At 50.7% G+C, this 57671-nt stretch carries 48 protein-coding genes and 13 tRNA genes (2 of these 61 cut by a window edge); 54 read left to right on the top strand and 7 right to left on the bottom strand.

Features of this window, described 5'->3' with window-relative positions; translation table 11 throughout:
• Window positions 1–407 carry the 5' portion of a 2'-5' RNA ligase family protein gene (locus tag IRT44_RS19255; RefSeq protein WP_171564495.1) on the bottom strand. 103 nt of this gene lie to the left of the window's left edge, so 407 of the gene's 510 nt are visible here — the first part of the coding sequence; the start codon lies at window positions 405–407; the stop codon falls past the left edge of the window.
• A 152-nt stretch (window positions 408–559) separates the two neighbouring features.
• Here IRT44_RS19255 and IRT44_RS19250 point away from each other — a divergent pair, with 152 nt between their 5' ends.
• Window positions 560–718, top strand: coding sequence for a hypothetical protein (locus tag IRT44_RS19250; protein WP_171564494.1), 159 nt, complete (start codon window positions 560–562; stop codon window positions 716–718).
• Window positions 719–720: 2 nt separating this feature from the next.
• Here IRT44_RS19250 and IRT44_RS19245 read toward each other — a convergent pair whose 3' ends face one another.
• Window positions 721–1425 (bottom strand): alpha/beta hydrolase, encoded by a 705-nt coding sequence (locus tag IRT44_RS19245; RefSeq protein ID WP_212132738.1) that lies wholly within the window; start codon window positions 1423–1425, stop codon window positions 721–723.
• Window positions 1426–1645: 220 nt separating this feature from the next.
• On the opposite strand from IRT44_RS19245, the gene IRT44_RS19240 reads away from it, so the two are divergent.
• From IRT44_RS19240 to IRT44_RS19120, 25 genes are all read left to right on the top strand, one after another.
• Window positions 1646–2206 carry a phosphatidylglycerophosphatase A family protein gene (locus IRT44_RS19240; protein ID WP_171564492.1) on the top strand — a complete coding sequence of 187 codons (561 nt, stop codon included), beginning with the start codon at window positions 1646–1648 and terminating at the stop codon, window positions 2204–2206.
• Window positions 2207–2488: 282 nt separating this feature from the next.
• Window positions 2489–2565, top strand: a tRNA-Ile gene (locus tag IRT44_RS19235).
• A 32-nt stretch (window positions 2566–2597) separates the two neighbouring features.
• A tRNA-Val gene (locus IRT44_RS19230) sits at window positions 2598–2673 on the top strand.
• Between the two features lie 606 nt (window positions 2674–3279).
• Window positions 3280–4539, top strand: coding sequence for a group II intron reverse transcriptase/maturase (gene ltrA / locus IRT44_RS19225; protein ID WP_230077222.1), 1260 nt, complete (start codon window positions 3280–3282; stop codon window positions 4537–4539).
• A gap of 1068 nt (window positions 4540–5607) precedes the next feature.
• Complete coding sequence (locus IRT44_RS19220; protein WP_230077221.1) at window positions 5608–7332, top strand: AIPR family protein; 1725 nt, start codon at window positions 5608–5610, stop codon at window positions 7330–7332.
• Between the two features lie 1201 nt (window positions 7333–8533).
• Window positions 8534–9964, top strand: coding sequence for a Wadjet anti-phage system protein JetA family protein (locus tag IRT44_RS19215; RefSeq protein ID WP_230077220.1), 1431 nt, complete (start codon window positions 8534–8536; stop codon window positions 9962–9964).
• A 1-nt stretch (window position 9965) separates the two neighbouring features.
• Window positions 9966–10574: a DUF4194 domain-containing protein gene (locus tag IRT44_RS19210; RefSeq protein WP_230077219.1), complete on the top strand. Its 609-nt coding sequence runs from the start codon at window positions 9966–9968 to the stop codon at window positions 10572–10574.
• Window positions 10543–13899, top strand: coding sequence for an ATP-binding protein (locus IRT44_RS19205; protein ID WP_230077218.1), 3357 nt, complete (start codon window positions 10543–10545; stop codon window positions 13897–13899). Before IRT44_RS19210 ends, IRT44_RS19205 begins: the two co-directional genes overlap by 32 nt.
• A gap of 11 nt (window positions 13900–13910) precedes the next feature.
• On the top strand, window positions 13911–15200 hold the full coding sequence (locus IRT44_RS19200; RefSeq protein WP_230077217.1) for a Wadjet anti-phage system protein JetD domain-containing protein: 1290 nt from the start codon (window positions 13911–13913) through the stop codon (window positions 15198–15200).
• A gap of 628 nt (window positions 15201–15828) precedes the next feature.
• Window positions 15829–16206: a PH domain-containing protein gene (locus IRT44_RS19195; RefSeq protein WP_230077216.1), complete on the top strand. Its 378-nt coding sequence runs from the start codon at window positions 15829–15831 to the stop codon at window positions 16204–16206.
• Window positions 16207–16668: 462 nt separating this feature from the next.
• Window positions 16669–17616: a lysylphosphatidylglycerol synthase transmembrane domain-containing protein gene (locus IRT44_RS19190; protein WP_230077215.1), complete on the top strand. Its 948-nt coding sequence runs from the start codon at window positions 16669–16671 to the stop codon at window positions 17614–17616.
• The gene (locus tag IRT44_RS19185; RefSeq protein ID WP_230077214.1) at window positions 17609–18913 is read left to right on the top strand and encodes a UDP-glucose dehydrogenase family protein; all 1305 of its coding nucleotides are present in this window, start codon (window positions 17609–17611) and stop codon (window positions 18911–18913) included. The genes IRT44_RS19190 and IRT44_RS19185 overlap by 8 nt, the downstream gene beginning before the upstream one ends.
• 104 nt (window positions 18914–19017) lie before the next feature.
• Window positions 19018–20193, top strand: coding sequence for a hypothetical protein (locus IRT44_RS19180; protein ID WP_230077213.1), 1176 nt, complete (start codon window positions 19018–19020; stop codon window positions 20191–20193).
• Window positions 20194–20235: 42 nt separating this feature from the next.
• Window positions 20236–21000, top strand: coding sequence for a hypothetical protein (locus tag IRT44_RS19175; protein ID WP_230077212.1), 765 nt, complete (start codon window positions 20236–20238; stop codon window positions 20998–21000).
• 36 nt (window positions 21001–21036) lie between these two features.
• Complete coding sequence (locus IRT44_RS19170) at window positions 21037–22533, top strand: glycosyltransferase family 39 protein (RefSeq protein WP_409978424.1); 1497 nt, start codon at window positions 21037–21039, stop codon at window positions 22531–22533.
• Between the two features lie 21 nt (window positions 22534–22554).
• A complete protein-coding gene (locus tag IRT44_RS19165; RefSeq protein ID WP_230077211.1) occupies window positions 22555–23481 on the top strand; it encodes an FTR1 family iron permease in 927 nt (308 codons plus the stop codon).
• A complete protein-coding gene (locus tag IRT44_RS19160) occupies window positions 23478–24425 on the top strand; it encodes an NAD-dependent epimerase/dehydratase family protein (protein WP_171564471.1) in 948 nt (315 codons plus the stop codon). The genes IRT44_RS19165 and IRT44_RS19160 overlap by 4 nt, the downstream gene beginning before the upstream one ends.
• Entirely contained in the window at window positions 24422–25897 is a 1476-nt protein-coding gene (locus tag IRT44_RS19155) for an alkaline phosphatase family protein (protein ID WP_230077210.1), read from the top strand. Before IRT44_RS19160 ends, IRT44_RS19155 begins: the two co-directional genes overlap by 4 nt.
• On the top strand, window positions 25863–26552 hold the full coding sequence (locus tag IRT44_RS19150; RefSeq protein ID WP_171564469.1) for a glycosyltransferase family 2 protein: 690 nt from the start codon (window positions 25863–25865) through the stop codon (window positions 26550–26552). The genes IRT44_RS19155 and IRT44_RS19150 overlap by 35 nt, the downstream gene beginning before the upstream one ends.
• 313 nt (window positions 26553–26865) lie before the next feature.
• A complete protein-coding gene (locus tag IRT44_RS19145) occupies window positions 26866–27249 on the top strand; it encodes an HIT family protein (protein ID WP_326838936.1) in 384 nt (127 codons plus the stop codon).
• Window positions 27250–27262: 13 nt separating this feature from the next.
• A complete protein-coding gene (locus IRT44_RS19140) occupies window positions 27263–27586 on the top strand; it encodes a nucleoside triphosphate pyrophosphohydrolase (RefSeq protein WP_230077209.1) in 324 nt (107 codons plus the stop codon).
• Window positions 27586–30024 (top strand): DEAD/DEAH box helicase family protein, encoded by a 2439-nt coding sequence (locus IRT44_RS19135; protein WP_230077208.1) that lies wholly within the window; start codon window positions 27586–27588, stop codon window positions 30022–30024. Before IRT44_RS19140 ends, IRT44_RS19135 begins: the two co-directional genes overlap by 1 nt.
• 127 nt (window positions 30025–30151) lie before the next feature.
• A complete protein-coding gene (locus tag IRT44_RS19130) occupies window positions 30152–30544 on the top strand; it encodes a VOC family protein (protein ID WP_212132725.1) in 393 nt (130 codons plus the stop codon).
• 293 nt (window positions 30545–30837) lie between these two features.
• On the top strand, window positions 30838–31305 hold the full coding sequence (locus IRT44_RS19125) for an SRA domain-containing endonuclease (protein WP_230077207.1): 468 nt from the start codon (window positions 30838–30840) through the stop codon (window positions 31303–31305).
• A gap of 78 nt (window positions 31306–31383) precedes the next feature.
• Entirely contained in the window at window positions 31384–32208 is an 825-nt protein-coding gene (locus tag IRT44_RS19120; RefSeq protein ID WP_230077206.1) for a nuclease-related domain-containing protein, read from the top strand.
• Between the two features lie 1173 nt (window positions 32209–33381).
• Here IRT44_RS19120 and istB read toward each other — a convergent pair.
• Window positions 33382–34149 carry an IS21-like element helper ATPase IstB gene (istB, locus tag IRT44_RS19115; RefSeq protein WP_008409491.1) on the bottom strand — a complete coding sequence of 256 codons (768 nt, stop codon included), beginning with the start codon at window positions 34147–34149 and terminating at the stop codon, window positions 33382–33384.
• Window positions 34146–35369, bottom strand: a complete 1224-nt coding sequence (gene istA, locus IRT44_RS19110; RefSeq protein WP_008409807.1) for an IS21 family transposase — start codon at window positions 35367–35369, stop codon at window positions 34146–34148. Before istA ends, istB begins: the two co-directional genes overlap by 4 nt.
• Window positions 35370–35758: 389 nt before the next feature.
• On the opposite strand from istA, the gene IRT44_RS19105 reads away from it, so the two are divergent.
• From IRT44_RS19105 to IRT44_RS18985, 25 genes are all read left to right on the top strand, one after another.
• On the top strand, window positions 35759–36088 hold the full coding sequence (locus IRT44_RS19105; protein ID WP_171564463.1) for a PadR family transcriptional regulator: 330 nt from the start codon (window positions 35759–35761) through the stop codon (window positions 36086–36088).
• Window positions 36085–36798 carry a VanZ family protein gene (locus IRT44_RS19100; RefSeq protein WP_230077205.1) on the top strand — a complete coding sequence of 238 codons (714 nt, stop codon included), beginning with the start codon at window positions 36085–36087 and terminating at the stop codon, window positions 36796–36798. Before IRT44_RS19105 ends, IRT44_RS19100 begins: the two co-directional genes overlap by 4 nt.
• 467 nt (window positions 36799–37265) lie before the next feature.
• Window positions 37266–38270, top strand: coding sequence for a LacI family DNA-binding transcriptional regulator (locus IRT44_RS19095; protein WP_171564461.1), 1005 nt, complete (start codon window positions 37266–37268; stop codon window positions 38268–38270).
• A 383-nt stretch (window positions 38271–38653) separates the two neighbouring features.
• Entirely contained in the window at window positions 38654–39652 is a 999-nt protein-coding gene (locus tag IRT44_RS19090; RefSeq protein WP_212131804.1) for a Gfo/Idh/MocA family protein, read from the top strand.
• A gap of 136 nt (window positions 39653–39788) precedes the next feature.
• Window positions 39789–40805 (top strand): Gfo/Idh/MocA family oxidoreductase, encoded by a 1017-nt coding sequence (locus tag IRT44_RS19085; RefSeq protein ID WP_212131805.1) that lies wholly within the window; start codon window positions 39789–39791, stop codon window positions 40803–40805.
• An 83-nt stretch (window positions 40806–40888) separates the two neighbouring features.
• Window positions 40889–41863: a sugar ABC transporter substrate-binding protein gene (locus tag IRT44_RS19080; protein ID WP_230077204.1), complete on the top strand. Its 975-nt coding sequence runs from the start codon at window positions 40889–40891 to the stop codon at window positions 41861–41863.
• Between the two features lie 16 nt (window positions 41864–41879).
• Window positions 41880–43385, top strand: a complete 1506-nt coding sequence (locus IRT44_RS19075) for a sugar ABC transporter ATP-binding protein (RefSeq protein ID WP_230077203.1) — start codon at window positions 41880–41882, stop codon at window positions 43383–43385.
• Window positions 43386–43412: 27 nt separating this feature from the next.
• Complete coding sequence (locus IRT44_RS19070) at window positions 43413–44417, top strand: ABC transporter permease (RefSeq protein ID WP_230077202.1); 1005 nt, start codon at window positions 43413–43415, stop codon at window positions 44415–44417.
• A 50-nt stretch (window positions 44418–44467) separates the two neighbouring features.
• Window positions 44468–46402, top strand: coding sequence for a 3D-(3,5/4)-trihydroxycyclohexane-1,2-dione acylhydrolase (decyclizing) (iolD, locus tag IRT44_RS19065; RefSeq protein ID WP_230077201.1), 1935 nt, complete (start codon window positions 44468–44470; stop codon window positions 46400–46402).
• Window positions 46403–46423: 21 nt separating this feature from the next.
• A complete protein-coding gene (gene iolE / locus IRT44_RS19060) occupies window positions 46424–47341 on the top strand; it encodes a myo-inosose-2 dehydratase (RefSeq protein WP_212131809.1) in 918 nt (305 codons plus the stop codon).
• A gap of 10 nt (window positions 47342–47351) precedes the next feature.
• Window positions 47352–48197 carry a 5-deoxy-glucuronate isomerase gene (gene iolB, locus IRT44_RS19055; RefSeq protein ID WP_230077200.1) on the top strand — a complete coding sequence of 282 codons (846 nt, stop codon included), beginning with the start codon at window positions 47352–47354 and terminating at the stop codon, window positions 48195–48197.
• Window positions 48194–49201 carry a 5-dehydro-2-deoxygluconokinase gene (gene iolC / locus IRT44_RS19050; RefSeq protein ID WP_230077199.1) on the top strand — a complete coding sequence of 336 codons (1008 nt, stop codon included), beginning with the start codon at window positions 48194–48196 and terminating at the stop codon, window positions 49199–49201. The genes iolB and iolC overlap by 4 nt, the downstream gene beginning before the upstream one ends.
• Window positions 49202–49657: 456 nt before the next feature.
• On the top strand, window positions 49658–50320 hold the full coding sequence (locus IRT44_RS19045) for a YitT family protein (protein WP_230077198.1): 663 nt from the start codon (window positions 49658–49660) through the stop codon (window positions 50318–50320).
• A 208-nt stretch (window positions 50321–50528) separates the two neighbouring features.
• Entirely contained in the window at window positions 50529–51338 is an 810-nt protein-coding gene (gene thiM / locus IRT44_RS19040) for a hydroxyethylthiazole kinase (RefSeq protein WP_230077197.1), read from the top strand.
• A 254-nt stretch (window positions 51339–51592) separates the two neighbouring features.
• Window positions 51593–51685 (top strand) — tRNA-Ser (locus IRT44_RS19035).
• 10 nt (window positions 51686–51695) lie between these two features.
• Window positions 51696–51772 (top strand) — tRNA-Glu (locus tag IRT44_RS19030).
• A gap of 87 nt (window positions 51773–51859) precedes the next feature.
• Window positions 51860–51935: transfer RNA gene (locus IRT44_RS19025), tRNA-Val, on the top strand.
• A gap of 23 nt (window positions 51936–51958) precedes the next feature.
• A tRNA-Leu gene (locus IRT44_RS19020) sits at window positions 51959–52045 on the top strand.
• A 42-nt stretch (window positions 52046–52087) separates the two neighbouring features.
• Window positions 52088–52163 (top strand) — tRNA-Gly (locus IRT44_RS19015).
• A gap of 22 nt (window positions 52164–52185) precedes the next feature.
• Window positions 52186–52262 (top strand) — tRNA-Arg (locus IRT44_RS19010).
• Window positions 52263–52308: 46 nt separating this feature from the next.
• A tRNA-Pro gene (locus IRT44_RS19005) sits at window positions 52309–52385 on the top strand.
• Window positions 52386–52453: 68 nt separating this feature from the next.
• Window positions 52454–52527 (top strand) — tRNA-Gly (locus IRT44_RS19000).
• Window positions 52528–52536: 9 nt separating this feature from the next.
• Window positions 52537–52613, top strand: a tRNA-Met gene (locus IRT44_RS18995).
• 10 nt (window positions 52614–52623) lie between these two features.
• Window positions 52624–52699: transfer RNA gene (locus tag IRT44_RS18990), tRNA-His, on the top strand.
• A 40-nt stretch (window positions 52700–52739) separates the two neighbouring features.
• Window positions 52740–52824, top strand: a tRNA-Leu gene (locus tag IRT44_RS18985).
• A gap of 303 nt (window positions 52825–53127) precedes the next feature.
• Here the strand turns inward: IRT44_RS18985 and IRT44_RS18980 are convergent.
• Window positions 53128–54036, bottom strand: coding sequence for an EamA family transporter (locus IRT44_RS18980; RefSeq protein ID WP_171564449.1), 909 nt, complete (start codon window positions 54034–54036; stop codon window positions 53128–53130).
• Window positions 54037–54294: 258 nt separating this feature from the next.
• On the opposite strand from IRT44_RS18980, the gene rarD reads away from it, so the two are divergent.
• Window positions 54295–55203 carry an EamA family transporter RarD gene (gene rarD / locus IRT44_RS18975; protein ID WP_230077196.1) on the top strand — a complete coding sequence of 303 codons (909 nt, stop codon included), beginning with the start codon at window positions 54295–54297 and terminating at the stop codon, window positions 55201–55203.
• Between the two features lie 54 nt (window positions 55204–55257).
• Here rarD and pdxK read toward each other — a convergent pair whose 3' ends face one another.
• Together pdxK and IRT44_RS18965 are read right to left on the bottom strand one after the other, a co-directional pair.
• On the bottom strand, window positions 55258–56073 hold the full coding sequence (pdxK, locus tag IRT44_RS18970) for a pyridoxine/pyridoxal/pyridoxamine kinase (protein ID WP_171564447.1): 816 nt from the start codon (window positions 56071–56073) through the stop codon (window positions 55258–55260).
• Between the two features lie 173 nt (window positions 56074–56246).
• Window positions 56247–56420 carry a hypothetical protein gene (locus IRT44_RS18965; RefSeq protein WP_171564208.1) on the bottom strand — a complete coding sequence of 58 codons (174 nt, stop codon included), beginning with the start codon at window positions 56418–56420 and terminating at the stop codon, window positions 56247–56249.
• 212 nt (window positions 56421–56632) lie between these two features.
• Here IRT44_RS18965 and IRT44_RS18960 point away from each other — a divergent pair, with 212 nt between their 5' ends.
• Window positions 56633–57334: an ABC transporter ATP-binding protein gene (locus IRT44_RS18960; RefSeq protein WP_171564446.1), complete on the top strand. Its 702-nt coding sequence runs from the start codon at window positions 56633–56635 to the stop codon at window positions 57332–57334.
• Between the two features lie 24 nt (window positions 57335–57358).
• Window positions 57359–57671, top strand: the 5' portion of a protein-coding gene (locus tag IRT44_RS18955) for an ABC transporter permease (RefSeq protein ID WP_171564445.1). It continues 1145 nt past the right edge of the window; 313 of the gene's 1458 nt are visible here — the first part of the coding sequence; its start codon is at window positions 57359–57361; the stop codon falls past the right edge of the window.

The raw sequence follows: 57671 nt of genomic DNA, 5'->3' as shown, positions 1-57671 counted from the left end.
ATACTCAGCTGGCTGGTCACGTCGCGCAGCTCGTCGTTGGACAGATCGCGCCCGATGGTCAGATGAGGCACGTAGGCGTATGTTTCCGGAGTATTGACACATTTCTTCACAATCTTTTCGTGCAGGGCCACAAACGGCTCCTTGTTTTGCACGGCAATGTAGATCACGTTGCTGGTCGGGTGAAACGTCGAGATGCGGTGGAAATGAGCGGTAAAGCTATCTGTCGACTGGGCAACCTGTTCGAGGTGGCTCACGAGATTAGGCAGGCGGTCTTCTTCCAGCTCAAACGCCTCTTTCAGTCGGATGTACGGCGGGATCAAATCAAAGGTCGGGTCGTAACGTTTCCGGTATGAGTTGGCGATCTCTTGCACCTGGCTGGATGGGAATACGACGATACTGTATTTCATATGGAACCCCTCCTTCTTCACGTTTTTGAACATGCCATCATATCCACTTATTTTAACAGAAAATTCGCCATTTGTGTAATGTTATGCGTCAACCCGTATATTCCTTCGACGATGGGACAGACTGTTAACAGCAAGGAGGTGTCCCAATAATCATGAAAACAGCCATGATGATTACCTTTATGTTCCTCGTTTTGTTTTTGTTGGCACTGCTCACCTTTACAATCATTACCGTCATCCGCAAAGCGGAATTCGAAGAGGCGCTCGTCTCGCCAGGAAAGGAAGACGGCACGCAAAAAGAACGGCCACGGTAAGTTTACCCAAACAGCGCGCGCAGCATGCGCGGCAGGTTGGCCTGCCAATATCCCCACGTGTGGTCACCCGCAAAGGTCTCATAAGCCAGGGTGACCCCTTTTGTTTGCAGGATGTCGCGCAGTCGTTCGTTGGCCGCGAGCAGGTTGAGCGTCCCGCGCGACGTTTCCACCGCCGTTTCTTCCGTTCCCACTTCCAGGTAGACGTGCAGGGAAGCGGGCAGCTCCGCTTCGGCGACACGCCGGTTCAGCGCCTCGTCCATCGCGGCAGACTGGCAGGCCACCTGGCCAAACGTGTGCGGATACGCCAACGCCGTAAACAGTGACACGACGCCGCCCAACGACTCGCCCAGCAGCGTTCGCGCCTGCCCCAGCGGGTGAGTGGAGTAGTGACGGTCCACATACCCAACGGCCTCGACAGCCAAAAAGCGCCGGTAGGCCAGATGCTCATCACCGTCCGGATGGTAACGCGCGTACCGCCGGGACTTGTCCACCGGCAGGAACACAGCAATAAGGTCAGGGATTTCTTTTTCCCGGTGGAGCTGTTCCAGAAGCGTCGCCAGCCGGCCCAGCGACAGGTAATCCTCGCCGTCCTGCACGTACAGCACGGGATAGGAGTAGAGCGGGGAGTACCGCTCAGGGGTATAGATGAGGAGATGTTCCGTTGTTCCCAGGAAGTTGCTCGTCAGTGTGATTTCATTCAGCGGCACAGGGATGTCCTCCTTTTCGTGGCTGCGTTCATTATACCGAAAGCCAAGGGGACAGGGAAATCGTTTTCATAACTGAGGGAGGGGCGACCCGCCCGGCCATGTTTTCCCAACTCCTCCATCGGACAAAAAACCTTTCCAGCCGAAAGATTGTCGCAATTCTGCCAGCGTATGATACTATGATAAAAAGTGACTTCACTCAATCGTGGAAGGGGTTGTCTCAATGAAGAAGCACGTACACAGCAGCGAAGTCAGAAATGCCGCCCTGACACGCCTGGCAGAGCGCGGCGTCACGGTAGAGGATATTGCCGAAATCGTCTATCTGATGCAGTCGCCGTACCATCCCGACCTGACCATGGAACCCTGCATCGAGAGCGTAAAAGCCGTTTTGGAAAAAAGGGAAATGCAGCACGCCATCCTCGTCGGCGTGGAATTGGATACATTGGCGGAAAAAGGCATGCTGTCCGAGCCGCTACAAACCCTCATCGCGACAGACGAAGGCCTGTTCGGCTGCGACGAAACCCTTGCGCTCGGCTCCGTGTTTGGCTACGGCAGCATCGCCGTCACCACCTTTGGCCACCTGGACAAACACAAGGTCGGCGTCATCCAACGCCTGGACACCAAACGCTCCGGCCGCGTCCACACCTTCCTGGACGACCTCGTCGCCAGCATCGCCGCCAACGCCTCCAGCCGCATGGCCCACCGCCTGCGTGACGAGCAGGAAGAGCAAGCCAAACAGGCCGAGATCCGGATTGCGGAGCAGAAGGCGGATCAAGCCGGGTAAGAAAAGGAGGGCGGACAGCTCCCGGGTCAGCTTTCGCGAAATGCTGAATCATTTGGGAAATGCGGTCTCATCTGAGCAGTACGGTCTCATTCAGGCAGAGATGATGCAGAAGCATTACCGGAAAACCAAGCGAGAACAGGGCCATTCTCTTGCACGTGAAGCTGGCAGAGAATGGTTCTTTCTATGCCGGTAAAATTTTTTACAGGAATTTTGATTTTTCCTCTTGAAATCGAAAAAGAAATCAGGTATATTAAATCATGTGATCGGCGTCCGGTAAGATTCGGGCCCTTAGCTCAGTTGGTCAGAGCGGTCGGCTCATAACCGATTGGTCGTAGGTTCGAGTCCTACAGGGCCCACCATGAGACAGACGATTGTAAAAGTTACATAACATGATCCGGTAGCTCAGTTGGGAGAGCACCATCTTGACAGGGTGGGGGTCGCTGGTTCGAACCCAGTCCGGATCACCATAACAGAAATGACAAAAGCCTTGGTAATCAAGGCTTTTTTCTATTGGTGCGCCCGGCATGGGCGGTAGCTATAGGGTGAAAGTCCCGAACGGGGGTTGGCTGTACCAACCGTTAGCTTAAGGCAAGGGTGTCCGCCGTGAGGCGGAATCTGAAGGAAGCCGGCGGCAAAGTCCTGACCTGAGGTACACGAACCCAATTTGAGGCTGTTGTACTCGGGCGAGCCTGCCGAACAAGGTGAAGCCCCATACAGCCAAGGAGTGCAGCAGTAAATTGGGCAGGTACATGGGACGAAAGTTACCGCCCTTACCCGGGGAGGTCTGCATGATACGCCTACTACCGTTGGCAACCGTCTCCGCGAGGGGGCGCTGAACATGCAGAAGTCAGCAGAGGCCATAGTACTCCGATAGAGGACGCTCGAAGGAGGAAGGGCCGAACATCAAGTCAACACATGTTCTAATCCCTTTCGATACGGTGCGTCGAAGCAGAATTCCGAAATGGAACTTCCTCTGAATAGTAGGGGTGAAGCCCCGAGGGTACAGAGAAGGGCTGAGCATCGTACGGCAAGCTTAGCAACATGTGTGCGAAGAGAGGAGTATCGTCAGGGGCATGCTGGAGAAAGTGCTGTCACGGGACAACCTCATGGCCGCTCTCAAACGAGTGGAGGCCAACAGAGGTGCTGCGGGAATCGACGGTGTTTCAACCGAACAACTGCGCGACTACCTTCGTCAGCACTGGGCGACCATCCGGTCGCAAATCGAGAAGGGAACCTACAAGCCGTCTCCTGTCCGCAGGGTCGAAATCCCGAAACCTGACGGGGGAATACGGTTGCTAGGCATCCCTACCGTGGTAGATCGCTTCATCCAGCAGGCCATCCTGCAGGTATTGACTCCCATATTCGACCCAGAGTTCTCCGACTCCAGCTTCGGGTTCCGTCCAGGCCGCCGTGCTCACAGTGCTGTGCGGAAAGCACAACAGTACATCAACGAAGGATTCCGGTATGTGGTCGACATCGACTTGGAGAAGTTCTTCGACCGGGTCAACCATGATATCCTAATGAGCCGGGTTGCCCGCAAGGTGAAGGACAAGCGCCTTCTTAAACTAATTCGCGCTTATCTGCAATCCGGAGTCATGGTCAACGGAGTGTGTGTCACGACGGAAGAGGGCACGCCGCAAGGTGGCCCCTTAAGTCCGCTGTTGGCCAACATTCTGCTAGACGACCTGGACAAGGAGTTGGAGAAAAGGGGACACCGTTTCTGCCGCTATGCGGACGACTGCAACATCTACGTCCGCTCCAAACGTGCGGGTGAACGTGTAAAGGCAAGTGTGGAGCGATACTTGACCAGGGTTCTCAAACTCAAGGTAAATCAACAGAAAAGTGCGGTGGACCGCCCGTGCAACCGGAAGTTCCTCGGCTTTAGCTTTATTCCGGGAAAGGAAGCGCGGATACGTCTGCATCCCAAATCGATCACCCGGTTAAAAGGACGAATTCGCCAATTAACCAACCCACATCGAAGCATGGCCATGCAGGAGAGGATTCAAAAACTCAACCAATACCTCATGGGATGGATCGGGTATTTTGCGCTGGCCGAGGCGAAAACCCATCTTCTGCGAATAGAGGAATGGATTCGCCGAAGGCTCCGGCTCTGTCTATGGACGCAGTGGAAACGAGTTCGTACGAGGTACCGCGAACTTCGTTCGCTTGGATTTTCTCACAACAGAGCACTGGAAATCGCAAACACCCGAAAGGGGGCGTGGCGGACAACAAAATCCCCGCACATGCACAAAGCCCTTGGTATTGCCTACTGGCAACAACAAGGGCTGATGAGTTTGATACAGCGATATTTCACACTTCGTCAAGCTTGGTGAACCGCCGTATACCGGTCGGTACGTACGGTGGTGTGAGAGGACGGGGGTTAACCACCCCCTCCTACTCGATTAACAGACTTAATAGATAAACTAGTACAGTTGTAAAATTGTAATTGGGGACGAAAATAATAATACCGCTGTCAGCGTGTTTCCCTGACTTTTGTTGAGAAGCGAATAACGGTATCAAATTGTTTAGCTGCTTCCTAGTCAGCAGTTCGTAGGGCGTGATCGTTGATTTTTATGGATGTCAATATATTGGCATGTCCTAGTCGATCAGAGATAATTTTACTAAATATGCTCAGCTATTTTGATTGAATAGGGGCAGGAAGGTTTGCTTATTCCCTCATTCTTTGCTTGGCGTACATCGAAATCATCGCCCGAAATGTATAGCCTGGTTATGTCACATATGGCGATTTGACTGGGGGGACGCCCACATCTAAAGGTGACTACGCTTTTGTCCTGCATATGCTTCCGTCACACAAGTGAAACAAAAAATTTCACAAGTGACACACATTTTGTTTCGTATGTGATACTGTGATGTGATAAAATTTAAGATGAGGAATGACGAAGAACCTGAAAGGATTCGGTATCAATTTTGCTCGTGTTTAGAGGGAAAAGTGGATACAGAAACCAGAGAGAACTAACCGATTTTTCGGTAGTGAGTCGATCCACCATAAATAGGTTAGAGGCCAGCACTCATAAAGCCAAGCTCGAGACTTTAAAAGCATTTATGCTATTACCAATGAGGAAATATTAGAAAAAGTTAGAGCACTTGATCATAATCCCTTTTTTAAAATGGAAGTACGGAAGGTCTTGATTACCAAAATCTTTTTCCGCGAGAGGGACACAAGTTGTTAGAAGAAGAAAAAGCACGAATTTTTGGAGTTTCAAAGGTTTCTTAGATTATCAGGACGAATAAGAAAACAACAAGACTAACAGCGAGACACGCAACCTTTTTGTAGCGTGTCTATTTTTAAAGATAGTAAAAAAATCAAATGAATATATTGACAGCTATATTTTTTTATTTTAATAAAATTACATAATTATAATTTTAATCGAGGGTTAATTATGGACAGAATAACCAAGAACCTTTTAGACGAATTTGTTAAGGAAAATGGATTAGGTAATCTTTCTGAGGATACTGCATTCGAACACTTTACTGGAGTATTATTGACATCGTCGCACTATTCAGAGTCCTTCTCAACTTATGATATTGCTGTTGGTGCTGGTCATGACTGTGGGATTGATTGTTTTGCAATTATCGTAAATGGCAGTTTGGTTACAGAACCTGAAGAGATTGAGGACTTGGCAGAAAATAATGGCTATCTAGATGTTAGCTTTGTTTTTGTTCAAGCAGAGCGATCAAGTAACTTTGACTCACAAAAAATTGGACAGATTGGTTTTGGTTTGTTAGATATTTTCTCTGAATCCCCTTCATTACCCAAAAACGACAATATAAAACATAAGCTAAAAATAGTAAACGAAATTTTTAGTAGAAGCAGCAAATTTAAAAAAGGTAATCCCCAATGCTTTATTTACTATGCAACGACGGGACGCTGGACTGATGATGCAAACCTAACGATCAGAAAAGATGCTGTGGTTGAGAATTTAAAGCAACTTGGGTTATTTCGAAAGATAGTTTTTGAATGTATTGATGCAGAAAGATTACAAACACTCTATAGAAACCTTCGAAATTCGGTCACGAAAGAAATAATTTTCATTAACCGAACTGTTCTACCTGAAATTTCTGGGGTAGAACAATCATATATAGGGTTTATTCCTGTATCTGAGTTTTTAAAACTAATCGAGAACGAAAACGGAGAAATCTACTCATCCATTTTTTATGACAATGTTCGTGATTGGCAAGAATGGAATCCTGTTAACACAGAAATTAAAGAAACTCTTGAGTCCGAGACAAAAAAAGTTCTTTTTCCGTTGCTAAATAACGGAATAACGGTGGTTGCTAGCCGACTACAACCAACTGGCAATAAATTTTTGATAGAGGATTACCAAATTGTGAATGGGTGTCAAACAAGCTATGTCATCCACGAGTCAAAGGAGTATTTGGACGACAGCGTATTAGTACCGATTCGTTTAATAGCGACCAATGACCCTGAAGTAAAGAATCAGATTATTAAAGCTACTAATAGGCAAACAGAAGTGACAGAAGAGCAACTATTTGCCCTATCAGATTTTCCAAAAAAACTTGAAATATATTTTCAAACATTTGATGGAAACAAAAGGTTGTATTATGAAAGAAGATCAAGGCAGTTTAATGCATCGCCTGACATTGAAAAAGTTAGAGTTGTGAACATAACAACCTTGGTTAAATCTTTCGCTTCTATGTTTCTTGACCTACCACATCGGACGTCCCGAAATTATAAATTGTTACTTAAAAGTATTGGTACAGAAATTTTTAATAAAGATCATAGATTGGAGATGTATTATTGTGCTGCCTATGCCCAGTATAGGCTAGAATATCTTTTTAGGAGTCAAGTTATTAATTCTGTGTTAAAGCCGGCTAGATATCACATTCTTATGGCTTTCCGAAAAATTGCTGTCGACGACCAAATGCCTAAATACTTTAACTCAAATGAAATGGCTAGATATTGTCAACGAATAATAAATATTCTATGGGATGACATTCGGTTCAGAGACGTTTTTCGAAATGCAGCTGATTTAGTTTCAACTGTTGCAGCAGGTAATTTTAACCGAGATAACATAAGAACTGAAGTGTTTACTGAAAAAGTAAACTCTGCACTTACTCAAAGAAGCATTCGGGCTATTCAATAATTCCCGGTTGCTATCTACGTTTACATTTCATTTAACTATCCTGCTTAATACACTTTACAAAAATGGTAAAGCGTGTAGATAAAGTACTGAAAGTACAAGGTCTACACGCTTTTTATCCATTCATTGCTGTGCAGATGTGGAAGCATGCTGAATACGCAACAGGACCAAAGTCTCGCAGAACCGGAAAAATAAAATTCTATTTCCATTTATAAATTCTTGTTTTATATTACTACAGCTGACGTGTGGCGTCCTGGGGGTCATCCCAGGAGTTATAACGAACATAAGAGATTCAAAAACTCGTTGTTGAGTATTCGAATCCTCATATGCCAATTGTGTTACTGCAAGCAAGTGATCATTAACCTGTATACGGTCTTGAACGCTGTATTAAGTTTGTTCTAACTTATGTGGAATCACACCACAATTAAGAAAATCATACCCTGGGGTCTAGTTTAACCTAGATGGTCCCCAGGGTTAAATATAAAAATAAAAAATACGGGGACAAAAGTCCCTCCTTATTGCCCGCTCCAGCCGTACGGAATGGACGTAATTTCCACCATTTTAAATTCTCCCCTGAATTTACGAACTGGTCTGCACAACCAAAGCCATTGAGAGCTAGGTCACCTAAGGAAAAGCCAATTTTTCTACAGATGAAGACTCTTTTGAATCTAACGGCTAAATGATTTACACCAAATCTTTGGCAAACCTCCCGAACACTAAACTGGCTAGCAAGATCACTTTATTAAGTATGAGAGATTTAACGTTAACAGAATAAACACATACGGTTTCAAAATACAAAATTCTTTCACCCTAATATTATTTTTGAAGGCTCTTATTGCAGGAGCCACTCACCTTGTATATTTATTTGTGTCAACATTTTAATTTCAAAAAACACGATCTTTATTCCAATATTTTTACTAGGTTGTCAGCTTTCGTTCTAAACATTATTTACATTATAAAGAATTCCTACACATGAGAGACTTCAAAATCGTCATCATAGGTTAAACTAAAGCACTCTTCGACTTTTACTTGAATACATTTGTTTATCGATATTCCTAGTATTATTTTTCTAATACCTACTCTAAGTTGGATTTCTAACACTTCCAAATATTTATTGGTCATAGCAAGGTCATAGGGGTTATTTTGCATACCAAATAACTTCAAAAAAGTAAGAAATTATAGGAGTAAGGGAGGAAATTAGGGAATGAAATTGTTCGATGTAGTACCGGATCGGTTTTTTCATTTGCTGACCGGCCCCAATAAGCATCTGTACGTGGAAGCTGCACTTCTATTGTATGAACAGTCGCAACGGGAACGCTTCGGCATCAGATATGACGTGATGCGCGACCTGTTTCACGAGTTGATAGAGACCTATAATGAATTAGGCGTGGAACTGATGTTCGATGATGAGGATATTGCGGAGGCGAAGCAGGAGTTTCGTGAAGAACAGGTGACCGTTGATGAGTATGCAAGAACACAGGCCAACGCCCTCATCCGCAAACTGGCTTCGCTAAAGTGGATAGATGTTGAAGTGCGCGACCAATTTCAGCAGTATATTGTTCTTCCCCACTACACAAGCCGCATCTTGTCTGTGCTTCAAGAACTGTGCGTTTCCAGAGCAGTCGAATACCAGCGCTTTGCATTCGTTACCTACCAGCTGTTAACCGGAGAAGAAGCAAAGCGGCGCCCTTGTTTTGCCATTCGTGAAGCAAAGCAATATACACAACAGTTTGTTCAAGAACTGGTTACCCTCTATAACAACATGAAACACCACATGGAGCAAGTCGTGCAGAAAAGTTCTATTCAAGATGTTTTGGACCATCATTTCGACAAATATAAATCAGAAATTGTCGATAAAAGCTATCATCGCTTGAAAACCTCGGATCATGTTTCACGCTACCGTTTTCAAATACTGCAAACGGTACAGCGATGGCTATTGGATAATAAGTTGCTGGAAGAAACCATCGAGGACGGACTCCTCAGCGAGTTTTACCGCGACCGCCAGGAGGCAGAAGAAGATATCAGGGAATCTCTGCTGTACATTGAAGAGACATATAGTGGTTTGGATGAGATTTTTTATCAGATCGACCTGCGGCACAATCAATATTTGCGCTCCTCGTATGATCGAGCTCGTTACCTCAGCCAGTACCAACAAGGAATCAATCAACGCCTCGTTGATCTCATACAGTGCTTGGCTGATTCAAAGAAAGACGAAGAGTTTCTCTGGTCTCAGCTTTTCCACATGCAGTCCATTGCTGGAATAACAGAACAGTCACTTCTTCCACTGCGTCGTAAGAAACCTCCACATCAACCAAACGTTCATGTTGTGGTACCAATCCCTGATGAACTGAAAGAGGAGTTGCGACGTAAAAATCTGGAACGGATGAGAAAAGCGATCACTCGGAAAAAAGTGGAAGGTTACGTATTGGAAAAACTGGGGAATCGCCAGGAATTGGAGCTGCAAGAACTGGCGCCTACGAACATTGAAGAGTTTTTACTGCTTACCTACATTTATTTATACGGCCAAGACGGGGCATCACAGTTTCAATTGAAGCGGAACCAGGAACGCTGTATTTTGCAAATTGGAGACTATAGATTTGACAACCACCTGGTCGTTCGGAAAGGGGGCAGATAACATGATATTCAACGAAATAAGTGAGAGTGAACAAAAAAAGATCAGTGCACTGATTAACCGGTTGCTGGCGACAAATTTTCTGGTCAAAGAAAAAGAGAGAGAAGCATATGGTTTTGCCCGGCGCCATCGCGAAGCCCTGGAACGCTATTTTCGTTTTCTTGGCTGGGATTTGATCATTGACGAACGGCATGAATGCCTGTTCCTGAATGCACCGGAGCAAGGCTTGCGAAGGAGATTGAATAAGGAGCAAAGTTTGTGGCTTCTTATTTTACGGTTGATCTATCAGGAAAAGCGAGAAGGATTGTCTTTAAGTGAGTTTCCCATGACCACCTTGTACGAAATCCGGAGCAAATATGAGACATTTCGCATTCCCTGGATCAATCGAACAAAGTTGACCGAGATGGTGCGGCTGTGTACAAGCTATCAGTTGATAGAGGCACTTGACAGCGATTTTCGTTCTGATGAATGCCGGTTTCGACTCTTTCACACCTGGATATACCTGATTGATGCGGACGAGTTGAATGTAGTGAAAGGAAAAATCGAACGATATGTTCCATCGTTGGAAGGAGGAGTGTTTGATGAAATGGATGAAGAAATTGAGACTAATTAACTGGCATTACTTTACCGATGTGACGATGGAATTCGGAAAACAGACCCTCATTACGGGAAAGAACGGTGCCGGCAAATCGACGATCATTGACGCCCTGCAGGTTCTCTTTGTTGCAGATCAACGGCAGATTCGTTTTAATTCGGCAGCGCATGAGGAAGCAAAACGAACAATGATAAATTACTTGCGGGGAAAAATCGGTAGTGATGACCGGACGTTCGTGCGGGATGACGATTTTACCTCTTACATTGTTTCGGAATTTTACGATGACGAAAAACAAGAATCATTCGTTGTAGGTGTGGTGATTGATGTCTATCAGGATCAATCGCATGAGGAAGAGTATTTTATTTTGGCCAATCGTACACTCGAAAGCCTCTCGTTCGTAAAACCCTCCGGCCAGCTTCGCAACCGCGAAGAATTCAGGCGCTTGTATCATAACGATAGCATGACTCGAGTCCGTACGATATTCGAGCGTAACAAAAACAATTACCAAAAAGCCTTGCTCGCCCGCATGGGACAAGTGCATGAACGTTTTTTTCCCATTTTCACGAAAGCGCTATCGTTCAAGCCCATCCAAAATATCCGTCATTTTATTTATGATTACATTCTGGACAAGCGTGAACTGCAACTTGATTTGATGAAACAGAATTTTGAGATCCACGAGCGGTACAAAAAGGAATTGGAAGAGTTGCAAAAACGTAAGGAAAAATTGCTGGGCATCCGTGACAGCTTTCAGAAGCTTGTAAAATTGCGGGAAACGGTCATCGAACAGGACTATGTGCTCCGCAGGTTAAAGCGAGACATGGAGCAAGAAACGCTAGAGCAATATGAACAGACCTTGAAGGATTTGGAGAAGGCGTTGGACCAATTGACGGACGATATCCGGTTTAATGAGCGGAAGCAGGAGGAAGCGGCTCATGAAAGGGAAGAGGCGTACCAACGCTGGAGAAACCACTCTGCGGAACAGCAGAAGCGGCAGTTATTAGAAGAGATCCAACAGTTAGAGATCCATGAGAAAGAAACGAGACAACATCTTACGCTATGGGCAAAAAAGTTGCAGCAGGAGCTTTCTGCACTTCAGGCATTGACGGATTGGAACGGGAATGAGGTCTGGAAATGGGAACCAGGGGAACTTGAACAGCTTATACGCATACGCGAAACGATAGCTTACGTGCTGTCGTTGATAGAAGAGGGACAAAGCGGTGTTGAACATGATGAGGATGTGCTACAAGCATTTCGCAGCGCAAGTCCGTTGTTATCCGCGCTTCACGAACGATTTTTGGTTGTTAAGACTCGCTTAGAGGATCAACTACAGGGATTGGAGAATAGGCTCTCAGATCTGGAACAGGTGATTCGAGATCTGGAGAATCGTAAACGTCGGTACCCTCCTTCTGTGGTAAGATTGAGGGAATTGCTTGAGAAACGTTTTTCCGGTCGCTCACGCGTGTGGATTTTCTGTGAAGAGATGGAGATAGAGGACGACGCATGGCGGGACGCGGTGGAAGGGTATTTGCATACCCAGAGATTTGACTTGTTAGTCGAACCAGAAGTTTTTGCTGAAGCCTTATCTGTATACGAGAAAGAGAAGTTTGCTCACAAATTGGAAGGAGTGGGGTTGGTTGACACAGAGAAGGAACGAAGATACCTGGGGAGTGCGAGACCAGGTTCGCTCGCTGAGGCAGTAAAGGCAGAACATCCTGTCATTCGTGCGCACATGGAGCACTTGCTCGGCAAAGTAATGAAAGCTGCAAACGAACAGGAACTGCGTGAACACCGTACGGCCATTACGAGTACATGCATGCTGTATCATAATTTGATTGCTCGTCAAATTCAGAAAGATCGCTATGCGATTCCGTATATCGGCGCCCAGGCGATCATTCGCCAACTTGAGATCATGCGCGCGGAATTGGACCGGGTGAAGGCACAGCGGAAAGCGATGAAGCTCGCTATGGAAGAACTGTCTGGCTGGGCGACTCGTTTAGCGCAAAAACACGTTCACTACGAGCGTTTGTTGGACCATGTCGATCTTCCAACTCGACTGCGGGTTTGTCTGGACAGATTGGCGTCGAAACGAAAAGAATTAGCTGGCCTTGACATGAGCGAAGCAGAACGGTTGAAATCCGTTTATGAAGAGTGGAAACAGAGGGAAGAAGAATGGAATCAGAAGAGCAAGGAATTGACCGCGTTAAAAGCGAAAAGAGAAGATAATAAGAAAAAATTGTCAGAAGATATCTATTTGCAACAGAGAAGGGTTCACGAAGCGCACCAAGCTCTTGAGAAGTGGCTGCAGGCGTACGGTCCCGAGACAGAGCGACGGGCTTTACTTCGCTGGGAAGAAGCACAAAAACAAGATTTGCCTACGTCCCGCAAGATTGATAATTGGGAAAACAACTGGAAAGGCAATCAAACGCGACGTGATGACGCTTTTCGCGAACTCCAATTGCTCCGCCAGGAATTTAACATTGAGTATTCCTTTAACTCTTCCATTTCGTCTGAGGAGAATGAAGAATACGACGCTCTGTTGTACGATATCGAGCACTTGAATATTCCAGAATATCAGCAGAAGGTGGAGATGGCGTTGAAAGAATCGGAGGAGGAGTTCAAGACACACTTCCTCTTGCGGATGAGGGAAGCGATTCAGATGGCGAGAAAGGAATTTGATCAGCTCAACTATGCCCTCCGCCATTTTCCGTTTTCTGAGGATAAATACCATTTCGAAGTCTCTGCGAGCGAAACATACAAGAAGTTTTACGAGGCGATCATGGATCCTATGCTGGCAGAAAAAGGGTCATTGTTTGATATCCAATACGATGACCGGAGTGAAGTCCTCCATCATCTCTTTGAACTGCTTGTGCGGGGGGATGCTGGCGACATTGAAGAGTTTACCGACTACCGGCGTTACCTCGATTTTGACATCATCGTCAAGACTCGGGACTCGCGTTACCGTTTCTCGCAGGTACTCAAAGAGAAGTCCGGTGGTGAAACGCAGACGCCGTTTTACATTGCGATTCTCGCTTCATTTCATCACTTGTACGCGAGCGGGAAGACGATGCGGTTGGTTGTTTTTGATGAAGCCTTCAATAAAATGGACGAACAGCGCATTCAAACGAGCCTGCGCCTGATCAAGCAGATGAAGTTACAGTTGATCGCTGCAGTTCCGGACGAAAAGATGCAGCACATGGCACCGGAAGTTACGACAACGCTCATTGTCAGCAACCATAATTACGAGTGCTTTGTCGACATGATTGATCGATGGGACGTGGACGATGAGGTTGCAGTAACGTCGGAAGAAGATTCGACACGAATGGAGCAAGATACGTTATTTTAAGAGGGATCAACATGGAAAAGGGTGTAAATGAACAGCGGTTCAAGAACAGGTTTCTCAAACAGGTTCTTGGTTTTTTGCTGGAAAAATACGAACGAAGTCAGGCATTTGTCACGGAACAGCCTGGAAGGTCGAAGCCTCAATTTGCCATAAAAGATAGTCCGTTTCACTTCGACTACTTTGACGAGATGGATTTTCGCAAAAGGGAGTGGATGCACGATGTCCTGATGCATTTGGAGCAGCAGGGCATCGTATCCTTGTCCTGGGTAAAATATAAAGAGGGTACGGAACTTTCGAAGGTTATCCTGTCGTTAGATTCAGTAGAAGAAGCTTACACTCTGGCCGGGATCACGCCAAAAATGAAAAAAATTAAGCGTCTGCAAGAGATTATCAGGCCTTTGGAAGCTCACCCTTGGGAATGGGTGAAAAACTGGTGGAAGCAGACAGATGAAGACCTTTCTCGAAGAAAATCATCCGGCTTGGATCTCGATGACCCCGATGGATATGCGGATCTGGTGAAAGTGTTGATCAAATTGCCGGATATGGAACAGGATACACCAAAACGCCTGTTTAGCCAGGAAGTGTTTCTCGACTCGAAACATTTTGAGCAAAAAGTGGAAAGACGGCTTGTCTCTTTGCTGAAAACATGCGTAGAGACGGAGTTTGAAACAGATCAAGAGTATTTGGACAGCATCGGAATTGTTCAGCACCCAAGGAGTGTCTTCGTTTCGGGAATGCTTCAGTTTCGAGTTGGAGAGACCATCATCCATACAAAAGGACTTCCCGGCGGAATCGGCCTTTCCAGGCAAACTATTGCTCGGATGGAGATTTTGGACCTGCCAATCGAACGAATTATCATGATTGAAAATCTGACCAGCTATCATCAATGGATTCGGCATCGATCTGGAGCTAACGAGCTCGTCATATATACGGGAGGGTTTCCTGATGGAGTGCTGAAAACCTTTCTTTCCAAGCTTGGTACATTGTTTGATAGCTGGCATGTGAATATCCCCGTGTATCATTGGGGAGATATCGACCTGGGGGGCATCAGAATTTTTGAATATCTGAAGCAGATCTATTTTAAAGACTTGCACCCGCTTTGGATGGATGAGCATATACTAGTAAAATATAAAGATAAAGGCATTCCAATAAAAGAATCCTATCTTTCAAAAGTGGAAGCGTTGCTGGACGATCCCCGTTTTTCCACTTGGGAAAATGTCTTGCGCGCTATGTTAAAGCATCGTATCCGGCTCGAGCAAGAAACCGTTTTTGAATACACTGATTTTACTGGTAAGGCAGAGTAGGTTCTTATTCTCAAAACGATCGACCGGATAACAGTTTGCATTCGTACAATAATCTGCAACTGTAGTACTTAAGTTCTCTGACAGTTTCTGTCTTTCTTTGCGGTAAAATCTTAATTTAGAAAAGTGAGTGTTAAAAAACATGTAGATTCGTACAGACAACAAAGACTTACCCTGCCTTTTCTGCGTTACACAGTAAACTGTCCAACGAGGACACCTGCTGATTGTCCCCAAACGTCATGCCGTCACATATGTTCCGCTGAACAGCCAGACCTGTTTGGATTATGCAATAGAGTATGAAGAGTATCACCGTCTGCATCCCTTACTCGTCAAAACGTGGACAGAAACGGAAGAGATTGAATAAAACCAGGGAAACCAGCGGAAACTGTCATTCTATCAAACTCCCATAACCCTTGATTCAAGTGAATTTTCGGGCGCTTTCGGAAACAAGAGGAATGGCTTTATTGAACTTGTCAGGCTGGGCTCGTTGGGCCGAACCCAGCCCAGCTCACCATTACATACAAGCTAAAACCCTTGAATTTTCAAGAGTTTTTTTTAAAATATAAAAAAGATAAAGAATTTATCCGTTATTGAGGTTATAAAATGAAATTAATGATCGGGGGGAATTAAAATGGGACTGTTTGATGGTTTGATGGGGAATGCTTCTGAGGTAAATATTGCCGAGGTTCAAAAAGAATTTAGCAAAATCCTGGCCAATGGTGAGAATGTTGAAAGAGCGTACAGATTGATTCGTGATATGTTTATCTTTACAAACAAGCGTTTGATACTGGTTGATAAGCAAGGATTGACCGGCAAAAAGACGGAATATCATTCCATCCCGTACAGAAGCATCATTCATTTTAGTATTGAAACGGCGGGTACCTTTGATTTGGATGCTGAATTAAAAATCTGGATTTCCGGTAGTCCGACTCCCATTCAAAAACAGTTTAACAAGTCACTCGATATTTACGAGCTGCAGAGTGTTTTGGCCACCTATGTACTGAAATAGTTTGGCTGAGCAGGAGGTTCGCATAGCAATTATTATTTAAGAAGAAACCAGAACAGACAGGGAAATCCCCTGTCTGTTCGCCTACAATTGATACCTTGTACTATAAATCCGTATCTGATACGTGTAAAAAGGCTTTGGTGCCAATGCCTCGCCGCAAATCCGTTCATTTTATTCTCCCGCACAAATTCAATGCATTTCACTCTGAATTTCCTGTTACCAAACTCGTACGTTCCCACAAAGTGACCAATACAATGTGCCAGCGAGATTTGAGCGGAAACCATCACACATGACACCGCGGACTTTGTCTACAGACTGTAACCCCTGGGAACGCAGGGGGTTTTTTTATGGTCCGGCGGAAAAATCAGGGGGAAGCTGAGAATCATTGCGAACTGCCTTTATGATCTTTATAATCTTTCTGTTGGAAATACGGAAGTGCGTAAACCTCCAGGCGGGAAGAGGGACATGATGAGTATGGGGAAGCGTCTGCTTTTTTTTGTGTGTAAACTGATGTTGTTTGCCGCATTTGTGGGATTGTGCGTGTTCTTTTTGGATCTGAAGGCGATAAACAGACAGCTCCTCACATTGCTTCACCATCCGTTTACGCTTGCGGGGATGGCGCTCCTCTACGGGATGGCCTTTTGTCTCAGAGCGTTTGCCTGGAAATGGTATGTGAATAAGGATGTCGCGTTTTCTGTCTTTTTGTATGCGCAATTCTACAGTTTGTTCATCAATCACGTTTTGCCCGTCAAGGCAGGGGACGCCGTGCGAATTGGATTGCTGGCGAAAGAAAAGGATGTGCAGTGGGATGAATCCCTGCATTCTGTCGTGGTGATGCGATCGCTTGATCTGTTGGTACTGGCGGCATATGCGGGGATCGGCGTCTTCTGGATGGGGCTTGCATACACGTGGACGACTCTGTTTCTGGTCGCTGGTATCGGGGCAGCAGGTCTGGTTGTTTTGCTCCGCTGGGGGATGAAAAAGCCCTTGCTGAAAAAACATGTGCAGATCGTCAAAACAGCCTTTACGGGCCCCAAAGGATGGTTCATCTGTGCGGCGATTGCTGCCAGCTGGGGGCTGGAAGCGTTTGTTGTGCTGGGAGTGACGAATGCCTTGTCCATCGATCTTTCCGTACTGAAAGGTCTCTGGGTAAACAGCATGACGATCGCAGGGCAGCTGTTTCATTTTACGCCTGGCGGGTTGGGTACGTATGAGAGTGTCATGACGTTTTCGCTGGTGACTGCTGGTGTGGGCTGGCAGCAAGCATACGAGGTGGCATTGCTGACGCACGGATGGAAGTTTGCCTTTTCCTATCTGGCAGGGCTGTGGGCGTGGATCGCTCTCCCCATACCATGGAGCGAATTGAGAAGTTGGATCAGCAAGAATCGGAACAGAGGTGAGAGCAATGGATAAGGTTGCCGTGTTAGGAGCGGGTTATGTCGGATTGACAACAGCGGTCGGCCTTTCTGCTTTTGGATGGCCTGTCGTTTGTACCGATGTGGACAAGGAGAAGATCGAATCGCTGAACAAAGGGCAGGTTCCTTTCTACGAACCGGGACTGGAAGAATGGATGGCCCAGAGTATGCAGAAGGGACTGTTGACGTTTACACCCGATGCTTCCATTGCGATTCGATCCGCTGATGTCATTTTTGTCGCGGTGGGAACCCCCAGTCTCCCTGATGGCAGCGTCGAACTGTCCGACCTGTTCGCAGCCGTGTCCACCATCAGCGAACACATGACGGAAGACAAACTGATCGTGATCAAGAGCACAGTCCCGCCGGGCACGACCCAGCGAGTGAAGGAATTTCTCGGGGAACGGCTGGCGGGCATTTGTTCTTTTGAGGTGGCGACCAACCCTGAATTTTTGCGGGAGGGATCGGCCATCGCCGACTTTATGAAGCCTGATCGCGTTGTGATCGGGACGGATCGTTCTGTTCCAATCGAACGGTTGCAGCGCATCTATCAGCCGTTGATTGAACGCGAGGTACCGTTTATCTATACCAACTTTCAGACAGCAGAGATGATCAAATACAGCGCAAACAGCTTTCTGGCGATGAAGGTAGCGTTTATCAACGAGATTTCCAGAGTGTGTGATCTGGCCGGTGCAGATGTCTTGACAATCGCTCGGGCGATTGGCCAGGACCCTCGTATTGGTCCGGCTTATCTTCAACCGGGTCCTGGTTACGGGGGCTCCTGCCTGCCAAAGGACACGGCAGCCTTTGCGCACTTTTTCCGCGAGAGGGGGATGCCCCTGCCGATCATCGAAGCAGTGATGGAGAGCAACCACATGCAGCATCGCTACGCTGTCCAAAAGATCAGTGATTATTACAACACCCTGGACGGCATCAAACTTGGCGTGCTGGGAACAGCCTTCAAAGGGGGAACCAGCGACATGCGCCAATCCCCGGCAATTCCCATCATCAACCAACTGCTGCAGTTGGGGGCAGAACTGACGCTGTATGATCCGCAGGCGCTGGATGAGGCCAGGCAGTTGTGGGGAGATGGGTGTCTCTACGCCGAAGACGAGTATGAAGCAGCGGCCGGCCAGGACGGAATCGTAATCGTCACAGATTGGCCATCGTTTCGCCAACTTGATTTGGACAGAGTAGCTCAGGCCTTGTCGCGCAAGGTTATGTTTGATTTTCGCTCTCTTTATCAACGAGCGAAACTGGAGCAGATGGGGTTCGATTATATAGCGATTGGCCGATAATTTTTTCTTTGCTAATTGACAACGAGTCTCATTATCTTTACAATGAGTTTTGCTGAGAGTGATAATGATTATCAATAAAACGCACCTTAGGGGGACCTCGTAACATGAAACCGGTAAAAGTTCTTTCCACGACTGCTTTGGTCATGAGCCTGCTGCTTGCTGGATGCGGTGACAAGCCTGCGGCGCAGCCTCAAGACAATGCGCAGACCCAAACGACACAACAACCGGCTGCGCAAGAGGAGGCCAGGAAATCTGCGGTTGCTGATCTTGTCGGTGCAACCAAAGAACTGGTAGGAGTCTTGAAAGCAGAACAAGTGGATTGGGACAAAGCGATCAAACTGTACGACGAAAAATTAAAATCTCATGTTCAATCCATGGATGAAGCGAACAGTGCACAAGTAAATGAACAAATCACTGCTGCTTTGAACGCAGGCAAGGACGGTCAGCTGCCGGCAAAAGTTGTTGCCCAGATCGGCGATAAATTGCTGCAAAAAGTAGCGTTCCTTTCCATTCGCAACGAGTTCAAGGGAGCAAATGATCAATTCGCCAACAAAGACGAAGCGAAAAAAGAATTGGGCGAAGCAAAAGAATATTATAACGGCGTGCTGAAAGCGATGATCGAGAAGCGCGACAATGCGTATGAAACACAACTCGTCAGCGCAATTGACGCTGGTTTTGCCGAGATGGAAGGCGCCATTGAAAAAGGCGACAATCTCGCGTTTAACCTTGGCAAGCAAGTCGTCGACAAATCCATCATGAAAGCATTCTACCTGGCATCGGGCGCTGAAAAAGGATACGCCTACAAGATTGAGAAACTGGTGAAAGAAGGCAAGGCGGATGACGCGAGAGTAGGTCAGGCAGAAGGCTGGGCGTTTTTCCAATCCCTACAGTCCTACCTGGAGAAACACGACAAAAAAGATGCCGATTTCATTAACAGCCAGTTCGATCTCTCCAACGACGTGAAAAACGTCAAAGGCGACACAATCAATCAAGCGTATGTGCGCGCGATTGCGAAGACAGCCAAGAGTGAATATGAAGCGTCTGTTGAAAACTGGGGCAACGACAAGGCAGCAATCACCGCGCTCGAAGGAGCTCTGTTCATCGATATGATCAAGACGGATCTGCCGAAGGCTCTCGGCAGTGCGGAGAAAGCGGATGCCCTCCAGAAACTTGCGCAGCAGTATCTTGACGCCGTAAAAGCTCAGGACAAGGCAAAAGCAGATGAGAGTTTCAAACAGATCAAGCCTGTGCTCGACTTGCTTGAAAAATACGGGAAATAATGTAACAGAATAAGAAAAGTGGATTTGCAGGGGGGCTGGGTAATGTCTTATGCACGTAAGTTCATGTCCTCCCTCTTTGCTTTGTTATTGGCGGTGTTTACGCTTGTGCCGCATGCGGCGTTCGCGTATTCATACGGCAATCCAAACGAAGAGGCTGTGGCAGAGAACTACAAACAAGTCGTAGCAAAACTGAATCAAACGCCGGCTGACTACGCAGGAGCTTCCAAGACCTTTGAGAGCATCAAACAGGAACTGGACATGCACATGGGGCCGGAGCCGAGTCAGGCGATCACGCAAGCGTTGCAGGCCCAGGATAAACAGGCTGCAATCAGTGCGTACCAGAAGACGCTTGTGTTAAACGTTGCAAGGCGCCTGGAAAGCGCGGAGAAGGAATTCGCCAACTATCAGCAGAGCAAACTGCTGCTTGCCAAAGCGTTGGCTACCTATGATGCCCTTTCCCCTGTCATCAAGGGAAAAGATGCGGCATTGGATCAGAAAGTACGGGAAAGTTTTGATCTGACACTGCAGGCGTTGGGGAATCCCGGGCTGTTCGGGGTTGGCGTGAAGGAACCGGATCAGCAGGCGTTCATCACTCACAAGGATGAGATCTTGCAAAGCCTTCAGACATGTTTCAACATGCCTGAATTGAAAGTGGGGCATTTCACACCTGGGCAAGGTCCGGGAAATGAATTGGGAAATGATACCTCCACCATAACAGACAATCTAAAGAATTGGCTGCCGCTTGTCCTGATCGTGCTCGTGATCTTGTTCATCGTTGTTCGCACGATGCAAAAACGGCGCACATAAGAGATGAATGTCCTGCTTCCGTTTGGAATCGCGTGCTTGGCCTTTGTGATCCGCCTGCCATTTCTGGCACATGGACCGGCTGGGTGGGATGATGTTGACTTCGCCCTTGGCGTGGACAATTACGATCTGTCGCTGATGCAGCCGCATTTTCCCGGCTATCCGGTATACATGTTGATTGCCATTGGCTTCGCGCGTTTGATCGCGAATCCGTTTTTGGCGCTGTCCCTTCTGTCTGCTCTTGCGAACGCTTGCACAGTGTTCCCGCTGTATTCGATTGTCAAGCGGTGCAGCCGTCAGCGGACAGCTGTCTGGGTGGCGGTTCTTTGGGCAGTAAACCCGCTTGGCATGGTCTTGGGAACCCAACCGCTTTCGGACAGCTTCGGTAATTTGCTGGCTGTCTGGCTCGTAGCTGCCTCATTGGTTGTGGTTGACCCTGGTTTGGCGGAGAAAAAGCGGGCACTGGTACTGGTGTTCTCGGGAATCCTGCTGGGCTTATTGTACGGCGTGAGGATCTCGTACCTGCCATTGGGAGCCGTGTTTGCCTGGGCATTGTACGTGTACGGCAGGGATACCCGGCGGTACGGCGATGTTGTCAGTGCAATCGTTTCTTCATTATTGGTCAATCTGTTGTGGCTGTACGGATTGGTGCTGAATGTGGGAAGCCTCACAGGTTTCTGGAGGTTGGCAGCAGCATTCACAGAAGGTCATTTTTCCGATTGGGGAGGAGCGTACACAGGAAGCCATGCGGGAGAGCGACTTCTCTATTGGATTGGGCGGCAGTGGTTTGCCGCCGGGCTGGGTGCGCCGTGGAACGAGCAGAACTCATGGTTCAGCTATCTCATCCTGGTTCTTGTTTGTGCGGGAATCACGGGGGGTGGAATAGCGGCAGGAAAGACGCGCTGGCTGCAGACGGGGAACAAGGAACACATCGTGTTGCTTTTCCTGTGGATCGTTCCCTATCTCCTCTGGGCCTTTTTTGCCCAGAATGTCGAGAAGCCTCGTCATATCCTGCCATTGATGATTCCATTGATCTGGGGCATTGTCTGGGGCTTGCAGCAGTGGAGGCGATTCTCCCCCATCTTGTTGACCGCGCTGGCCGCAAGTACGGCTGCCGTGGGTGTCATCCAGGTCCGTGAGCAGCCGGTGACGGATTCACCAATGGCGCAACTCGCCCATTATGTGGCACAAGCTGATCGTGGTGAATCGAGTATCATTTATACGTATGAAGAAGAACGCGTCATACGTTACCTTTATCCTTCTGTTACAACTGTCCGGCTCAGGAAGTGGTCCGATTTTCAGGCCTCCATCCTTGCGTATTCCGTGCTGCCCGATCATGTTTATTTGACAGATCGTGTATTGGACGGATTTCACAATGAACAGCTGAAGGAATATGTGAAGGAAGCAGCCCGATTTCGGGGAAGTGAGTGGCTCTATCCCACGTACCATGACATCGTCTTGTACGAAGTTCGTCAGGATAAAAGACAAGAGTGGATCAGACTGATCAAGACCGGGCAGCAGCCAGCAGGTTCATGACAGCATGCGGAGGTGAACGGGGTGGAATTGCAAGCATTTTTGATTACCTTTCGAGAAGCGCTGGAGGCATTGTTAATCGTCGGAATTATTACCTCGTATCTGAAGCGGGTAGATCATCCGGAGTACGTCAAACACGTCTGGCTCGGCGCATCGCTCGCGATTGTTGCCTCTTTGGGGATGGCACTGCTCTTCCAGGTCGTGCTGGACGGGTTCGCCTCAATGGGTTCCCAGAACTATATGAAAGCAGGGATCATGCTCGTTTCCGGAGCGCTGCTGACCCAAATGGTGTTCTGGATGGCGGAGCAATCCAAGGAAGTCTCCGGCAAGTTGCAGGGAAAATACAGCCAGTTTATTACCACCGGTAATGTCGTCGGCATGGTGGTTCACGCTTTTCTCGTCGTTCTTCGCGAAGGTGTGGAGACCGTCTTTTTCTTCGCCGCGATTACGGGCGGAGACATCGGCAAAGCCATGCAGACATGGGGCTCGTTTGCCGGTATCCTTCTGGCTGCTGTCGTGACCTACTTCTTTTTCAAAGGTACGATGCGGATTCAGCTCAAGACGTTCTTCAAGATTACGGGTGTATTTATTGTCCTGATTGCCGCCGGTTTAATCGTCCAAGGGGTTTCCATCCTTCAGGACATGCATGTCATCGGCTCTGTGGCGCCGCAATTGTATGATCTGACGTGGTTTATGCCGGAGCATCCCATCGATGAAGAACATTACATCCGGGATCACGGTCAAGAACCGCTCATTTCCGGGCAGGTCGGTATTTTCCTGAAGGCGCTGTTCGGGTACTCGTCCTCACCTTCGCTCGAAGAGTTCTTGATTTATTGGGGATATTTCCTGGTATTGTATTTGCTGCTGCGCGGTCGCGGAGAGCAGAAACCTGAACTGCCGCAAGGGAAGACACGTGAACAGACTGTACAGACAAAGGAAGTAAAAGCATGAAGGTATTAATTACAGGGGGAGCCGGTTTTATCGGCTCCCATGTCGTGGAAAAACTTCACGATCATCAGGTTCTCATCGTGGATTCACTCGACCCCTACTATGATCCCAAATGGAAAAAGGAGCGCCTGAACAAGCTGTTGAAGTTGCCGCATGTGCAATGGCGCCATGTCGATATCCTTACCTTTTCGGAGTTGGAAAAGGTATTTCATTTTTTTCAGCCTGATCGCGTGATTCACCTCGCTGCCATGCCGGGGGTTCAACCGTCGCTTGTCCATCCTGCCAAGTACGTGGACGTGGATGTGAAGGGGACGGTTCATGTACTTTCCCTGGCTGCTCAGTTCGGAGTATCCCGGTTTGTCTTTGCTTCCTCTTCCTCCGTATACGGACCGGCTGTCAATCGTCCTTGCCGGGAGGATGATGAGCTGCAGCCTGTCTCGCCTTATGCCGCAGCGAAGGCAGCGGCCGAGATGTACTGCCGCACCTATCAGAGGCTGTATCATCTGCCTGTGACGATCGTTCGCCCGTTTACGGTGTACGGCCCCGAGCAACGACCGGACATGGCTCTCTGGAAATTTGTCATGAAGATGATGAATGGAGAACCGATTACCTTGTACCGGGGCGCAATGGGACGAGACTACACCTATGTGTCAGATATTGCCGACGGCATTGTCCGCGCCTGCTTTCGTCCCCAAGCTGTGAATCGAACCTATAACCTGGGGAATGGGTGCGTGGTTCCGTTGGAGAAACTGGTGGCAGAACTGGAGAAGGCAATAGGCAAACGTGCCGTGATTGAGTGGAGAGACCTTCCTGCCGGCGATGTGCCGCTCACGTGGGCTGACACGACCCGTGCCGAGCAGGAGCTGGAATTTCGAGCACAGGTATCGCTTTCAGAGGGAATCCGGTTGTTTGCTGACTGGTTTTGGGAGGAAGGAGTGAAGAGATGAAGAAGGCTTCCGCAATCGAGGTTGTCATGGCACGATGCTGGAATGTCTTGAACGAAGGCAAGACATTCACACCCGTGTTTGTGCTTGGCGTTTTTTTGATGTACCACGCGACGGATCTGCAGGCAGCGTCCTTTTTCCATGCTTTTGTATACATGCTGCCTGTTTTTGTGGTGTATTATTTGTTTGATTTTCCGCTTCATCTGCGCTGGTTTTTGCTGGTTCCCCTGCTTGCGGGCGGCATCCTGTTTGGGGTAGTGGATGGAAATCTCCTCTGGTTTGCGCTTGGTATGTACGTGTTTTTTACGGTCTTTTTCTGGGGAACGCTTTACTATCACCTGCGGATCGGGACCACCTGGTGGAACTTTTTGCGGATATGGCGGCTCTTTTTGATCAACAGTGATTCGACGAGCGGCAATGTACTGGAGCAGGTACCGAAATTCACCCTGCAATTGATCCTGTTTACGGCGCTTTATCAGGCGGAGCCGGGGGGAGGAACGGGAGGAAAGGTACTCGTTTTCACGATCATATTGGCCGTGTACGCGTACCTGGTTCATCGTTTCCTGTTTAACTGGAAGCCCAAGGAGTATCCGCATTATGTCACGCCAAATGAGCTTCCTGAAAAACCCCTGGCCAAGCGAGTGGTGATCGTGGTGATTGACGGTTGCCGAAAGGACAAGCTGTATCAGGCGGATGCGCCATTCCTTCATCAACTCATGCGGGAAGGTACAGTTTATGAGACGATGGAGACGATCTATCCTGCCCGGACCGTGACATGCTTCTCCTCCATGTTCACAGGGACGTATCCACGTGAGCACGGCATCCGATCCAACATGGTGTGGAGCCTTGGGGTGAAGGTGGAGAGTATTTTCGATGTGTTGAAGAAGCAAGGGAAAAAAGGCATTCTGTTCGGCTGCGCCCATCTGATTGATGCGTTCGGTGATGATGTGGAGAGTTTCACGGCTGTTTCACACAACGATATCGTTGACCACAAGATTATGAATCAGGCAAAAGTGATCTATGAACGAGAACAACCGGATCTGTTTATCGTCCAGATGATTGCCGTCGATCAAACGGGGCACAGCCGGGGGGTGCATTACCCCGAATATCTGCAAAAGATTCATGAAGCGGACAAGTTAATCGCAGACTTCCACACCTGGCTGGGAGAGCGTGGGCTTTTGGATGATACGGCGTTTATTGTCATGGCTGACCACGGACAAGGAAACGGGATTGGCGGACATGGGCATCTCGATGAAGGAGAGCGATTCGTTCCTTTCATGATGCATGGTCCCATGATCAAGCAGGGACAACGAGTAAACGAGTTCCGCAGCATCGTATCTGTCGCTGCCACGATCAGCGCGCTCTTGGGTGTCCCGATTCCAAACCATGCGAGAGGACCAGTATTACACGAAGCGTTTGTACAGGATGGTGGAACACAGCATGAAAAAACTGATCATCGTCATCCCCGCATTTAACGAGGAAGAATCGATTGCCCGTGTGATCGGCAAGGTACCCAGACATTTTCAGCATGATGTCCAGGTGGAAGTGTTGGTGGTAAACGATGGCTCGACGGATCGGACAGAGGAAGTGGCCAAGGCAGCAGGAGTAGAGCACATCCTTCGCTTTTCCACCAATCGGGGATTGGGCGCAGCGGTACGAGCAGGTCTGAAGAAAGCCTATGAATTGGGCGCGGATTTGGCTGTGATGATCGATGCGGACGACGAGTACCCGGCGGACCATATCCCGCGTGTGGTTGCCCCGATTCTTGACGGCCAGGCAGACTATGTATTGGCCTCCCGCTTCATGCGACGGGTGAAAGGCATGAAGCTGCACAGGAGGCTGGGAAACTATTTTTTCACCGCATTGCAGGTCATCCTTTTGCGTCAATGGATCACGGACGGACAGACAGGCTTTCGCGCCTTCTCCCGATCAGTCCTTAGGGACCTGGAGATCATTCACGATTACAATTACGCCCAAGTGATGACGATGAATATTTTGCGTAAGGGATACCGCTTGCGTGAAGTGGATATCCCCTATAAAGTCCGTCAGACCGGGGAGTCATTTATCACCTTCAAAGGGTATGTGACCAACGTATTCCCTGCGATCTGGCGCGAATGGAGAAGACAATAGCAAACTTGTCGCTCGTCAAACCCTTGAGAAATCAAGGGTTTTTTGCTGTTGTCGATCATTTAACAAAAACCCCCGGGATTAACCAGGGGACGGTTGAGCGGTTGCCGCATCATGGTAATCCGTCATATCAGCGCAAGCCAGTTTATGCTGTTCATAAGGAATTGTGAGGGAAAATGGTCACAGCTCCATTCGTGTTGAGGCAATTCGTGAGAAGAAAAATGGCTGTAATCTGGATGACTGCTGATCACGACACCAAACTTCTGCCGGATAAGGTAAACTTGTTATCAGAGCATATAAAGAGTGAGGAGGATGTATGGTAATAATGATGAAATGCCCTTTCTGCGATACACAGTCTCTTAAAATCATCCTGGAAAACGACAAAGCCATTGCCTTTTATGATAAATACCCGGTTCAACGAGGCCATTTGTTGATCGTACCCAAACGTCATGTGGCCACTTACTTCGACGCTGCTGATGAAGAGATCATGGCCATCCATGAGCTGATAAAGCAGGGAAAAGAACTGCTAGATCGAGAATATATCCCCGACGGCTACAACATCGGCGTCAATGTTGGGGAGTACGGTGGACAGACAGTGATGCATCTTCACGTACACTTGATTCCCCGTTACAAGGGAGACATTGACGACCCGCGTGGGGGAATCCGCAAAGCAATCCCCAATCTCGTACCGTATCCCTAAAGGAGAATGTATTATGCCGATCTACAACAAATTGATCCGAGACCGTATACCGGAAATCATCGCAGCAACCGGTAAACGATATACGACCAGCGTATTATCAGATGATGAGTACCTGGTCAAGCTCCGCGAAAAGTGCCAGGAAGAGCTGGATGAGTACAGCACTGCCCAATCCGATCGGGAAAGTCTGGAAGAACTGGCGGATGTATTGGAAGTCGTATATGCGCTCGCCCGTGTTCACGGAGCTTCCCCGAGGGATCTGGAAGAGATTCGCAGATCCAAAGCGGAGAAGCGGGGAGGATTCGAGCAAAAGCTGTTTCTTCATGAGGTAGAAGATTAATGGCAGACGTCAGACTTATTACGGAAAATCTGTTTACAGAAATGACGAGGGAGATGAAGAAAGCTTCCTCCATTTACATACTCACCTCTTTTGTCATGTACTCCGGTGTTCGCCTGCTTGAGCCGCATTTGAAAGAGGCAATCGAGAATGGAGCAGAAGTAAAGGTGCTTGCTGGAGATTACCTGTTTGTGACGCAGCCACATGCGCTGCAGGCACTGCTTGAGATTGACCCGCGTATAGAGGTACGCCTGTGGCGAAGTGGCGGAACATCTTTTCATCCCAAAGCGTATCTCCTCCAATATGAAGACAACGATGGGGTTTTGATTGTTGGCTCATCCAATCTGTCGCGGTCCGCATTAACGTATGGCGTCGAGTGGAATCTGGCGATGCAGGCCAAGGCGGCACCCATGACATTTGTAGAAGCGCAAACCAGATTCATGCACCTGTTTTACCATGAGCAGACAGTTCCCCTGAACAGCGAGACTTGTATGGATTATGCAAGGGAGTATGAGGAGTATCACCGTCTTCATCCCTCCCTTGTGAAGACGTGGACGGAAACGGAAGAGATTGAACTAACCATGCCGGTATACGAGGATGCCGAAAAACGGGATTCTTTTGTGCTGAAAGAAGCAGTCGCTTCCTATGGTGGTATTGTTCCGCGTCCAGCTCAGCAAATCGCGCTCGAAGAATTGGAAAAAACGATGAGTGAAGGCTATGACAAAGCGATGGTGGTTATGGCTACCGGACTGGGAAAAACGTATCTGGCTGCTTTTTTTGCAAGAAACTTTAACAGGGTTCTCTTTATCGCCCATAGGGAAGAGCTGCTGTACCAGGCGCGCCGTTCCTTTGCGGAAGTGATGCCGGAACGAACCGGCGGGATCTATGACGGCCAAACAAAGGAAAGACAAGCAGATTCCGTTTTTGCCTCCATCTACACGTTAAGCATAAAGCGGCATCTGGAAAGGTTTCGTCCAGACGAGTTCGACCTGATTATCGTGGACGAGTTTCACCATGCTGCGGCGAACTCATACAGGCGAGTGCTTGATTATTTTCAACCCACTTTCCTGCTGGGAATCACCGCGACGCCATATCGGACAGACGGGAAAGACGTATACGCCATCTGTGACGGAAATGTTGCCTTTCAGCTCGATTTCATCGAAGCAGTGCAGCGAGGATGGTTGGCTCCGTTTCGCTACTATGGCGTGTATGACGATACGGATTATTCGCAAATCACCTGGTTGGGCAACCGTTATGCCGAAGAAGAGCTGTTACAGGCACAGCTCAAAGAAGAGATGGCGGCAAAAATATATGCGGCGTGGAACAAACATAAGCAAACCAGAACGCTTGCCTTTTGCTCCTCAATCCGTCAGGCGGATTTCTTGAGTACATTTTTTCGGGCTAAATGTGTTCGGGCGCTCAGCCTTCACTCCAGGACGAGGGAAATGTCTCGGGCAGAGGCGATTCGCCAGATGGAAAAAGGAGAGCTGGACGTCATTTTTACTGTTGATCTTTTTAATGAAGGAACGGATATCCCCTCGGTGGATACGCTCTTGTTTGTCCGTCCGACGGAATCGTTAACGATTTTTACCCAGCAAGTTGGCCGCGGCTTGCGTTTGTATCCGACCAAAGAATACTGCACGATTATTGATTTGATTGGAAACTATCGCAATGCGGATGTGAAACTGACCCTTTTTGATACAAGAACGGGTACGGAAAGAAAGAATCATCACTGCAAGCCTGTCGTACCGTTTAATTGCAGCATGGAACTGGAAACGGGTGTGATCAACCTGCTGCAAGAAATGGCGCGTAAAAGGCAGCCGCGCAAGGAAAAACTTCTCCAGGCTTTTGAGGAAGTCAAACGTGATTTGGGGCGGATTCCAACCTACCTGGAACTTCATCTGTACGGCAGGGAAAACAGCCGTGCGTACAGACAGGAATTTACGTCGTACATCCGTTTTCTGGATTGGGCTGGTCAATTAAGTCAGCTGGAGAGTGAACTGCTGAGAAAATATGAGCATTGGCTCAACGAAGTCGAAGCGACTTTAATGACAAAAAGCTATAAAATGATCGTCCTGCTTTACATGCTGAATCGGGGAGAGCAAAGATGGTATCACTCCGTGACTCCGCGAGAGGTTGCTCCTTTCTTTCATCGGTATTTGACGGAGAAGGAATTCCGCAAACGGATTGACTTCTCGGACAAATCATCACAGAAATTATGGACCTACAACGAGGAACAAGTGGCCAAGTTGATAGCCGAAAAGCCGATGAGCAATTGGAGCGGCAGCTCGAAGGGATTGGTTGCTTTCACCGACGGTGTGTTTTCCCTGAATTTCGATATCGACCCCCAGGACAGCCCCATTCTCTACCGCTGGACGAGAGATATTTGTCTGTACCGGCTGCACGTCCATTTTGAAAAGAAAGCAGGAAGAGCAGAGTGAAAGAGAGAATGCATGATGAACTGCTCGAGTAAGGGGCGGTGGCTATGCCGGCAAGAAGCAGGCGAACTCCACCATCATCCTTTTCTCGCCTTGGAAAAACGTGAGAGTTTGACAGGAGGCGGAGCAAATGAAGATCGATCGTTTGGACCATTTTGTCTTGACCGTCAAGGATATCGATGCGACGGTCCGTTTTTACACGACAATATTGGGAATGGAAGAGGTCACGTTTGGCAACGGCAGGAAGGCGCTACAGTTCGGGCAGCAGAAAATCAATCTGCATGAGGCGGGCAAGGAGTTTGAACCGAAAGCGCTGCACCCGACCCCGGGGTCAGCCGACGTGTGCTTTATCACCGAGACGCCGCTTGACGAGGTGATCCGCCACATTGTGTCGCACGGCGGGCAGATCGTTGAAGGACCGGTGCGACGGACGGGAGCGACAGGGCCGATCCTCTCTGTCTACCTGCGCGATCCCGACCAGAATTTGATCGAGATTGCCAACTACGTCGGCGAAGAAAAGTAGCTCATCGCTTTGACCGATTCGGACAAGAGCAGAAACATCAGGGTAATTCTCTTTGGAATCAGAGAAATCCCTGATGTTTTTTTGTTTACAGTTGCGGGCGATCAGAAATGGTGAGGGAGATGATTCGTGATCCTAAAGTAGGAGGTTATCCCAAGTAGTTTTTATGTGAAACACCCTGATTTACGTACGTACATGCTAGTGATATTGAATTGTTGGGGCCAATGATCTACTATTATTGAAACTATTGGTGTAAAATTTTACTAGATCATGTCGTTTTTTGTGGAGTGACTGCGATGAATTTACGAGATAAGTCCCAAAGTAAAATGGTAGACGTTTTCAAGACAGGTAAAGAGTATCGTCGACGTGATTTGCATGACATGTATGGCGGCCAACGATACGGTGGGATATCAACACCTTCGAAACACCCTTTTATCATGATCTTCACAGGGGACAGAGGAGAAGAATATGGCTACAAAGATGGCTGGACAGAAAATGGCATATTCCTCTATACCGGTGAAGGACAAGAAGGGGATATGCAGTTCATCAGGGGAAATAAAGCAATTTTAGAGCATGAAAAGGACGGGAAGGATATACACCTCTTTGAGTACGTCCGAACCGGGTATGTGAAGTACGTTGGTCAGATACTCTGTGTTGGATATAGGGTAAAGGACAAGGACAACAAGGGACAAAATCGGAAAGTAATTGTGTTTGAGTTGATGCCGATCGAAGCGGAGTTACCTCAGAAGGGTTCATTTAAGTGATGACTTAGCGAAATAAGAAGAGAATTGAGATTGAAATTTTACGGAGCAGCAATAGCATTTCTCCAAGGAGTGTTACTCTTGATATCCAAAATACTTGGTCTCTTTCAGTCAAAAAAAGAGGAACCTGCCACGAAAAAGGTGACGCAAAATAAAAATAAACAAGAGCAGCAGAAAAAATCTGTGAGAAAAGGGGAAATCGGTGAGTACAAGGTAAATATTCAGTTGGACCAGATGCCAAAAGAGTATAAGCATCTTGCTGACCTTCTGGTGACAAACCCAGCAGCGAAGTCTGGCTATTCTCAGATTGACCACGTACTCCTTACACCGTATGCCATTTTTGTTATTGAGACGAAGAATTATCAAGGGGAGATCAAAGGAGGGCGAGACGACAAACAGTGGAACGTTAACAATCGATTTACCATGATGAATCCTTTTCATCAAAATTATGGACATATTGAAATCGTACGAAAGATTACAAACGCATCACGAAAAGATATCGTTTCCCTAATCTCATTTACCAGACGGGCTACGTTTAGTGTCGATCCAGCGTTACGGAAGATTTCTTCCAATGACCTGATTGTATATGACATAGAGTTGACGGAATTCATTGAACGAAAGATAAACTACGTCAAACTGACAGAGAAGAAAAGCAAATTTACGGCTGAGCAGATTGACGAGATGTATTTGGCGTTAAAACAAGCCAATATCACCGATCCGGCAATTCGAGCATTGCATACTGACAGTCTGAAAGGGAACAGCCTTGCTGCTCAACAAACAAAAGGTGATGAGCGGGCAAAGTGCGCCGGCTGCGGCAAGCCAGTGCCCCAAAAGGTAAAAGAGTACTGTTTGGCCAATCCCGCCCGATTTAAAGGAAAAATTTATTGTTATGATCACCAAAAATAAGTCGCTTGTGCGAAAGGACATGAAGGGTATGTCATAAGAAAAGCCGCCTTTTACTGGCGGCTATTTTGTCTCACGTAAATGTTCAAGAGATCTGTTGATGCTATCCACTGCATCGAATCGCTGGTAGAGCCGATACAGGATCTCAATGATTTCTGCAAACCCATACATTAAGATACTGCTGACAATAGAGTAAACCAGAGGGGACACGAGGGTGAGAAAGAAGTGTCTCTCGTCAATCATCCAGAGTACGACTCCACTGATAATTCCAACGGCAAGTACTACACCTGCAAGTACACGAATCCAGCGCGCATATTGATTGGTATAATGATCAAACACCGAATGCCACACTTGCTGAACAGGGGAAACCAGAACGGAAAACGATCGAATAACGGCCAATCTTTTTACAAAGTAGGTATAAGCACAAACGTGATAAGGATGAAACCATTAAAAGGCTTCTTCGGAATCCCACAGATTTTGCAGCCGCCCTTGAACCTTTTTATGGAAAGGCAATCGCAGCACGACTTGGCGATTTGTTGAGCCTGACATTTTACGATAGCGGCTGAACTGGTTCAGGCGCTGAAAACAGGCAATACCACAGCAGCTGTAGATGCCCAGAAACGTTGGTTCGCAATGCGGATGAGATTGCTGCCTTCTGGGCAGAATTAATGGTCCACAGAGGAATGGAGAGACATGTTGTATAAACATTTGAGGCTGCTCAGCAGCGAAGTGGCTGCCCGTATCGCCGGAAACTATGTAGAAAAACATTGCATTAAGTGACAGGATTGAAGCACAAGCACTTAAAATGACCGACGTTATGACGAACGGAATTGTTCAACAATTTACGATGGCCTTTGCCTATTAATTGTACAAAATGGTTACACACCCCGGTAAATCGTAATTAACCAATGTGTAGGGAGATTATGGTTGTTTGTTGGATTTAAGATTTTTGTCGAAAGAATCCCAGAGATAATACACTGCCCAGAATACGATTACGACAAGCAATGTAAGTGGTTTTTGTTTTGGAGGTAACCAAAAAGCCAGTATTACTGCAATTGCCAAAAAAGGAGTGAGTAACATCCAATAAATTTTATTTCGGAACATATGTCAACGCCGACTTTATTTTGACCCACCATCGCCGGTTTAGAATTGACCCACCCGGCGATTTTTTGTTGGTTAGGTGGTAGAGGGGGAGCCGTAGGCTCCAGTCCTCATCTTCTCACGAAGTCGGTAACTATTCCCCCTAATATTGACGATGTGGGAATGGTGTAAGAGCCGATCCAGGATAGCCGTAGCAAGTATCGGATCGCCCATCAGTTCCCCCCATTCACCGAAACTCTTGTTGCTGGTCAACAGAATACTCCCTCTCTCGTATCTTGCACTTACTACCTGGAAAAAGAGGTTAGCTGCCAAACTGTCAAACGGTAAGTAACCAATTTCGTCAATAATCAGGAGCTTTGGTCGAATATAGATGCGTAGGCGTTTATCCAGCCTGTTTTCCGTGTAAGCTTTTCGCAGATCTTCGATGAGTTGCGAGAGACTGACAAAGTAAACGGATATCCCTTGCGAGATGGCTTCTACAGCCAACGCCACCGCCAGATGACTTTTTCCTACTCCGGGAGGCCCTAAGAACAAGACATTCTCGTGTCGGGTTACAAAAGTCATCGTGGCCAGCTCTCGAATCAACCGTTCGTCAATGCTGGGTTGGAAAGCAAAATCGAACTCCTCCAGCGTTTTTCGGTAAGGCAAGTGTGCGAGTTTGGTGCGTACCTCCATATTCCGTTTTTGACGTTCCGCTATCTCTGCATCTAGAAGCATGTTGAGAAAGGACAGATAGGTGGGCTGTCCATGACTTGCCGCTTCCAAATGGGCATCCAAGAGTAGAGCCGCTTGCTGAAGCCCAAGTTCCTCAAGACGTAGCCGTGCCTGTTCCAGTTCAATCATGCTCCCACCCCCGTCAGCTGCTCATAGACATCCAGCGAACGCACTTCCACTTGCTGCGATGAAATCTGTCGGGCTTGCGGACGTGGATAGGCATATCCTTGAGCAGTCGTAAGACCTGCATACTGGTTTTCACAAAAAACAGTTGCACGGGATCGATAGACCTTTTGGTGTCGAGCAATACATGTGCCGTCGGCCCAGATTTCCACCCACCCATTCACTTCTCGCACGGTACCCTCACGTCCACTGTACCTCCATGGAACCCCATATCGTACACCATCGTAGCTAACAAATCCGTCTCGGCTGACCTGTCTCGGTTCATGCAAGTATTTTTCCCATCGTTCAGCTGAAGGGATAGGCGACAGATTTTCCTCACGGAGTCGGTCGATGGGACGTTCGCCGGTTGTTCCATGAATACGGCGGTTAATCCGCTCGCACCAGTGTAGGGCTTGTTGATTGAGATCCTGTAAATCAACGAAGCGTTTGCCAGGAAGAAAGTTGTTTTTTACGTATTGAACGCCTCGTTCCACTTTTCCCTTTGTTTCGGGGCGTCGAACTTTGCATACTTTTGGAACAAGCCCAATCGCTGCAGCAAAGTCGGCAAAAAGCGGATGCCAGCGAGGTTTTCGATCATCTCCCATGCCCAGTACGACGGTTTTCATCTGGTCGGTCAGCATTACCTTTGGGATGCCCCCAAAATATTCAAAAGCATGAATCAAGCAACGAAGAAAGCTGTGAATGTCACAACGCTTAGTGAACTCTATATAGGTGGAACGAGAGTACCCCAATACCATGACAAATACCGGCACTTTTCGGACTGTACCGTCCAAATCTACGTAATCACACAGTCCCCAGTCGACCTGTGCATATTCACCAGGTTTCGTCTCGTAACGAAGAACAGCGGGAACTTGTTTGGGAGGACGGAAGTCCTTCACATAGTCTTTCAAGATGGTACGTCCCCCGGTATACCCCTTTTCTCGTAGAAGATCGAATAAAACCTCGCAGTTATAGATACCTTCTTGAAGACGTTCCTGCAGGAACGGTTTATACGGATCAAGCTTGGAACCACGAGATTTACGGGTTCCCTTTTCGGGGGAGAATTCACCCCGGAGATATCGGCGAACTGTATTTCGAGAATGCCCCGTTAGACGGGCAATTTCACGAATACTCTTGCCTTCTGCCCTCATGGTATGTAACGATATCACTATCCCACTCCTTAGCATGTGTCTCCCTCCGAAGATTAACTTGGCCGTTAATTACGAAGGGGATATATTCGCTATGGGTGGGTCATTTTCTTTCCGGCGAACCTGGGTCAATTATATCCCGGCGGTGACACATAGGGTAACCTCCTCACAAACATTAAAACTTCCACCTATTTTACCACAATGTGGCTTTGACTGTTTCGAGAATTTCGATTCTAATCACCCCATTTATATTTGCTAAACAAAAACCCCAGGGATTACCCCGGGGACGGCCGAGCGACTCTTGGAGAACATCATTTCTATTGCGTTCAGTCGTTGGGAGTGCTTAATGCTCACCAAAATTTTTTTACCGTATTACCTTGTAAAGCGACATATGTTGCTATACAATGTCTACCAGGAGGTGTAAACATATGGATAAGGAGATATTAAAGGGGAGTATTGATATCCTACTTCTTTCTATTATTGGCCGGCAGGATACATATGGATATGACATTATCCAGCAGCTAAAGGCTCTTAGTAACGGTGAATATTTGATGAGCCAGGGAACGCTATATCCTGCTCTGAAACGGTTGGAGAAAAAGGGATTGTTGAGATCCTATTGGGTAGAGAATGAAGAAACGGGACGGAGGAAATTCTACTCCCTTACGAACGAAGGGAAAGCGGAATTGCAAGAAAAATTACGATCATGGAATCAGATAAATCTTCTTATTCAAGCATGCAGAAAGGTGGAATTCGCATGAATCCTTTCGATTCATATCTTAAAAAAATCATTGCAAACATTGATGTCTCGGAAGAAGAAAAACATGAACTCTACACTGAATTTTTGGATCATCTTACGCAGTTAAAAGCGGAGTATATAGCAAAAGGTTTTTCGGAGTCAGAGTCTATACAAATGGCAATTAACGCTTTTGGTGATACGGAAAAAGTTGGCAAGAGCTTGGAAAAAGCCATCTTTCCTTATAAGCAGTGGATTAATGGGTGCGCCTGGATCGGGTTATTGATCTACATTGCGGTGGTACTTCAACTACTCTTTTTTGATGAGTTTAGATTGAGTTCTCGGGAGCATGTAATAACCTCGGGTGTTGAACCCACAAGTCGTTATAACCTGGTTCCATTTAAAAATATCATTACCTATCTCCTGAATTTTGAGCACTATAATTTTAATACGTGGTTTTTCAACACCTTCGGAAATATTTTGATATTCCTGCCTTTCGGTGTGCTGCTGCCAGTACTGTTTTCGAAAGCTAGATCCGCATTAAGAATTCTCGGTTATTCCCTTGCATTTAGCTTGGCGATCGAGATTATCCAAGTTACTACGAAGCTGGGATATTTTGATGTTGATGATCTAATTTTGAACACATTCGGCGGGTATGTTGGGTTTATTCTTTGGATGCTGATGAATAAAATCATCGCCAAGTTGACGAAAAAAACAAAACCAACGATAGCATGAGGCAATTAACATATTCCAATAGTTGACCAAGAGGCCGAGCAGTGTTAGGGGTTTTACCTGATCACCTGTTCGGCTTTTCTCTTTTCGTATCCTCTGAGAATTTTCTTGGCAAGCTTTCGCTACCGGAACATTAAAGATGAGTATGATAAAATTCCCCAAAATTATCCAGCCTTCAGAGCCGCATAAGCGAGCACGCAAACGTCAATAAGCATGCTCGCCAAACAGCCGTACTTCATCAAAAGGAGACGAATAGACATTTTCCAATCGCTTACTGTCATGTATCTCGCCCTCCGCATACCCGCCCCCAATAGCTCAGGGGGAGGGTTGTTTTGTGCAAAATCGTTAAAAAATTCCCGCAAAAATCAATTGCGAAACAAAAAACGACCCGGTAAACTGAAGACAGACAGGAGAGCAAGCGCTTTCCCAAATGGCGAATCGCCAAAGTCTGATAGGAAAGTGGATGAGAAATGAAGACGACCATTTACGACGTGGCAAAAAAGGCTGGCGTGTCCATCTCCACGGTATCCCGGGTGATCAACAATACCGGCCGGATCAGCGCGAAGACGAAGAAACGGGTCCTGGACGTGATTGAACAGTTGGGCTATCAGCCCAGCGTGGTCGCATCCGCGTTGACGGGAAAGCGTACGCGCACGATCGGCCTCATCATTCCGGATGTGGCCAATCCTTTTTTTGCGGAGCTTGCGCGGAGGGTGGAGGACCGGGGACGGGAATTGGGCTTTAACCTGTTGATGTGCAACACGGACAACAACCCGGATACGGAAGACATGTACCTGTCCTTGTTGAGGCAGAAAAGTGTCGACGGTATCATCATCGGCACGAACGCGAGAAATCATCGCGTCCTCAGGGAGCTGTTGGAGGAGAATCTGCCGGTGGCGCTGATTGCGCAGGACATCCCCGAATTGATGATCGACGTGGTAGCGGTCGATGACTATCTGGGCGGGTATCAGGCGGCCCAGCATCTGGTATCGCTGGGGCACAAACGGATCGCCATCCTGGTGGGCAACATGAATCGCACGAGTGACAAATATCGGCTGGAGGCGTTTCGGCAGGCGCTGGAGGACCATGGGCTGGAGCTTACGGAAGACCTGGTGATCCGGACGGATTATTCGCGGGAGGACGGGAAGCGGGCGGCGCGTGAACTGCTGACGTCACCCAAACGGCCGACAGCGATTTTTGCTTGTTTTGACTTCCTGGCGATTGGCGTCTACCAGGCAGCCAAAGAGTTGGGGCTGCGCATCCCTGACGATGTGTCTGTCGTTGGGTTTGACAACACGATACTGGCGTCCATTGTTGATCCGCCGCTGACGACCATCGCCCAGCCGATTGACGAGATGGGACGTCAGGTGATGGATTTGCTGGTACGTGAAATCGAAGGTGACAAAAAGACGAAGCAGCGTGTCATTTTACCGCCCGAGCTGATTATTCGCCAGTCCACAAAGCCCATTGCGTAGACGGACCAGCAGTAGGACGGACCGGCGGTAGATTCCCATAAGCATCGCGATGCTGCCCGGAGACAGACGCTCTGCCCCTCTTCACACACGTGAAGGGGATGGCTGCGCGTCTTTTTCTTTCTTTTTTAAATTTTTGAAAAAATGTGTTGCAAGAAAATGGGCAATGGATGTAAAATGAAGGCAAATTAGAGAAAGCGCTTGCGCAAGTATCGGCAGGAAGCCTCCTGCACCATAAACGCAGTGATTTCACGGCATAAACCATCCTCTCAATCGGTTCAGTCTACTAAGAAAAGCGAGCAGGGTGCAATTTTTCGGAGGAAAAGTGTAAGCGCTTTCCACTGACGTTAACCCGGATTTGTGTGGAGAGAGGAGAGACGTTTTGCATGGCACAGGTAAAGGTAGGCATTTTGGGAGCAGGCGGGATCGCCAAGGTACATACCTCGATCCTGAAGCGCGATGAGCGGGTGGAGATTGTGGGCGTGGCCGATATCTCGCAAGAACGGGCGACAGCCCTGGCGGTGGAGGCAGGGAGGGCGAAAGCGGTCGGAAGCCTGGAAGAGCTGTTTGATCTCGGTGTTGACGCGGTCTATGTCACCACCCCCAATACGCTTCACGTGGAGCCGGTGCTTGCGTGTTTGCAGCGCAACATCCACGTGTTTTCTGAAAAACCGATGGCCACGTCGTTGGCGGAAGCGCAGCAAATCAGAGAGGCGGCGGCAGCGTCGAAAGCGGTGTACAATCTGGGGATGAATCGCCGGTATGCGTCCGTGTACAAACGCGTGAAGGAGTTGATTGGCTCCGGCGAGGTCAACCCGTACCTGGCGCACCTCAAGATGAACCGGGGAGAACTGCTGCACCCCGCCTGGACTGCCGACCCGAAGGTTACCGGCGGGTTCCTGTACGAAACGCCTTTTCACCTCCTGGACTTGAGCCGCTACTTGTTTGGAGAAGTGCAATCTGTCTCCTGCGAGGGCAGACAGCATATCTCCCAGTCGGAATTGGACACGTTTGCCATTCTGCTGACGTTTGAATCGGGAACCGTGGCCACGTTTGTCACGTACGCCCATGCCGGTTGGAGCTTTCCGTTTGAGAGCGTGGAGGTGTACGGGACATATGCGACTGTCGCGACACAGGAATTGGAAAAGGTGATGTACGCCCCGGGCTTGAAGCAGGCGGCACACGTCCACGACTTCTTCCAACTGCCGATGGAGGAGAAGTGGGGGTACGCGGAGGAAGATCGGCTGTTCATCGACGCGATTGTCCACGGGACAAAACCGCCCGTGACCGCAGAAGACGGATATCGTTCGATTCAACTGCTGGAAGCCGTGTACGAAAGCGCCAAAACGGGCAGGCGCATCGAGATGCGACAGGCGGCACGGTAGGCGGGCAGGCAGCGGCAGTGATGCTGCGGACGGCATTGCACAAGCAGCAGGTACGGACCGGATGAATTGGTCCGGACAATGAGCAAAATGGTCTGAATATACCGTAAATTCATCAGTCGGAAAGGAGCGTGATTCCATGACGGTTCGCTGTGCAGTTCTGGGATTGGGACGCCTGGGGTATCACCATGCGAAAAATATCGCCACCCATCAGATCAGCGGGGCCAAACTGGTGAGTGTTGTCGACACGATGGAAGGACGGGCGGAACAGGTTGCAAGGGAATTGGGCCTGCAAACGTGGGCGAAGAATCCGGAGGAAGTCATTGCCGATCCCGATGTCGACGCGGTCATTATTGTGACGCCGACCAGCACCCATGCCGAGATGATCAAACAAGCGGCAAAACACGGCAAGCCCGTGTTTGTGGAAAAGCCGCTCACGCAGCATCTCGAAGAGGCGGACGAGATCATCGACATCATCAAGGAGAGCGGGGTGATCTGCCAGGTGGGCTTCATGAGACGGTTTGATCCTGCCTACGCCGAGGCAAAGCGCAGGATCAGCGCAGGAGATATAGGAAAACCCGTTTACTTCAAGGCAATTTCCCGTGACGCCGGATCGCCGCCCGCTTCGTTTATCAAGCACAGCGGACGGATGTTTATGGACGTCTCCATCCACGACTACGACATGGCGCGGTACCTGATGGGGGCGGAAATCACTGCCGTGTCCGCACACGGGCGAGTGCTGGTGCATTCGTTCATGGAAGAGTACAACGATGTGGATCAGGCGCTCACGTATGTCGAATTTGACTCCGGTGCAGCAGGGGATATCGAGGCCAGCCGAAACTCGCCCTACGGTCACGACATCCGCACGGAAATCATTGGCACGGAAGGCTCGCTGTTTATTGGAACACTTCGCAATCAATCGATCACGTATCTGAACCACAAGGGCAGCCACTACGAGATCATCCCCGATTTTCAGACCCGCTTTGACGATGCCTACCGATTGGAACTTGCTCATTTCATCCACTGTGTCCAGCACAAGCAAACACCAAGCGTTACAGAATTAGACGGCAGACGCAATCTGCAAATCGCCATCGCGGCCACTCAATCATTTGACACCGGGAAAAAGATCACAATCGAGGGGGGAAGTCCGGAATAAAGAGCGGATCGGGTCTACCTGTCTACGATGGAACGCGGTGTGCAAACGGGCAGGATCGCCTGCAAATAAGGAGGGGGCTATTCATGAAGGGACAAAAAAAGGGTGCATGGTGGTTGATTGTATGTCTGGTCGCTGTCTTGGTCGCCGGATGCGGAGCCGACCAGGAGACAGCGCAGCAGGCAGGCTCTGACAAGAAGGACAAGATTGTGATCGGCGCAGCGCTTCCCGACTTTGATGACAAGTGGTTGAGCTACCTGCAGGACGGTATGAAACAGTACGAAAAAACGCAGGAGAACGTGGAAGTGATTTACGTCGATGCGATGAATGACGCCAGCAAGCAGCTCTCCCAGGTGGAGAATTTCATCCAGCAGAAAGTGGACGCGATCGTGCTGATTCCCGTCGATACCACGTCCGCGCCCAATCTGGTCGAAAAAGCAAACCAGGCCAATCTGCCGATCGTGGTCGTGAACCGCATATACGACGGGGTGGAAGCGGCCACCGCCTATGTGGGGTCCGAATCCATCAAGGCTGGTCTCATGGAAATGGAGGAAGTGGCAAAACTGCTCGGCGGAAAAGGAAACATCGCGATCATGAACGGACAGATGGGGCACGAGGCGCAGATCAAGCGAACGGAAGGGAACAAGCAGGTCATCGAGCGGTACCCGGACATGCAGGTGGTCTTGGAAGGAACGGCAGAATGGGATCGGGCCAAAGGCATGGCCTTGATGGAAAACTGGCTCCAGTCCGGAAAGCAAATCGACGCTGTTGTCTCCAACAATGATGAAATGGCCATCGGCGCGATCATGGCGCTCGAAGCGGCAGGAAAACTGAACGACGTCGTCGTGGCCGGCGTCGATGCCACTCCGGATGCGTTGGAATACGTAAAAGCCGGAAAATTGCAGGTGACGGTGTATCAAAATGCGATCGGCCAGGGACAAGGCGGCCTGGAAGTGGCGATCAAAGCGGCCAAAGGCGAAAAGGTGGAAAAGTTCAACTGGATTCCGTATGAACTGGTAACCAAAGAGAACGTGGACGAGTACATGAAAAAATGGCAGTAAAGCGGGGGGAGTCGTCATGCACAGCACGTACATCCTGGAAATGGAGAATATCTCCAAGGCATTTCCGGGAGTAAAAGCTCTGGACCGCGTACAGCTCAAGGTGAGGAAAGGGACCGTACACGCCCTGCTGGGGGAGAATGGCGCGGGCAAATCAACCCTGATGAAAATCCTGATCGGGATGTACAGTCCGGACAGCGGGCGCATTATCTTTGACGGGGAAGAGCTGAAGCTGTCCAATGTCAAACAGGCGCTCGACAAAGGGATCGCAATGATTCACCAGGAGCTCAGCCCGATCCCCTACATGACCGTGGCCGAGAACATCTTTTTGGGAAGAGAGCCCAGTTACCGGTTTACGGGGTGGGTGAAGCAGAGGGAGATGGAGGAAAACACGAGACGGCTGTTCGAGCGGCTGGAGATTGACATCGACCCGCGGGCAAGGATGGTTGACCTTAGCATCGCCCATACGCAAATGGTCGAGATCGCCAAGGCGATTTCCCGCCAAGCCAAGCTGATCATCATGGACGAACCGACCTCCGCGATCACGGAAAAAGAAGTCCAGCATCTGTTTTCCATCATTCGATCGCTGAAAAAGGAAGGCGTGTCCATGATCTACATTACGCACAAAATGGAAGAACTGGCGCAGATCACGGACGAGATAACGGTCCTGCGCGATGGAAAGTACGTGGGCACAAGGCCGAGCGACCGCATCAGCAAGGAGCACCTGATCGAAATGATGGTGGGGCGGGAGCTGCATCACGTGTTTCAGAAAAAGCGTGCGGACATCGGAGAGGTCGTGCTGGCGGTCAACCGTCTGACCAGAGCGGGGAAATTCGCGGACGTCAGCTTCGAAGTCCGCCGGGGAGAGGTTGTCGGCTTTGCAGGGCTGATGGGGTCTGGCAGAACGGAGGTAATGGAGAGCGTATTTGGGATTGTGCCTCCCGATTCCGGTGAGATCGTGGTGAAGGGCAGGAAAACGGCGATTCGTTCGCCGCGCGATGCGATTCGGTGCGGGATGGGATTTTTGACAGAGGATCGGAAGGGAACGGGCCTGTTCCTCCCGCTGTCGGTGCAGGACAACATGATCACGGTGAACATCGATCGCTACACAACCTGCGGCTTTCTCAATGCCGGGCAAATCCAGGCCGATTGTCGGCAGCAGTGTGAGCAGCTGGCCATCAAGACGCCAAGCCTGTATCAAACGATCAAGTATCTGAGCGGCGGGAATCAGCAAAAAGCGCTGCTTGCCCGCTGGCTGCTTCACGATCCCGACATCTTGATCCTGGATGAGCCGACGCGCGGGATCGATGTGGGGGCCAAATTGGAAATCTACCAACTGATTGCCGATCTGGCCCAAAAGGGCAAAGCCATCGTGGTGATTTCCTCCGAACTTCCGGAAATATTGGGTGTGAGCGACCGGGTCATCGTAATGCACGAAGGACGAAAAATGGGGGAATTGCGCCGGGAGGAGGCGACCCAGGAAAAAATCATGCAGTTGGCGACCGGCGAGCTGATCGCCAGCTAGTCTCATACAAGTCTGGAGGACGTGCGGATGAACAGTGAAGTGACGATCGCAAACAAGCCAAACAAGTCCGAAGCAGTCGGAAAACGCCGCTGGAAAGAAACGGCCTTCCGCCTCTTCGGACGATACGGGATGCTTTTTATTCTGATCGCGCTGATCCTGGTGATGTCGATTCTGTCCCCTACGTTCTTTACATCTGGCAATTTGCTCAATATCGTCAGGCAGATGTCGATCGTCGGCATTGTGGCGATTGGCGTCACGATGGTGATCATCACCACCGGGATCGACCTCTCATCCGGTTCCGTGATCGCGCTCGTGTCCGTAGTTGTCGCAACTTTCGCGCATCCGGACAGCTATCCGCTCGTGGTTCCGATCGCCGTCGGACTGGGGATCGGACTTTTGACAGGAGTGATCAACGGGACGATTATTGCCAAAGGAAAAATTGCCCCGTTTATCGTCACCCTGGGGATGATGACCGGGGCGCGAGGGGCGGCGCTGCTCTTCAGTGACGGAAGACCGATCGGAAATCTGTCCGATTCGTTCAAGTTCATCGGCCAGGGAGCGGTGTTCGGGATACCGCTGCCCATCATCATCTTTGCCCTGGTCGGACTGGTTTCTTATCTCCTGCTGACGAAAACGAAATTTGGCAAGTACGTCTATGCGATGGGCGGGAATGAACAAGCGGCGAGGATCGCGGGGATTCCGGTCGACAGGTATAAGATCATGATTTACGCCTATGCCGGTTTGCTCTCTTCGATTGCCGGGATCATCCTGACGTCCCGGATCGCCTCCGGTCAGCCGACGGCCGGCGTGATGTATGAACTGGACGCGATTGCCGCAGCGGTGATTGGCGGCACCAGCCTGTCCGGCGGGATCGGAACGATTGGCGGCACCATTATCGGGGCGCTGATCATCGGCGTGATGAACAACGGTCTCGACCTTCTCAACGTATCCTCGTACTGGCAGCAGATCTTGAAGGGCGGGATCATTGTCACCGCTGTCTTTCTCGACGCCCGGAAAAACAGAAAATCCTGAAACAAAAATCGTGAGTTCCGGCAAGATGCGAAAGGTGGGACACGAACGGAATGAAGACGAGGAGACTGACAACGGCGCAAGCGTTGGTAGCCTTTTTGCAGCAGCAGTATGTGGAATGGGACGGCAGGCAGGAGCGGTTCGTCAAGGGAATCTTCACCATATTTGGCCACGGAAATGTACTGGGACTTGGCCAGGCGCTGGAAGAATATGCGGAAGAGCTGGAAGTGTACCAGGGGCGAAATGAGCAGGGGATGGCACACGCCGCGGTGGCCTTTGCCAAGCAAAAAAACCGTCGGCAGATCATGGCATGCACGTCGTCGGTTGGGCCGGGTGCGGCCAACATGCTGACAGCCGCGGCGACGGCGACCGCCAATCAGATACCGGTCCTGCTGCTGCCTGGCGATACGTTTGCCACCAGGCAGCCGGACCCCGTTTTGCAGCAGATCGAACACGGCCATGACCTGACCATCACCACCAATGACGCTTTCCGCGCTGTCAGCAAGTACTGGGATCGGGTAAACCGACCGGAACAGTTGATGACCGCCATGCTCAACGCCATGCGCGTGCTCACCGATCAGGCTGATACAGGGGCGGTAACCATCTGCCTCCCTCAGGATGTACAGGGAGAAGTGTATGACTTTCCCGAGTCTTTCTTCCAAAAGCGCGTCCACCGGATCGACCGCCGGATTCCGAGCGAATCGGCGCTGCGCGATGCGGTGGAGCTGCTGCGGCACAAGAAAAAGCCGATCATCATCTGCGGCGGGGGCGTTCGTTATTCCGACGCGGCTGATGCCCTGCGGCGCTTTTCCGAAACGTTTCACATTCCGTACGGGGAGACCCAGGCCGGGAAAAGCGCGGTGGACAGCGGTCATGCGTACAATCTGGGAGGCATCGGCGTGACCGGAAACCTCGCGGCCAATCGGATGGCCAAAGAGGCGGATGTCGTCATCGGAATCGGCACCAGATTCACCGACTTTACGACGGGGTCGAAACGCTTGTTTCAACATCCGGATGTGGATGTGCTCACGATCAACGTTTCCGAGTACCACGCGAGCAAGCTGGACGCGGTGAAAATTGTCGCTGACGCCAAATTGGCCCTGCTCGCGCTGGAAACCGAACTGGAACGGATCGGATACCGGTCCGGGTACACGGATGAGATCGAACAGGCCAAACAGGCGTGGCAGCAAGAGCTGGACCGTCTGCGCAGCATTCAGTACCGGAAGCAGGGGTTCACGCCGGAAGTGGCCGGCCAGCTCGATCAGGTGCTGCCCGAATTCGCAGACACCTTCCAATCCTGTCTGACGCAAACCGAGGTGATCGGCCTGGTGAACGCCTTGATTGAGGAGGACGCGATCATCGTCGGGGCCTCGGGAAGCCTCCCCGGCGACCTGCAGCGGATGTGGGAATGCCGCCGGCCGAACACCTATCACATGGAATACGGTTACTCCTGCATGGGGTATGAAATCGCCGGGGCGCTGGGCGTCAAAATGGCCGAACCGGACAAAGAAGTCTATGCCATGGTGGGGGACGGCAGTTACCTGATGCTGCATTCCGAACTGCTGACGAGCATCCAGGAAGGCAAAAAAATCAATGTGCTGCTGTTTGACAACGCTTCGTTCGGGTGCATCAACAACCTGCAAATGGGTAACGGCATGGGCAGCTTCGGGACGGAATTCCGCTACCGGAACCCGGAAACCGGTCGCCTGGACGGCCGCCTGATGACCGTTGATTACGCCGGCAGCGCCGCCGGATACGGCGTAAAAACATACCGTGTGCGGACGACAGATGAACTGCGGGCAGCTTTCGCAGACGCGAAACGGCAAACCGTGTCTACCCTGCTCGACATCAAGGTGCTGCCAAAGACGATGACCGGCGGGTACGAAGCATGGTGGCATGTCGGCATCGCGGGGGTTTCGCACAACGCTGCGGTGAGGGCAGCGTATCGGGAAAAGGAAGCGAACCTGAAACACGCACGACCATACTAAACCAAAAACGGGGTGTGCAAGATGAGTCAACCCAATCCCTTTCGCATCGGAATCGCCCCCATCGGCTGGGTGAATGACGATATTCCCGGCCTCGGCGACCATTACACGCAGGATCAGGTTTTGTCCGAAATGTCTGCACTCGGCTATGTTGCCACTGAAATGGGTCGCCTGTTCATGCAGGAACCTGCGGCGCTGAAGGCCAAACTGGACGCGTACGGCATACAGCTGGCCAGCAAGTTTGTGGCGACGCTGTTTTCGGACGCCAACCGTCTGGAAGAGGAATTGCAGATTTTTGGCTCATGGGTGCGTTATCTGAAGGAAATGGGCTGCGAGCATGTGATCGCCTGCGAGATGGGCGGGTCGATGCATTGGGACCCCCGGCGCGCACCGGGCGACACGGCAGTCCGCAAACTGACGGATGACCAGTGGGAGTCGCTGGTGGAGGGACTGCATCGGGCGGCCCGCCTGTGCCGGGAACACGGCATGAAGCTCGTCTATCATTACCACGCCGGCACCGTGGTGGAAACGGCGGACGAGATCGATCGGCTCATGGAGACGACCGACCCGGCCCTGGTGCATTTGCTGTTCGATACCGGGCATGCGCTGTACGGCGGATACGATCCGCTGAAACTGGCAGAGAAGCACGGACAGCGAATCCAGTACGTCCATCTGAAAGACGTCCGCCGGGATGTGCTGGAGCATGTCCGGCAGCAGAACCTGGATTTTCTCACGGCGGTAAAGCTGGGAATGTTCACGGTGCCGGGCGATGGCTGCATTGACTTTGCGCCGATCATACAGAAGCTGCTGGAAAACGGCTACACGGGCTGGCTGATTGTCGAAGCGGAACAGGACCCGGCAGTCGCTCATCCCTACACGTATGCCCAGCGGGCAAAAGAATATCTCGAGGCGACGATTCGGTCAGCGGCGAAGCAGAGATAGGAGGGAGACGATGAGTACGCTGATTGTTCCCGGTTCCCGACCGGACGAAGCAGGGTTGGTGCTGCGCGTTACCCCGGAATCGGCAGGGTGGAAATACATCGGCTTTGAGGTGTACGCGCTGTCAAAAGGGCAGACACTGAAAAAGCATACTGGCGATCAGGAAGTGTGCATCGTGCTGTTGGCGGGCATCGCTCATGTCGCCACCGCCCGCGCAGCGTGGGAAAGCATCGGCCAGCGCATGAACGTTTTTGAAAAAATACCGCCGTATGCCGTGTACGTCCCTCCGGGCGACCATTGCGAAGTAACAGCTGTAACGGACGTGGAACTGGCGGTCTGTCGGGCGCCGGGGAAAGGAACGTACCCCGCCCGCCTGATTTCTCCCGCCGACATCGGTGTTGAGCAGCGGGGAGCGGGCAACATCAAGCGAAGAATTCACAACATTCTGCCAGAGCGGCAGCCGGCGGACAGTTTGCTGGTGGTGGAAGTGTTCACACCGGAAGGCCACTGGTCCAGCTATCCGCCGCACAAGCACGATCAGGACAATCTGCCGCATGAATCTTATCTGGAGGAAACGTATTACTACAAAATCAATCCCGGTCACGGTTTCGCCGTACAGCGCGTGTACACGGACGACCGCTCACTAGATGAGACGCTGACCGTGCACGATGGCGATGCGGTACTGGTCCCCAAAGGGTATCACCCCGTTTCCGCCCCGCCCGGCTATGACGTCTACTATTTAAACGTCATGGCGGGACCGGTACGTACGTGGAAATTTCAGAACGATCCGGCCCATGAGTGGGTAATGGCAAGCAAAATGGCCAGCCGGCAGGATGGAAGGGAAGGGGATGCTCCATGAACAATCTGACCTTTGACAGCCGCAAGCCGATGGACTTCATCGCGATCGGCAGGCTGTGCATCGACCTGAATGCCAATGAGATCAACCGCCCGATGGAAGAAGTGATGACCTTTACCAAATACGTGGGCGGCTCCCCGGCCAACATCGCCATCGGCTTGTCCCGGTTGGGGATGAAAACGGGGTTTATCGGCCGGGTGGCGGATGATCAGATGGGGCGGTTTATCGTCAATTACCTGAAACAGAATCAGATTGACACCTCCCAGGTAATCGTCGACCGGTCGGGCAGCGTAACGGGGCTGACGTTTACCGAAATCAAAAGCCCGACCGATTGCAGCATCCTGATGTATCGGGAGAATACCGCGGATTTGCGGCTGGAACCCAACGACGTGAAGGAAGAGACGATTCAAAATGCCAAAGCGATCCTGATCACCGGCACGGCGCTGGCGAAGAGCCCGTCGCGTGAAGCGGTGTTTCTCGCCCTGGACTACGCCAATAGGCACGGCGTCGTGACGTTTTTTGATCTCGACTACCGTCCGTACACGTGGACTTCTGCGGAAGAAACGGCGATCTACTACAAGCTGGCTGCCGAAAAGTGTGACGTCCTGATCGGCACCCGGGAAGAATTTGACCGGATGGAACACTTTGATCGCAATGACCGGCACGATGACGCCGTCACGGCGAGAAGGTGGTTTGACTGCCGGGCCAGGATTGTCTTGATCAAACACGGGAAAAACGGTTCCGTCGCGTACACCAACGACGGCCAGTGTTATACGGGAACGGTTTTTCCGGCCAAGGTGGTCAAGACGTTTGGTGCGGGAGATTCTTATGCCGCCGCTCTGATCTACGGACTGATGCAGGGATGGGACATTGCGAAGGCGATGGAATACGGGGCTGCTGCCGCCGCGATTGTCATTTCCTCCCACAGCTGCTCGGAGGCGATGCCGACGGTGGAGCAGATCGAACGCTATATCCAACAGTGCCGCAGCGGGGAAGGTGTACGCTGACTCAAAGTACGTGGCGCATGGGTGATGGGGGCCTGGATCATGTCCGCTCCAAAACGAGGCGCGGACAAGGGGCAAACATCTGGCCAAAAACAACGGAAACAGCGAAAATCTGCGGGGATCAATGACGTTTGCAGTCCAAACACGGAAAAGGGCGGTTTTTTCCGCGAAGTCGCGGCTTTTTGCGCCTTCCGGCCGTTCGACGCCTCCCCCCTGATTATGGTAAAATGGAGGCATCAAACAGGAAAGGATCTTGATACCGATGGGTCCGTATAAGACCATCTGGAAACGTTATGACCTCTCCTACATCTAGCGACGTAGCTGTTGATCGTCTCTTGGGCGACCCAACCTGCTACGAAAGCGAGATAATGGATATGAAACGAGATCGAATCGTCAGGAGTTCCTCCGTAGCCGGAAGGGCGCCCGCGCCAAAACGGTTTACGATGCGAGGAATCTTAGATGAGGAGAGCAGTTGCGTACGTTCGCCAATTGTGTTGGATTGTGTTCGGCGCGTTTGTATTGGCATTTGCGTATTATCACATCAATGCTCAGAACCATTTGTCGGAGGGCGGGTTTGTCGGGTTGGCCCTGCTGGCCAAGTACGCGTTTGACCTGTCGCCGGCGATCACGACGCTGGCGCTCGACATTCCGCTGTTTCTCGTCGCTTTTCACGTGAAGGGACGTCAGTTTCTGGCCAACACCATCATTGCATCCATCGCCTTTTCCGTCTTTTACGATTTGTTTGAGCGGTTCTCGCCGCTGCACGTTGATCTGAGCGGCCTCATGCCGCTGGCCGCCCTGCTGTCCGGCCTGCTGACCGGTTGGGGGGCGGGGATCGTCTTGCGGTATGGCGGCGCCACTGGCGGGGACGACATCCTGGCCGTGCTGCTCAGCCGTCAGATCGGACTGTCGATTGGAACGGTCTTTCTGCTGCTGGACGCGCTGGTGCTCAGTCTGTCGCTGTGGTACCTGCCGATTCGCGAAACGCTTTACACGATCCTGGCGGTGACGATTGCCAGCCAGGTGATCAACTGGACCGCCGCTGCAAGCGGCCGGGCAGATGATGGCGACGAATCGGAAACAAAAAGCATATCGCGTTCGCTTACCCTGCCGGATCATTGATGCCAAACCAGTTTCAGACCGGATGAGGTAAATGCCGGCAGGTCCATCCAACGCGAACCCCTCCTGGTAATACAGCGCGTATCGCTGTTTGCCGCGAGGGGTTTTTTCACGGCAAAAGGGCAGCTTGCGTGCGTGCTTGTCTGTCTCACGCCTCGGTCTTGTGAGATAATGAGAAGACAACCGAACAAAGGATCAGGAGGCGCTTTTCATGACATTGCTGCAAGACATCGGGAATACGCTGGTGAAGGTGCGTGAGGCCAACCCCCTCGTCCACAACATCACCAACGTCGTCGTCACCAACTTTACCGCCAACGGCCTGCTGGCCCTGGGCGCTTCGCCTGTCATGGCGTACGCCAAGGAAGAAGTGGCGGACATGGCCAAAATCGCCGGCGCGCTGGTGCTCAATATCGGCACGCTGAATGAGGCAGAGGTGGAGGCCATGCTGATCGCGGGCCGTTCGGCCAATCAGCACGGCGTGCCGGTCATCTTCGACCCGGTGGGAGCGGGGGCGACCGCCTATCGGACGAAAACCGCGCAAACGATCATGCGGGAGGTCCGGGTGTCCGTCATTCGCGGCAACGCTGCGGAAATCGCTCATGTGATCGGCGAGAGCTGGACGATCAAAGGCGTCGATGCGGGGGAAGGGAGCGGCGATGTAGTCTCGCTCGCGCAGTCGGCGGCGAAGCAGTTGGGCACGATCGTCGCGATTACGGGGAAAACGGATGTCATCACGGACGGCTGCACCACCTACCTCATCCGCAACGGCCATCCCATCCTGACCAAGGTAACGGGCACGGGCTGCCTGCTCACATCCGTCCTGGGGGCGTTTGCTGCGGTGGAGAAAGACCTGCTGCTTGCGGGGGCGGCTGCACTCGTCAGCTATGGCGTGGCGGCGGAAGTGGCAGCTGCCGGCAAAGGAGCGGAAGGCCCGGGACAATTTCAGATCGAGTTTTTGAATCAATTGGCGCGGATCACCGCAGACGATGTCCGCAGATACGGAGCGATCGACCGCGTGTAAGCCGGGGAGAAGAGCGCGTATCGGCCGGGTGACGGCCAGACTGCTTTCCCGCTGTTGGGCGAAAAAGGCCCCTTTGTGCTTGTGAGCGAGGGGGCCTTTGCGTTGCCTTTCATAAGCGGAATCGATACAATGAAATAAGCACGAGGCCAACATCTTCTCTTTTAACCAGAAAAAAATTTTAAAATACCACTTGAAAAAGCTTTTGAGATGTGATAGATTAATTCTTGCCGATGAGAGAACGGCAAAAACGATCTGGATGGATGTCCGAGAGGCCGAAGGAGCACGATTGGAAATCGTGTAGACGGGGATGACTCGTCTCGTGGGTTCAAATCCCACTCCATCCGCCATCAATCACCTGGCCCGTTGGTGAAGTGGTTTAACACAGCAGCCTTTCACGCTGTCATTCAGGGGTTCGAATCCCCTACGGGTCACCATAGAAAAATCCCCCTGGACGCTGTCCGGGGGACCCCGCAAAGCATACGGATTCGCTGAGAAGCCTCCGTTCACTTTGCGGACGGAGCGGAGGCTTAGCTCAGCTGGGAGAGCATCTGCCTTACAAGCAGAGGGTCGGCGGTTCGATCCCGTCAGCCTCCACCACCTTTACGGGTACAATGACATATGCGGTCGTGGCGGAATTGGCAGACGCGCTAGATTCAGGTTCTAGTGGTGGCAACACCGTGGAGGTTCAAGTCCTCTCGACCGCACCATACAAAATGTCTTGATTGTTACATCTCAGAAGGTATTAACATGCGGACGTAGCTCAGCTGGTAGAGCGTCGCCTTGCCAAGGCGAAGGCCGCGGGTTCGAGCCCCGTCGTCCGCTCCAGTGCAATCTCTTACATCGTTTTGTGCCCTTAGCTCAGCTGGATAGAGCGTTTGACTACGAATCAAAAGGTCGGGAGTTCGAATCTCTCAGGGCACGCCATAGCAAGAGGTGGGAAGTTGGCACAGCCCGTGTCTCACCTCCACGTCGGGAAGTGGCTCAGCTTGGTAGAGCGCTTGGTTCGGGACCAAGAGGTCGCAGGTTCAAATCCTGTCTTCCCGACCATTCTTATTCTCATCAGCAACGGGCGGCGCAGAGCAGCATCCGATCTGCTGCGCTGGCCGATAACGCGTGCGGGTGTAGTTCAGTGGTAGAACCCCAGCCTTCCAAGCTGGTCGCGTGGGTTCGATTCCCATCACCCGCTCCAAATGTTTCTGGCGGTGTAGCTCAGCTGGCTAGAGCGTTCGGTTCATACCCGAAAGGTCGGGGGTTCAAGCCCCTCCACCGCTACCATATGTACATGGCGATCGTGGCGAAGTGGTTAACGCACCGGATTGTGGCTCCGGCATTCGTGGGTTCGATTCCCATCGATCGCCCCATTTTTTTATTCACCAAAGGACGTCCCCAACCCAGACACATGCGGACGTGGTGGAATTGGCAGACACACCATCTTGAGGGGGTGGCGGGGCGACCCGTGCGAGTTCGAGTCTCGCCGAACGCACCATCTATGTTCACACAGCCCGGTGAGTGCAGCAAACCGCTGCAAGCGCCGGGCTTTTTGATTTTGAATCGTTTCTGTACCAGGCCGCTTTTCCACGGGCGGACGCCTTTCTCTTTCACTTTCGCAATATGGTGACGAGTAAATGCGCTTAAGTTCGCCGCTTCCTTTTCAAGGCTGCCACGTTTTGGGGTATGGGAGGGCGAAGGCGCACAAAAACAGGCGCGCCAACCTGTTATCCGGTCGACACGCCCGCATGGTGCATGAGGCAAAAGCGCTGAACCGTTCAGCGCCTTGCCGTATCCTTTTTTACATCTTATGCCGGTGAGGCTTTCGGGCAGGATGGACCAGCCGATTCCACTTGATCTGCGGCACGGCAATGGCGGCCAGGATCAACAGCACACCGCTCCACTTGTAGAGGCTGACCTGTTCGTGCAGCACCAGACTGGAGAGCAGCACGACTGCCGGCAGTTCGGCTGCGCTGAGAATGGTCGCCAATCCGTTGCCGATACGCGGCACGCCAATCGACAGACAGAGAATCGGGATGGCTGAGCCGAAGCAGGCCACCAGCAGGGCGTACGGCAGCAATCCGTCCCACAGTCTGCCGTTGATGAGGAAGGTCGGCGGATAGACCAGCGACAGGCAGAGCGCGGCCATGCCAATGGAGACGGCGCTGCGCAGATACGGGTTCACGTCCGGCGCCAGCCGTCCGCTGAGAAAGATCACCATCGCAAACGTAAACCCGGACAATAGACCATAGATGAGACCGGTGGCGCTGACGTCATGCAGGCCGGATTCCATCAGGCCGCTGGCCAGCACGGTGCCGATGCCGAGGAGGACCAGCGAGGCCCATTTTTCCGGTCCGGGCCACTTGCGGTCGGCAATACACTCGATCAGCACGCCAATCCAGGTAAACTGGAACAGCAGCACAATGGCGAGCGAGGCCGGGATTTCGCTGACCGCCCGGTGGTAAAACAGGCTGGTGCCGGCCATCATCAGGCCGGACGGCAGCAGGATCAGCAGGTGGCGCAGCCGAAACCGCTGCCTGGACAGGAACAGCGCGACGCCGGACATGATCAGCGTCCCGAACACAAGCTGCCCGCCGCTTAATTCGACCGGGGTAAAACCGGCGGAAAAGGCGGATTTCATGATGACAGAAAGCACGCCGTAGCTGCACGCGCCGGCCAGGACGAGCAGCACGGATCGCCAGTAACTCATAAGCAAACGTTCCTTTCTTGTGACAAAACATAAGTATGCGAAAATTATTGTACATGAGATTCAGAAATGATACAATAAAATTTTACACATATCTTTATCATACTGCTGTGATGATTCGTTACCATGCTAAACAACTGCCGTGGCGTGCAAGCATGTGCCTTCTCCCGGCCAATATGCTGCATGTTAATAGATAGCTGTTCCGGCCTGCTTCAGCTACACTAGAGATGACAGAGCAAATAATTCATGGAGGCTGGAGAGATGAGAAAGGGTGTCTTCTACGCGGTGGGGGCCTATTTGGCCTGGGGACTGCTGCCGCTCTATTGGAAGGTGTTTCAGGAAATGGCCGCGTGGGAGATTCTCGCCCACCGAATTGTCTGGTCCCTCGTTTTTGTTGCCGTACTGCTGTTTGTGACGAAGCGCTGGCTGCAGATGCGAAAGGCGATTTCGACGGCGAAGGAGAGAGGGGCGCTCCTCCTGTGTTCGCTGTTTATCAGCGCCAACTGGCTGATTTTCATCTGGGCGGTCAACAACGGCAACGTGTTGGAAACCAGCCTCGGGTACTACATCAACCCGCTGCTGAACGTGCTTTTTGGCGTCTTGTTCCTCAAAGAGCGGCTGGGAAAGGGGCAGTGGATGGCGATTGCGCTGGCCGCAGCCGGCGTTTCCGTGATGACCGCGCACTACGGCAGGGTACCGTGGGTCGCGATTTCCCTCGCACTGACGTTTGCCTGCTACGGGCTGGTCAAAAAGTTGATAAAAACGGACGCGATCATCAGTCTGGCCTGGGAAACGCTGGTGGTGGCTCCGGTGGCGCTGGGGTACCTGGTGACGCTGCACGTCAGCGGGACGGACACGCTTTCCCACGTGACAGGCTGGCAGATTGCACTGTTGACGCTGTCTGGCGTGGCGACGGCCTTGCCGCTCTTCTGGTTCGCTCAAGCGGCCAAGCTGCTGCCGCTGTCCACGGTGGGGTTTATCCAGTACCTGGCCCCGTCGATCTCGCTGTTCATGGCGGTGTTCCTGTTTGGCGAAACATTTGGCGGCGTTCACCTGGTCAGCTTCGGCTTGATCTGGAGCGCGCTGTTCGTGTACACGGTCAGCTCGATGCGAACAAAACCGGGTTCTGCACAGCAGCAGGTGGAGCTGGCGATCAAAAAGGAAGCGTAACACAAAAAAACTCCAATCTGTCCGAAGCAGCGGACGGATTGGAGTTTTTTGCTGTCAGTTGTGTTGCAGGCTGCGGTACGCGCCGTGATGTGTCGGTCCGACGTATTGATTGAGCGGGAAAGAATGGCGGATCGCTTCGGTGATGAACGCCTTGGCTACCGCTACCGCCTCGCGCACCGATTTGCCTTTGGCAAGCTCCGCACAGATGGCGGCGGAGTAGGTGCAGCCGGCGCCGTGCGTGTAGGTGGTGTTGATCCGCTCGCCTTCCAGAATGTCAAATGTGTGGCCGTCGTACAGGACGTCAATCGCTTTTTCGTGCGCGAGCTTGCCGCCGCCTTTGACCAGCACGTAGGCCGCCCCTTTGTCGTGAATGCGCTTGGCCGCTTCTTTCATGTCGTCGACGGTTTTGAGCGCCCCCATTTGGCTCAACTGACCGGCTTCAAACAGGTTGGGCGTCACGACAGTAGCCCGGGGAACGAGGACGTCGCGCAGGCTGTCGGCCACTTCCGGGTGAAGCACTTCGTCCGCTCCCTTGCAGACGAGCACCGGGTCGACGACGACGTTCTTCAATTGGTATTGGTCGATTTTCCGGGCCGCCAGCTCGATCAGCTCCGTCGTACCCAGCATGCCGGTTTTCACGGCATCGACGCCGATGCCGGAGAGAACCGTTTCCAACTGCTTCTCCAGAGTGCCGAGGTCGATCGGAAACACCTCGTGAAACCAGGAATTGTGCGGATCTTGCGCTACGATTACGGTCAGGGCGGTCATTCCGTAGACGCCCAGCTCCTGAAACGTCTTCAGGTCAGCCTGGATGCCGGCGCCGCCGCTGGTGTCAGATCCTGCGATGGTTAACGCTTTGCGAATCGTCATGGCAGATGTCTCCCTTTTCCAGCCGCAACTGATGGTGCGGTTCGTTTACGTTCTACCTAAATTGAAGTGGAAAACCAGGGCGGTGTCAATACGTTCGTCCCATGAAAAAACGCCTCTCCGGCGGGGAGAAGCGTTTCGATATCGTGGGCGATTTTCTATGTAGGGTTACTTTTTCAGACAGATGCAATGTGATGGAACGAGAAGGTGATCGGAGTGGACATGGCCTTGGCGCGCTTCGAGGCGAGGCGCTTGGCCTCTTTGGCTGCCTCAAACATGCTGGGTGCCTTGATGATTTCAATCCATTGACGTGACGCCGTTTCAAACAAAAACCGATAGATTCTCATCATCTATCCGCCCTCTCTCGTTTTTCTTCACACCTTTATTGTATCAACGAGCAGCATGTATTAGATCACCGCGGTGTTACATTTTCATGAAGAAAGTATTGCGTTTGCGTGAACAAGAAAATATTTACCAAGTCGCGTTACATTTCTCCAGTTACTGCGTCTATAGATAAAGGATGCCAATTTTACACGTATCGACAAACGAGGTGGAAAACGAGATGGCCAACGGAACAGGCGAATTGACGGTGAACGGCGTCAATCACAGCTACGGGACGGGCAAGATCAAGGTGCCCGTGCTGTTCGACATCAATCTGCACGTCGACAAAGGGGAGTTTGTCGCCCTGTGCGGATCGTCCGGATCGGGCAAGTCGACGCTGTTGAACCTGCTGGCCGGTTTGACCAAACCGGACGAGGGGAGGATTTTCGTCAATGGGGAAGAAATCTCCCGCTTGAACGAGAATGAACTGTGTCTGTTTCGCCGCCGGTGCATGGGCTTTATTTTTCAATCGTACAACCTGCTTCCCAACCTGACCGCGCTGGAAAACGTGGAACTGCCGCTGATTTTTGCCGGCGAAAGCCGCAAAAGCAGACGGGCCAAAGCAAAGGAGATGCTGGAACGCGTCGGGTTGGAAGGGCGGATGGACCACAAGCCAAACGAACTGAGCGGCGGGCAGCAGCAGCGGGTCAGCATCGCCCGCGCCCTGGTCAACCAGCCCAGCATTGTGCTTGCCGACGAACCGACCGGGAATCTGGACAGCAAAACCGAGCAGGAAATCTTGGCGTTGATGAAGCGGATGAACCGCGAAAACGGCACGACGTTTATCATCGTCACGCACGAACAGGAAGTGGCGGAACAGTCCGACCGCGTCATCTATCTGCAGGACGGACGGGTCGTGCAAAAACGGACCAAACCGGCATGAGAGAGGGCATGAGGTGAACCTACTGTGAAACTTCTGGATTCGTTTCGCATCGTCTGGCGAAACTTGTGGCGCATGAAGCTGCGCACGGCGCTGACCTCCGTCGGCGTCATGATCGGGACGGCCGCGATTGTGGCGATGATCGCCCTCAGTCTGGGACTGAAGGAAAATGCCGTCAAAAGCCTGGAGAACTTCGGCAACCTGACGGAGCTGGACGTAGAACCGGCGTATTGGAATTACGAAAAGGACGAGCCTATCCCGGACGACCAGCGGAAAAAGCTGAACATGGAAGCAGTGCGGGTGATCAAGGGCATACCCGGCGTGGCGGCGGTCATGCCGA

The organism is Brevibacillus sedimenti (assembly GCF_020923495.1).
Lineage (GTDB): Bacteria > Bacillota > Bacilli > Brevibacillales > Brevibacillaceae > Brevibacillus > Brevibacillus aydinogluensis.
Note: the sequence above shows the minus strand (reverse complement) of the source record. Positions and strands in the feature narration are given on the sequence as shown.

Coding starts and splice junctions, on each gene's coding strand:
- IRT44_RS19250 (WP_171564494.1), top strand. CDS start 560: ATGAAAACAGCCATGATGATTACCTTTATGTTCCTCGTTTTGTTTTTG.
- IRT44_RS19240 (WP_171564492.1), top strand. CDS start 1,646: ATGAAGAAGCACGTACACAGCAGCGAAGTCAGAAATGCCGCCCTGACA.
- ltrA (WP_230077222.1), top strand. CDS start 3,280: ATGCTGGAGAAAGTGCTGTCACGGGACAACCTCATGGCCGCTCTCAAA.
- IRT44_RS19220 (WP_230077221.1), top strand. CDS start 5,608: ATGGACAGAATAACCAAGAACCTTTTAGACGAATTTGTTAAGGAAAAT.
- IRT44_RS19215 (WP_230077220.1), top strand. CDS start 8,534: ATGAAATTGTTCGATGTAGTACCGGATCGGTTTTTTCATTTGCTGACC.
- IRT44_RS19210 (WP_230077219.1), top strand. CDS start 9,966: ATGATATTCAACGAAATAAGTGAGAGTGAACAAAAAAAGATCAGTGCA.
- IRT44_RS19205 (WP_230077218.1), top strand. CDS start 10,543: ATGAAATGGATGAAGAAATTGAGACTAATTAACTGGCATTACTTTACC.
- IRT44_RS19200 (WP_230077217.1), top strand. CDS start 13,911: ATGGAAAAGGGTGTAAATGAACAGCGGTTCAAGAACAGGTTTCTCAAA.
- IRT44_RS19195 (WP_230077216.1), top strand. CDS start 15,829: ATGGGACTGTTTGATGGTTTGATGGGGAATGCTTCTGAGGTAAATATT.
- IRT44_RS19190 (WP_230077215.1), top strand. CDS start 16,669: ATGATGAGTATGGGGAAGCGTCTGCTTTTTTTTGTGTGTAAACTGATG.
- IRT44_RS19185 (WP_230077214.1), top strand. CDS start 17,609: ATGGATAAGGTTGCCGTGTTAGGAGCGGGTTATGTCGGATTGACAACA.
- IRT44_RS19180 (WP_230077213.1), top strand. CDS start 19,018: ATGAAACCGGTAAAAGTTCTTTCCACGACTGCTTTGGTCATGAGCCTG.
- IRT44_RS19175 (WP_230077212.1), top strand. CDS start 20,236: ATGTCTTATGCACGTAAGTTCATGTCCTCCCTCTTTGCTTTGTTATTG.
- IRT44_RS19160 (WP_171564471.1), top strand. CDS start 23,478: ATGAAGGTATTAATTACAGGGGGAGCCGGTTTTATCGGCTCCCATGTC.
- IRT44_RS19155 (WP_230077210.1), top strand. CDS start 24,422: ATGAAGAAGGCTTCCGCAATCGAGGTTGTCATGGCACGATGCTGGAAT.
- IRT44_RS19150 (WP_171564469.1), top strand. CDS start 25,863: ATGAAAAAACTGATCATCGTCATCCCCGCATTTAACGAGGAAGAATCG.
- IRT44_RS19145 (WP_326838936.1), top strand. CDS start 26,866: ATGGTAATAATGATGAAATGCCCTTTCTGCGATACACAGTCTCTTAAA.
- IRT44_RS19140 (WP_230077209.1), top strand. CDS start 27,263: ATGCCGATCTACAACAAATTGATCCGAGACCGTATACCGGAAATCATC.
- IRT44_RS19135 (WP_230077208.1), top strand. CDS start 27,586: ATGGCAGACGTCAGACTTATTACGGAAAATCTGTTTACAGAAATGACG.
- IRT44_RS19130 (WP_212132725.1), top strand. CDS start 30,152: ATGAAGATCGATCGTTTGGACCATTTTGTCTTGACCGTCAAGGATATC.
- IRT44_RS19125 (WP_230077207.1), top strand. CDS start 30,838: ATGAATTTACGAGATAAGTCCCAAAGTAAAATGGTAGACGTTTTCAAG.
- istB (WP_008409491.1), bottom strand. CDS start 34,149: ATGATTGAACTGGAACAGGCACGGCTACGTCTTGAGGAACTTGGGCTT.
- istA (WP_008409807.1), bottom strand. CDS start 35,369: ATGCTAAGGAGTGGGATAGTGATATCGTTACATACCATGAGGGCAGAA.
- IRT44_RS19105 (WP_171564463.1), top strand. CDS start 35,759: ATGGATAAGGAGATATTAAAGGGGAGTATTGATATCCTACTTCTTTCT.
- IRT44_RS19100 (WP_230077205.1), top strand. CDS start 36,085: ATGAATCCTTTCGATTCATATCTTAAAAAAATCATTGCAAACATTGAT.
- IRT44_RS19095 (WP_171564461.1), top strand. CDS start 37,266: ATGAAGACGACCATTTACGACGTGGCAAAAAAGGCTGGCGTGTCCATC.
- IRT44_RS19090 (WP_212131804.1), top strand. CDS start 38,654: ATGGCACAGGTAAAGGTAGGCATTTTGGGAGCAGGCGGGATCGCCAAG.
- IRT44_RS19085 (WP_212131805.1), top strand. CDS start 39,789: ATGACGGTTCGCTGTGCAGTTCTGGGATTGGGACGCCTGGGGTATCAC.
- IRT44_RS19080 (WP_230077204.1), top strand. CDS start 40,889: ATGAAGGGACAAAAAAAGGGTGCATGGTGGTTGATTGTATGTCTGGTC.
- IRT44_RS19075 (WP_230077203.1), top strand. CDS start 41,880: ATGCACAGCACGTACATCCTGGAAATGGAGAATATCTCCAAGGCATTT.
- IRT44_RS19070 (WP_230077202.1), top strand. CDS start 43,413: ATGAACAGTGAAGTGACGATCGCAAACAAGCCAAACAAGTCCGAAGCA.
- iolD (WP_230077201.1), top strand. CDS start 44,468: ATGAAGACGAGGAGACTGACAACGGCGCAAGCGTTGGTAGCCTTTTTG.
- iolE (WP_212131809.1), top strand. CDS start 46,424: ATGAGTCAACCCAATCCCTTTCGCATCGGAATCGCCCCCATCGGCTGG.
- iolB (WP_230077200.1), top strand. CDS start 47,352: ATGAGTACGCTGATTGTTCCCGGTTCCCGACCGGACGAAGCAGGGTTG.
- iolC (WP_230077199.1), top strand. CDS start 48,194: ATGAACAATCTGACCTTTGACAGCCGCAAGCCGATGGACTTCATCGCG.
- IRT44_RS19045 (WP_230077198.1), top strand. CDS start 49,658: ATGAGGAGAGCAGTTGCGTACGTTCGCCAATTGTGTTGGATTGTGTTC.
- thiM (WP_230077197.1), top strand. CDS start 50,529: ATGACATTGCTGCAAGACATCGGGAATACGCTGGTGAAGGTGCGTGAG.
- IRT44_RS18980 (WP_171564449.1), bottom strand. CDS start 54,036: ATGAGTTACTGGCGATCCGTGCTGCTCGTCCTGGCCGGCGCGTGCAGC.
- rarD (WP_230077196.1), top strand. CDS start 54,295: ATGAGAAAGGGTGTCTTCTACGCGGTGGGGGCCTATTTGGCCTGGGGA.
- pdxK (WP_171564447.1), bottom strand. CDS start 56,073: ATGACGATTCGCAAAGCGTTAACCATCGCAGGATCTGACACCAGCGGC.
- IRT44_RS18965 (WP_171564208.1), bottom strand. CDS start 56,420: ATGATGAGAATCTATCGGTTTTTGTTTGAAACGGCGTCACGTCAATGG.
- IRT44_RS18960 (WP_171564446.1), top strand. CDS start 56,633: ATGGCCAACGGAACAGGCGAATTGACGGTGAACGGCGTCAATCACAGC.